Consider the following 55,112-nt stretch of genomic DNA (forward strand, 5'->3'; position numbering starts at 1 on the left):
GTTTGTGTTGGGTAGTGGCTTTTTTGTGTCGGGTTCAGTTTTTCGGGGGGGAGGACGATGATCGAAGAAATTGAAGAGCTGATGCAGCATTGGGCGCGCCAGCACTGCCAGGTTGGCGACGGCGGCGGGCTGGGCAGTCCGATGGCAACAATCATGCAGTGGGGCGGCAGTGCGCCGCGCGGTACGCCTGGATCGCGTGACCTGTTGATGGCGGCGGGTGGCGGCATGGATCATGCCGCGATGGAAGTAGCGGCGGCCCTTGCGCAGCTTGAGCGGCAGTCAGAGAAAGGGGCTCAACTCGCGGTCTTGGCTCGCAATCGGTATTTGCCACAACCTGCGTACTCGGTTCGATCTCAGTTGCAGTTGCTCGGACTTCCTGTCGATGCTGACCGGACGTATCGGAATTGGGTTCATCGTCTGCATCAGCAGGTGCAATTGATCCTCACTGTTCGCAGCGCTACGACCAGGGGACTTGATCGACGCAGTGGTGCGCTCGAAACCAACCTTACTCGGGCATCAAGTAGTAAGCGCGCTCGGGCCTGTTAGCTACCGTTCGTCGGGGTACTTTGTCGTATTGTGGTCGTATTGTGGTCGTTTACATGTCGTTTGTTGACCTACCGAAAATGACCTCTTTTCGGTTTTTCCGGAGAGGGGTAAAAAGTCCCCACGATATGGAATTTGCGCCTTGGCGCTGACCTCGCATGTGCTGTGCAGCTTCACCCGGCCTTCCCTGAGCCGGTCACCTAACCCCGCTTCGGCGGGGTTTTCTTTTGCAGCTCCGGCACCACCACTTAGGACAGAACATGACAAATGAACAGCAGGCGCTGGCGGAAATGCCGATCTGGTTGGTGATCCTCTTGGCTTTGGTTGGCGGTGTTTCGGGTGAGATGTGGCGCGCAGATAAAGACGGCGCGCGAGGCTGGGCATTGTTGCGGCGCCTGGCTCTGCGGTCTGGCGCCTGCATCGTCTGTGGTGTGTCGGCAATGATGCTGATGATCGGTGCCGGTATGTCGATCTGGACGGCCGGCGCGTTCGGTTGTCTCACCGCGATGGGCGGCGCCGACGTGGCGATCGGGTTGTATGAACGGTGGGCTGCGAAACGGCTCGGCGTGAGTGAGGCACCTGTCGATGTCCCGTCTGAACAGTGATCGGCGCGGTAGTAGCGCAGCGCGGGGTTATGGGTACAAGTGGCAGAAGTCACGCGATGGTCACCTGCGGGAATATCCCTATTGCACCATGTGCTCGACGGACCAGCGGCCGGTGGCAGCAACCATCGTTGACCACAAGACGGCGCCGAAGCTGAAGGACGCCAAGGACAGCGGCGATCCGGTGCGCATCAAGGCGGCATGGAAGTTGTTCTGGGATCCGAAGAACTGGGCGAGCCTGTGTAAGTTCTGTCATGACTCGACCAAACAGCGGATGGAGAAGAGCGGCCGGCTACCCGGCTGCCATCTCGACGGCAGGCCAGTCGACCCGGGGCATCACTGGAACCGGTGATGGACCATCCCCACGCACCAAAAAATGGCACAACCCCGAGGGTAGGGGGGGTGAAAAACTTCATTCAGACTTCCTTCTAGACCGCTCGCCCCCCTCTTTACGCAAAGTCGGGAAAAATGAGGGAGGGGGGGTATCAACAGCTAGGGGTTATTTATGGCCGGAAATGGAAACTCGGGGCGCCCCGGAATGCCGGCGGTGCTCAAACTTTTGCAAGGAAACCGAGGTCGGGAAAATCGCGAGGACCTGCTCGCGGAGATAGCGAAGCCCGCTGTACCAGTGGGCGCACCGCCAAGACCCGATGTCTTGTCCGCTGAAGCGGTCACGGAATGGGATGAGTTGGTCCCCGCGTTGATTTCTCTGGGCATCGTTTCGCAGTTGGATTCGATGGCGCTGGCCACTTATTGCCAGGCCGTGGCTGATTGGCGTCGCTACCAGCGGCTGATCACGAAGCGCAACACTGCATCCGATGATGAATTGGGTGGCGATATCCAAACCTTCAAGACCGGCGCGCAACAGATGCACGTCCTTCGCCAGCTCGCGAACGACGCGGAGAAGCGTGCTAATGCCGCCGGCGCCCAGTTCGGCATGTCGCCAATGTCCCGGCGCAACCTGAAAACTGCATCGGCACCGCAAGGTGATCTATTCCCAAATGACCAACGAGACGCCGCAGACAAGTACTTCAGTTGAAGATCGAGTTACTTCCTTTGCCCATGCCGTCCTGGCTGGTGAAATCATCGCGGGCCCCAACGTTCGTAACGCCTGTAAACGCCACCTTCGAGACGTGGAGCACGGCCCGTCACGCGGTTTGATTTGGGATCTGGATGCTGCAAACCGCGCTATTGGATTTTTCGAGGATGTCCTTTGCCTGAATGGTGGAGATTACGAAGGCATGTCGTTCATGCTTGCACCGTGGCAAGCCTTCGTTGTCGGTAGTTTATTTGGCTGGATGACCGTTGATGGTTATCGCCGCTTCCGATTGGGCTACATCGAGACAGGCAAAGGGTCCGGCAAAAGTCCGTTGGTTGCAGGTATCGGCCTTTACGGACTGGTTGCTGATGGTGAGCAGCGCGCTGAAATTTACGCGGCGGCCACCAAACGCGATCAGGCGATGATCCTGTTTCGAGATGCCGTGTCGATGGTCGACATGTCTAAAAAGCTTCGTTCTCGGCTGGTGCAGTCGGGGCGGGATGAAAAAGTCTGGAACCTGTTCTATCCGAGCACCAACTCTTTTTTCCGGCCCATCAGTGCCGACGAAGGCAAGTCCGGGCCACGGCCGCACATTGGTTTGCTAGACGAGCTGCACGAGCACAAGACCGCTTCCACCGTGAACATGATGCGCGCCGGTACAAAGAACCGCCGCAAAGCTATGGTGGTGATGATCACCAACAGCGGTTCCGACAAGAAGACGGTTTGCGGTCAGTACCACGACCTGGGTGTGCGTATCTGCGCGGCCATTGAAGACAACGATAGCTTCTTCGCCTTCATCTGTTCCCTGGATGAAGGCGATGACCCGCTCAAAGATGAAGCCTGCTGGTCCAAGGTCAACCCTTCACTCGATCACATCGCTGAAGGTCAGAGCGATGGCATCCCTGGTCGCATGTATCTGCGTGAGCAGGTCCAGTCAGCCAGAGGGCTGCCAGCCCAAGAGTCAGTGGTACGCCGCCTGAACTTCTGTGAGTGGACATCGGCTGACGCCCCGTGGATCTCTTGGGACGTCTGGAAACAAGCCGAAGAGCGCGTGCCCATGCGGCTGCTGCGGAACCGCCGCTGTGTCGGCGGGCTGGACCTTTCCAGCACCACCGACTTGACGGCATTCGTCCTGATCTTTTGGCCGACCCTGCACGACCCACACTGGCGCCTGCTGCCGTATTTCTGGATACCGGACGACGACCTACAAGGGCGCGAGGATCGCGACAAAGTCCCCTATGCCATGTGGATCAAGGACGGCCACCTCGAAACGACGTCGGGCAGGGCCATCAGCAAGAAGCACGTTCTGCTTCGCCTAGTGAAGATCTGCGCCTACTTCGACGTTGAGCGCATTGGCTATGACCGGTGGCGTGTCGAAGACTTGCTGCAATTGATGAGCGACGAAGACATCACGCTCCCGGAAATGGTGGGCTTTGGTCAGGGCTTCAAGGACATGGCCCCGGCGGTTGACGAGTTTGAACGCCGGTTACTCGGCCGATCACCTGAACAGGATGTCATCGATCTTGATCCAACTGACTGGGAAGTCATCGAAAACGAAACGGTTGAAACACTGCGCCACGACGGCAACCCGGTGATGACCTGGTGCGCCGGCAACGCAGTAATCGTTTCCGACCCTGCCAACAACCGTAAGGCGGACAAGGCCAAGGCCACGGGCCGAATCGACGGCATTGTCGCCGCCATCATCGCCATCGGGACCAGCAGCAAAGCTGGCGGCCCGACCGGCAAATCCATCTACGACGAAGGGGCGGGTATATGAAATTGGTCATCCTTTCTTGGCTGGCCGGGCTGCTGGGCTTCAGCTTGCTGGTGTACGGAGTGGCAATGATCAGCGCGCCGGTAGCCTGCATCGTCGCCGGCTTCGGCTTGATGGCCTGGTCATTCCTTGCCGATCGCGCATCCGCTGCAATGAAAGTCAAATCCAAACCCCAAGGAGGTTGAGCATGTTCTTTTCAAGCGTGCTCGGCGAGGGGCGCGGCAATCTGACAGACACGGGCAGCGGCTTCTGGCGGGGACTGATCGGCAGCGGTCGCAACAGCTCAGGCGTGAAGGTCACACCCGAATCGGCGTTGGGCCTACCCATCCTGCAGAACTGCGTCACGCTATTGGCCGAGACCATGGGGCAACTGCCCTGCGAGATGTACAAGCGCCTGGACAAAGGCCAGCGAGAGGCAGCCATCAACCATCCGGCGTATGACGTCCTTCGGTATCAACCCAATGGCTTTCAAACGCCATATGAATACCGGGAATGCACGCAGGGTGCCGCAGGGTTGCGCGGCAACGGTTACAGCTTCATCGATCGCCGGGAGGACGGCAACATCATCGCACTGTGGCCGCTGTGCAACGACAAGGTCCAGGTGCTGAAGGGCGGCGACATGCTGCCGTACTACCGGATCGGCGGCGGCGAAGCTCTGCCGATGCGCATGATCCACCACGTGCGATGGTTCAGCACCAACCACTATGTTGGGCTGTCGCCGATTGAAGTGCACGCCGAGTCGATAGGTTTGGCCCAAGCCGTGAGGCAGTACACCGGCAAAAGCTTCGCCAATGGTGTGACCGTCTCCGGCGTGATCGAGCGGCCGCGTGAAGCGCCGTCGATCAAGGACCAGGGCAGCATCGACAAGATCGTCGATCAGTGGGGCGCGAAGTTCGGCGGTATGGACAACGCCAAGAAAGTCGCGCTGCTGCAAGAGGGCATGACCTTCAAACCCGTCTCCATGAACAACGTGGACGCCGAGGTGTTGGGCATCCTCAAAACCAGCGGTACCGATATCGCCCGGATCTACAAGATTCCGCTGCCCATGGTCAATGACCTGGAGAAGTCCAACTACAACACCCTTGAGCAATTGATGATCCAGTTCGTGGTTTTCGCCCTGTTGCCCTGGGTCAAGCGTCACGAACAGTCGATGATGCGCGACTTTCTGCTGCCTGCTGACCGGCGCGACTACTTCATTGAGTTCAACCTGTCCGGTCTGCTGCGCGGTGACCAGAAGAGCCGGTACGAAGCGTATGCCATTGGCCGGCAATGGGGCTGGCTCAGCGTCAACGACATCCGGCGGCTGGAGAACATGCCCCCGGTACCGGGCGGCGATATCTACCTGCAACCCATGAATATGGTGGACGCAGGTAAGGGCGCCCCGGACCTGACTAAACCAAACGTGCGAGCCAACCTTGAGCTTCAGCACGCTGAAATCGAGAGGATGTTGGCGCAATGAAAAACTACCTACGAGCCTCCAGCCTACTGTTCAATCAGCCGTTGCTGGTGTCGCCTGATATGTTGGACCTCGGCGTTCGCTGGGCCAACCAGGCAATGAGCTTGAACATCGTCAACATCGGCGCCCGGGACGGTGCAGCACTTTGGGCAGATGACGGAATGGACCGCATCGCTCAACGCGAAGAAGAACGCCGTACAGCAATCGCCCGGACCGGTATCGAGGTGATTCCGGTCAGCGGCGTGTTGGTCAGCCGCGGCAGCCATATCAGCATGTGCGAAACGATGACTAGCTATGAAGCGTTGCGAGTTCAAGTTCGCAACGCTGTTGCAGATCCGATGGTCGAGCGGATCGTGCTGGACATCGACAGCCCTGGCGGTTCTGCCGTTGGCGCGTTCGAACTGGCGGCCGATATCCGCGCCATGGCTCAGCAGAAACCTATCACCGGCATCGTCAATTTTATGGCCTACAGCGGCGGTTACCTACTGGGCTCGGCCTGTAGTGAACTGGTGGTGAGCCAGACCAGTGGCGTCGGCTCGATCGGTGTCATCGCTAGTCACATGGACCGCTCCAAAATGGAAGAGGGCATGGGCGTCAAGGTGACCACCGTGTTTGCGGGGGCCCACAAAAACGACCTTAGTCCTCATGAGCCGCTGAGCGATCAGTCACTCAAATACCTTAACGACGTTGTGCAGGAGAGCTACCAGCTCTTTGTCAACGCAGTAGCCGAGTATCGCGGGTTGTCCGTGCAGCAGGTGATGGCAACTGAAGCCGGGCTGTATCGGGGGCAGGCGGGTATTACGGCTGGCCTTGCCGATCGCATGCAGAGCCCGCAACAGGCTGTCGATGAGCTATCGCACTCGGTCGAGTTGAGCCGCGCCAACCGGCAGCAAGGTCGCCTATCGGTCCGTGCCGCCGCACTGAATTTCCAAACACTGATCTGACCGCGTTCGCGGCAGTCACCGAAGCCCGCCCAGTGCGGGTTTTTAATGCCCAGGAGGCACCATGTCCCTTGTACTTCAAATGCGTAGCGAACGCGCCAAACTCAATGATTCGCTTCAGGCTCTGGCCAAGCTTGAGTCCAGTGGTGAAACCCTGTCGGCGGAGCAGCTGGCTCAATTCACCAGTTTGGAGGCTGAATTCAATGCGCTGACTGACAAGATCAGTCGAGCGGAACAGGCCGAGCGAATGGCAGCCGCCAATGCGGTACCGGTAAGTGAATCGGCGCAAGGCCGGACCAGCCCGCCACCAGGTTACATTTCCGGTTCGGGTCCAGCTGATGCACCAGGGGTGCGTATGGCTCAGATGGTCCGTTTGCTGGCCGCCGCCGGAGGCAATCAGCAGCAGGCCGCTCAAATGGCGCAACAAGGTGGTTTTTCCACTGAGGTTTCCATGGCGCTAAGCACCGTGACGCCGGGTGCCGGTGGTGTGTTAGTTCCTCAAAACTTCGCCACCGAGATTATCGAGGCTCTACGCCCGATGTCGGTTGTGCGCAAGATGGGTACCCGAAGTCTGCCGTTGAACAATGGCAACCTGACTATGCCACGTATCACTGGCAACACCGTCGTCACGTACATCGGTACCGAAACAGATATTCCGGTCACGGGTATGACGTTCGCGGACACGAAACTGTCTGCGAAAAAAGCCGCCGCGATTGTGCCTATCTCGAATGACCTGATCGCCAACGCAGGGATCAGCCCGCGAACCGATGATATCGTTGTCAGCGACCTGGCAGTGTCGATGGGGCTCTCGGAAGACCTGCACTTTATCCGGGCAGATGGCACGGGCTCGTTGCCCAAGGGCATGCGCTATTGGGCACAGGCGTTCAACGTATTACCGGCTCCCGACACCGCCGACATTACCCTGGAAAAAATCGACCTGTTCTGCGGCGGCATGATGCTTCGCATCGAAACGGCCAACGTGATGATGAAGGACTGCGGTTGGCTGATGCATCCGCGCGTGTTCCGCTGGTTGCAATCGCTGCGTGATGGCAACGGCAACAAGGCCTACCCGGAAATTGAACAGGGCGTGTTCAAAGGTTATCCGGTTGGTCTGAGCAATCAGATCCCGGTGAACCTTGGCGCGGGTGGCAACGAGACTGAATTCTACTTCGTCAACTTCGCAGACATGATGATCGGCGAAGACATGGACCTGACGATCTCGTTCAGTAGCGAGGCCGCGTATAAGGACTCTGAAGGCAACATGGTCAGCGCCTTCCAACGTGATCAGACGCTGGTCAAGGTGATCGCCAAGCACGACTTTGGTCCGCGCCACGTGGAGTGCATCGTGGTCGCGGTCGGCGTGAAGTGGGGCGCTGGCATGTAATCCCTTTGCCCCGCTTCGGCGGGGCTTTGCATATCTGAGGTTCAAGCGATGAGCGAAAAAGTTGTGGTGCGTTTTCTGAAAGCCTGGCGCGGTTACTCGGCTGATGAGTTGGCCGGGTTTGACGAGGCGGTTGCTGATGGCCTGAAGTCCAAGGGTTTCGCTGAGGCGTATGAGGGGGGCGGTGATCCGACGCCAAAGGCAAAGGCGCCCAAGAAAAAAGCCGGCAAAGCCGGCGATAAACTTCCCGCCACACCAACCAGCGGTGGCAACGATGGCGGCGACAACGACAACGACAACGAAAACGAAAACGAAAACGAAAACGAAGAGAAACCATAAGCCATGGCCCGTCGAATCGAGTACTTCGGCGAGCCCGTCCTGACGTTGGAGCAAGTGGCCTTCCAGTGCCGGCTTGAACCTGAAGACATGGAACCGGGGTTGATCGAGCAGATCATCATCCCTGGCGTCACCACTCAGTGCGAATCCAGGACAGGTGCCGGAATCCGCGGCGCGATCTACGAAGAACAATGGCCGGCGGGCTTTCCCTCTGGGCACGCGCTGGATGTCGGTCAGGCTACAGAGGTCGTATCGGTTGAGGTCCAGCAGCCTGATGGTTCATGGGTTGCGCATACGGGCTCGATAGAGCTGCGTCAGGAGCAGCGTGAAAGCTTCCTGTCTTTCCGCGCGGGCCGTCCTTCTGGCCCGCTTCGGATTCGCTACAAGGCCGCACTCGAGTTGGAACTGCACCCCGGCGTGCGCAATTGGCTGCTGATGGCGGCGGCAACTATCTACCGACATCCGGAAATGTTCCTGGTCGGTCAGACATTGGCCGAACTGCCGTCTGCGTTTCTTGATCACCTGGTGGCTGATATCACCGTTCCGCCGAGGTTCTGACCATGGCCATGCGCGAACCGAGTGCCGGTGAACTGGACAGACGCATCACGATCCGATTGCGGACAGATATCCCTGCGCCGGACCAAGGACTTGACTCAGTATTCACCGAGCAGAAAAACCGCTGGGCAAAGATCGAACCTGTCGGCACCGCTGTTTACGCGAACGGCGTCCAGACTGATGTGAAGATTACCCATCGGGTGACCTTCTATTACCTGAAGGGAATGAGCGACGCCCACGAAGTGTTGCATGGCTCCATCATCTACCGGGTGCGCAGGGTCGCTGACATGAATGGTACGCGGCGTTACACCCTTCTTGAAGTTGAAGAGCAGGGGCCAGAACGGCCCGGGGGAGGTATCTATGGCTAACTCGGCTTCGGTCGAAAGTTACCTGCACGTTGAAGGCTTCGAGGATTTTGAAAGAGACGCCTTCGATAAAAGGAAGATCCGCGCAGGTATGCGCAAGGCGGGTTTGTTGGTCACCCAGCATGCTCAAATGAACCTTGTGCTTGGCAAGGGCCAGGATGGATACCCGGTCAACCGAACCGGGGCAACGGTCGAGTCCATAAAGTTCAAGGTGTCCCGATCGGGATTCATGGTGAAAATCTCCCCGACGCTCACCCCTGAAATGGGGGAGTTCTACCCGGCCTACCTGCACTACGGTGTGAAGCAAGGTCGGCGTCCCGGAAAGCTTGCGCCCGGTAAAGGCAAGGGAAGAAAGAACCGCCGCGCAGCCGGAGCCCGGGCCAGGCTTGTTGCCGAGCGCGCAGCTGGTGAATGGCGTATCAAGCCTCGGGACAACTACATGGCGGATGCCCTTCAGGACTCATCGGCGCAGGTGCAATCCATCCTATTCTCCGCGTTCGCGGCTGCGTTGGGGTGACTGGCGAAACCGCTTTGGGATAGGCTTGCTGTTTTAAATACAGGGAGTTACCTATGAAAGCGTTGATCTCGCTTGTTCCTATCGCCATGTTGGCGTTGGTGATGAAGGCCCATGCAGCCGAAGCAGCTCGTGAGGCGCCGAGCAGTGCAATCGATCGTATTACGCTCATCTACCTGAACCACAAGATACATCCGAACGGGTCCGTCGAATGTGATTCGAAAGTCGTGGGGAGTCACTCCATGGTTGGCTGCTGGAACCTGACCCTTAATGGCAAGAGCTCGCCCCATATCTGGCTTTATGACGCGGGCAAGTTTAAGTCGGTGAACGGTAACGCCCGCCAGCTGGCCCAGGGAAAGTTCTCCAACGAATCTGATATTGCAGTTATGCCGCTCCCCTTGCCGGCTGACATCGATGTCGGCTCGATACTGGAAAGTTTTACTAAAGGCTGAATGTCCACTTCAAAAAAACCTCGCTGATGCGGGGTTTTTTTATACCTGAGATTTGATCAATGAAGTTGAGTCCGATAGTCGCTCACCTGAGATTGGCTTGCCCTTCGTTTGCCGGTCGTGTGGCGGGCGGGATCGACTGGGACGCTGTTGTTGAAAGCGCAAAGCTCCCTATGCCAGCGGCTTACGTAATCGCCTCAGCTGATGCGGCTACACCGAACAAGGCCCAAAACGCAGTCATTCAGGACATCACGGATCAGTTCACAGTGGTGATCGTTCTCGATGCTGGCGATGAACGCGGTCAGGAGGCAAATGATTTGCTGCATGACCTGCGCGCCGAACTCTGGCGGGCGCTGGTTGGCTGGAAGCCCGGCCCGGAATACGAGCCGCTCGAATACAACAATGGCGTATTAGTTCACATCAGCCGGAGCCGTGTGATCTATCAGTTCGCGTTCGTCTCCCAGTTCCGGCTTGGCCGAAATCGCCAAGGCGATCCCGCTGAAACCTGGCACGAACTCGAACTCGACGGCCTCACCGATTTCACTGGTGTGAAGTTCAACATGGACTGCATCGACCCCGCAGATCCCAACTTGAAACGCCCCGGCCCGGATGGGCGCATTGAAGTCCAATTTACTGGAGACGTAACACCATGACCAAGCGCATCACCGTGGTGCCGGCCGATGGCCGTGCTGTGCCCGATCCGGAGGCTGGCGACCTATTGCCCGCCGAGGGCCGGGAAGTTCCCGACACTGCCTGGTGGCGCCGTCGCCTTGCCGATGGTGACGTCACGATCAAAGGCACGAAAGCACAATCCACCAAAGCCGCAGGCGCGGCGAAGACCGAGGACGCTCAATAATGGCTATCGGATTCAGCAACATCCCCGCCGATATCCGTGTGCCGCTGTTCTATGCGGAAATGGATAACTCGGCGGCCAACAGCGCGTCGTCGGCCATGCGCCGGCTGATCGTCGCCCAGGTCAACGACAACGCCACCAGCGAAAGCATCGGCAAGCTGGTGCTGGTGTCCAGCGTAGCGCTGGCCAAAGACATTGGCGGCCAGGGATCGATGCTGGCGGCTATGTATGAGACCTGGCGAAAGACCGACCCCATTGGCGAAATCTGGTGCCTGCCGCTGATCAAGGACTCGGGCGCAGTTGCCAGCGCAACCATCACCCTGACTGGCACCGCCACCGAGGCGGGTCTGTTGAATGTGTATGTCGGCGGTGTGCGCGTTCAGTCAACGGTGGTAGCCGCGGCGACTGCGGCAGTTGCCGCTGGCGCGTTGGCGGTCAAAATCAATGCCTCCCCAGACTTGCCGGTCACGGCGGCGGCCGTGGATGGGATCGTCACGCTGACCTGTAAATGGGCGGGCGAAAGCGGTAATGACATCAGCATCGCCATGAATCGCTTGGGCAAGTCCAATGGCGAAATGACCCCGACCGGACTGGCAGTGGTTGCCACGGCAATGACCGCTGGTGTCGGTGCCCCGGACCAGTTGGACGCCATCGCGGCGCTGGGCGATGAGCCTTTCGAGTTCATGTGCGTGCCCTGGTCCGACGTCACCACGCTGAACGCCTGGAAAGATGCGATGGACGACAGCACAGGCCGCTGGAGCTGGGCCAAGCAATTGTTCGGTCACGTTTACAGCGCGAAGCGTGGCACGCTCGGTACATTGGTTGCGGCTGGTCAGGCCCGAAACGATCAGCACATGACCATTCAGGCCATGGAGCCCAGCGTGCCACAACCGTTCTGGGTGCAGGCAGCGGCGCTGGCCGCTCGCACCGCTGTGTTCATCTCGGCCGATGCCAGCCGTCCAACCCAAAGCGGCAGTCTTCCAGGGCTCGACCCGGCGCCGGCCAGCGACCGATTCACCCTGACGGAGCGTCAGTCGCTGCTGAACTACGGCATGGCCACCGCGTACTACGAAGGCGGCTACGTACGCATCCAGCGCTCAATCACCACCTACCAGAAGAATGCCTATGGTCAGGCTGATAACTCGTACCTGGATAGCGAAACCATGCACCAATCAGCGTACATCGTCCGGCGCATGCAGAGCGTAATCACCAGCAAATACGGACGCCACAAGCTGGCGAGCGACGGCACGAAGTTCGGCGCCGGTCAGCCGATCGTCACACCGAGCACGATCCGGGGCGAGCTGATCGCGCAGTATGCAAAGCTCGAAAATGAAGGCCACGTAGAAAATGCCGAGCTGTTCGCCGAACACTTGGTGGTCGAGCGCGACAGCAACGACCCGAGCCGGGTGAACGTATTGTTCCCGCCGGATTACATCAACGGCCTGCGTATCTTCGCGATGCTCAACCAGTTCCGCCTTCAGTACGACGCCGCGGCGTAACGCTGACCCCGAACACCCAGCCCGCCCTGCGCGGGCTTTTTCATTCTGGAGAGACAGACCATGGGTCAATTAATCGCGGGCACCGCTTACGTCAAAGTAGATGGAACGCAGTTAACAATTAAGGGTGGCGCAGAAGCACCGCTCATGACGGTAAAGCGGGAAACGGTTTATCCCGGTTTCTACAAGGAAGAAGAACTGGCGCCCTACCTGAAGATGACCACGCTCTTTGAAGCGGGCTTCCCGCTCAAAACCCTGGTCAACGGTCGAGATATGACTGTCACCTGTGAGTTCAAAAATGGTCGGGTGTACGTCCTGTCGGGCGCGTACCTGGTTGATGAGCCTTCTTTGAAAGGCGATGAAGGCGAAGTCGAACTGCAATTTGATGGCGTCAATGGGAGTTGGCAATGAGTGATTCAATGAAGTTGCAGGTCGCCATCGAGGCTCACGGCGAGCCCGTCACCGAGCTGACGATGCGCCGTCCGACGGTGCAGGAAGTCCGCGCCATTAAATCGCTGCCGTACAAGATCGACAAAAACGAAGAAGTCAGTCTGGATATGGATGTCGCGGCGAAGTACATCGCGGTTTGCGCGGGCATCCCGCCGTCGTCGGTCAACCAGCTGGATCTGGCCGACTTCAACGCATTGAGCTGGGCGGTGGCCAGTTTTTTCATGAGTGCGGCGTCGACACCATCAAGCAACTGATCGAGGTCGCTTATGACCTGGCGTGGTTCTGGAAGATCGACCCGGAACTGATGATGGCCCGGCCGCTGGATGTGCTCCTTGAATCACTGGAGCACGCTCAACGTATCAACCAATCCCAGCAGGTGCAGTGATGGCGGACAAGTTCCAGCTCAAGGCGTTGATCACCGGCGTCGACAAGCTGTCGCCGACGCTGAAGGGGGCGGCGAAGAACGTTGCGGGCTTCCGCAAGCAGATGAACAGTTCAGGCTTGGGAAAGATCGGATTTCAGGATGTCCTGCAGGGCGGTGCATTTGCGGCGCCGTTTATTGCTGGTGCCAAGGCGGCGATTGAGTTTGAGTCGTCGATGGCTGATGTGAAGAAGGTCGTCACGTTCGAAACCCCCGAGCAGTTCAAGCAGATGGGACAGGACGTCCTTGATATGTCGGAAAAGATGCCGATGGCAGCCAGTGGTATTGCTGCCATCGTGGCCGCAGGTGGCCAGGCTGGCTTCGCTCGCGGCGAACTCAAACAGTTCGCCGAGGACGCGGTGAAGATGGGCATCGCCTTTGACCAGACTGCCGAGCAATCAGGCGACATGATGGCGAAGTGGCGAACGTCCTTCAAAATGACCCAGCCCGAAGTGGTCGCGCTGGCTGACAAGATCAACTACCTGAGCAACGTCGGTCCATCCTCGGCAGCACAGATTTCTGACATCGTCACTCGCATTGGCCCGCTTGGCTCCATTGCCGGCTTGGCTTCGGGCCAGATTGCCGCCATGGGCGCGACGCTGGCTGGCGTCGGTGTGCCCAGCGAAGTCGCTGCTACCGGTATGAAGAACTTCATGCTGGCTCTTACCAAAGGTAAGGCAGCAACGAAAGAGCAGTCGCAAGCATTCAAGTCGCTACGTCTCGATACGAGCCAGGTCGCCAAGAGCATGCAGAAAGATGCTCAAGGAACGATCGAGGATGTACTTGAGCGCATCGCAAAGGTTGATCCGGCCAAGCAGGCTGGCCTGCTGACCCAACTTTTTGGTAGCGAGTCGGTTTCGGCGATTGCCCCGTTGCTGACGAACCTGGACCTGCTGAAAACCAGCTTCTCGGCGGTTGGCAAAGAGGGCAAGTTTGTTGGCTCGATGGAAGCCGAATACACGGCCCGGTCGAAGACCACGGCCAACGCATTGCAACTGATGAACAACAAAGTAACCCGGCTGGGTATCGATATCGGTAGCGCACTGTTGCCGCCGTTCAACGACGTCCTTACCCAGATTGGCCCGCTTGTTTCTCAGCTTTCCAAACTGGCAGCGGCGCATCCTGGAGTCATCAGGGGGGTACTCGGCGCCGGTATCGCCTTCGGTGTGCTGCGCGTTGCCGTAATGGGCGCAATCGTGGCTACCAAAATCCTGAGCGCCGTCATGGCGATGTCACCGGTTGGCCTGCTTGTCCGCGGGATAGCCCTGGCCGCCGGGATCCTGATTGCCAACTGGTCGGTCGTTGCGCCGTACTTCGAAAAACTGTGGGAGAAAATTCGCGAGCCGGTGCTGGCGACGTGGGGATGGTTCAAGTCTTTTGTGAGTTGGACACCGCTTGGGCGCATCGTTGAGAACTGGGGCCCGCTAACCGAATTCTTCGGCGCTGTGTGGGACCTGCTGATGGCGCTGTCGGTGCCGGTCATGGACTTCCTGAAGACCATGTTCGACTGGTCGCCGCTAGGTTTGATCATCAAGCACTGGGGGCCAATCACTGCATGGTTCCAAGAACTATGGGCGAAGCTGAAACCCATCATCGAGCCAATCATGAAATGGTTCGGCGGCGGGGAGGGCGGCGAAGGGATCATCCAGACGGCAACCAACAAGGTCAACGCGTTCACGGAAGCCCAGCAAAAACGAAATGCCGGCGTCGGTGGGGGAACAGGTGAGCTGTTGCAGGCCGATGCGACGAAGGCGGCACAGGCGCGGCAGGCGGGGAACAACCAAGCCTTTGGCATCAACAACAACCGGTTGTTGAGCGCCCCGGGTCAGTTGCCTCCATCAGGCAGTCTGCTCCAGCAGACCGCCGCAAACAATGCGCAAAAGCTGAATGGCGAAATCAACGTCAACATCAAAGGTGCGCCGGCGGGCACCACCGTGGATCAGCCGCAGTCCAGTCAGGCCGGGCTGAAAATAAAACCCAACGTCGGTACCCGCACCGTTGGCGTCATGAAGGGATAAGCACATGGCTGACAGAACATGGCGTGATGATTTGCTGCCGGCCTCGTTCCGGGGGATCAGCTTTTTGATTCCCCAGGCATCGGTACCGATCGGCATGAAGGGTCAGCTGCACGAATTCCCGCAGCGTGACGAACCGTTCTTCGAGCAATTGGGCAAGCAGTCTCAGGTGCACCGGCTGACGTGCTGGATCATTGGCGACGACTGTTTTGAGCGCCGCGACAAATTCCTTGAGGCCATTCAAACCCCGGGCTCGGGGGAGTTAGTCCACCCGTGGCTCGGACGCATGCAGGTCAAGTCCGGCGAAGCTGATATGACCCACGACTTCCAGCAAGGGGGCATGGTCAGCTTCTCGGTGACCTTCTATCCAGATACCCCGCTGAAGTTTCCGGCCGCCAAGGTTAACAGCCAGCAGCAGGTGGTGAAGGCGGCCGACAGCTTGCTGGAATCGGCACTGGCCAGGTACAAGGCGGCCATGGCGAAAGTTGATCAGGCCCGTCTGGGTTTGGCTCGACTGCGTAATACGCTGTCGAGCGTCTACGCGGTCATTCAGCAGCAGTTCGCGCCGTTCGTGGGCATCTTCACCAACCTCACGGGGTTTGTGCAGTCGCTCATGAATTCGCCCGATGCACTGTCGTCGCTGTTCTCCAGCTACTTCAGTGATTTCTCGGTTGGTGATTACTTGGGTTCTGACTCGAACTCAAGCTCGAGTTCAAGCACAAGCTCGACTTCAAGCTACCGCAACACAGTAGCCGTCGCCACTCAGCAATCGGAGGCGGTGACCAGCATCAACACCGTCGCGCAGATTGGTGGGGTGGATGCGATCGCGGCATCACAGGCCACGGCCGATCTGGTGCAGGACGCGCTGCTGGTTCAGGTGGCGCTGATCATCAGCGAAATGTCTATCGCCTCGCAGCCGGTGTCGACGAACTCGACTCCATCTGTCGAGCAACAGGCGATTCAGCCAGTGGTTCGTCCAGAGGTTCCGGTCGCCGACGATTTGTTGCAGCTGCGTGACAGCCTTGACGAAGCCATCTTCGAGGCATCGCTCAAGGCCGACTCAGCGCACTACGTGGTGCTCAACACCTTGCGCCAGGCAGTGGTGAAACACCTGACGGCGGTGGCGGCATCTGGCGTTCGGTTGGTCGATATCACCCCACCTGAAACTTTGTCGGCCTTGGTCATCGCTTACCGGCGCTTTGGCGATGCGACTCGAGCGGCGGAGGTCGTACAGCGCAACCGCATCCGGCATCCCGGGTTCATACCGGCGGTGCCGATCAAAATCGCCCAGAGGTAACCCATGATCGAAGACGAAAACACTGTCACGCTCACCGCTGACGGCTCGGATTACTCTGGCTGGAAATCGGTGGAAATCACCCCCGGTCTTGAGGATCAGGCGCGATCATTCAACTTGAGTATTACCTGGAAGTGGCCAGGTCAGAATGTTGGGCGACCTATACGTGAGGGTGCCAAATGCCAGATTCGCATTGGGGGGGATCTGGTGTTGACCGGCTGGGTGTATGCCTCGCCAATTGACTACGACGACAAGCAAATCAACATGTCGATCAGTGGTCGATCGGTCGCGTCAGACCTGGTGGACTGCGCTGCTATTAACCAGCCGGGGCAGTGGAACAACCAGAGTGTGCTGTCCATCGTGACGGCGCTGGCCACACCCTACGGGATCAAGGTCCGCAGCGAAATTCCCGAAGGCGCCAAGCTGTCGGATCACACGATTGAACCCGGCGAAACTGTGTTCGAATCCATCGACCGGCTCTTGACGCTTTTTCGCGTGTTCTCCACGGACGATGCCTCCGGCATGGTCGTGCTGGCTCGGCCGGGCAGTGAAGGGTGGGCCTTCGATCCCCTGGAGGTGGGAAAGAACATTCTCACCGGTGGAGCACCGCTGGACTTTTCGGGTGTGTTCTCCGAATACCGCGTACTCGGCCAGAAGAGTGGCAGCGACGAGGCATTCGGCGAAGACGCCGCAGAGGTTTCGGCAACGGTCACTGACGAACGTGTCACGCGCAAGCGGGTGAAGATCATCCAGCAATCGGGGCAGGTGACCCAGGAACTGGCGCAGGCCAGGGCTAACTGGGAAAGCATCACCCGGATGGGCAAAGCACTCACCACCACTTACACCGTACAGGGCTGGCGGCAATCCAATGGCGCGCTTTGGAAGCACAACACCTTGGTGCGGGTCATTGACCCGATTATTGGGTTTGACCGCTGGATGCTCATTTCGCGAGTGACTTACGCCCTCACCGAGGGCGGCATGATCACCAAAATGGAAGTCGCACCCCCTGACAGCTTCGAGCCAGAACCGAACGACCCGCTCAAAAACCGCAAGCTGAAGAAAGGCGGTAAGGGCGACAACTTCGAGTACCTCATCCCCGCAGACTACGAGCCCAAACAATGAGCCTGAAAAGCATGATGGCCCGCGGCACCGTGGTGCTGGCTGCCGCCGGAAAAATGATGCAGACGTTGCAGGTGCGCCTGACTGCCGATGAGCTGAAAGACGATGCTGAACATTTCGAGCCCTACGGTTTCACCAGTAACCCGCTGGCGGGCGCCGAGGTGCTGACGGCGTTCCTCGGCGGTGATCGCTCCCATGCCGTGGTGCTGGTGGCCGCTGATCGCCGGTACCGGATCAAGGCCTTGGCACCTGGTGAGGTGGTCATCTACACCGACGAGGGCGACAAGGTCCACTTCAAGCGCGGCAAGATCATCGACATCGAAACCGGGACGCTGAACATCAAGGCCACCACCGCAGTGAACATCGATACGCCGGTGATCAATCAGACCGGCCGCATCGTTTCGGATGGTGATCAGGTGGCGGGCGGCATCAGCCAGATCGAGCACGTTCACAGCAGCGTGCAATCCGGCACTGGCCAGAGCGGCGCGCCGGTATCGGGGGTCTGATGATTATATCCAGCACAGTCGAAGCTGCATTGACCCGGGCGGTAATCATCAGCCTGTACACATGGCGGCGTGCAGCCACAGACGACCCCGTCGACGATGAAGAACGGTATGGCTGGTGGGGCGATAGCTACCCGGCCATTGCCGACGACCGTATCGGTTCGCGGTTGTGGTTGTTGCGCAGAGTCAAGCTCACTGACGCCACTCAGCGTGACGCTGAGTTCTATGCCAACGAGGCGCTGCGCTGGCTGCTCGATGATGGGCATGTCATCGGTATCGAGATCTCCAGTGAAAGGGCTGACATCAACCGTCTGAATCTCGGTGTGATCCTGACGATAACCGCCGGCGCCCGCCTTGAAATCAAACCCACTTCTTCCTGGCAGGTGATCTATGCCGTTTGAAACACCTTCACTGTCTGTTTTGGTCAGTCGCACCCAAAGCGACCTGGCCAGCGACTCCCTACGCCGTTCGGATGCACAGGTTTTGGCGCGGACGTTGGGCGGCGCCGCCTATGGCCTTTACGGTTACCTCGGCTGGATTGCCGAACAGATACTGCCCGACAGTGCCGATGAAGAAACCCTGGAGCGGATCGCGCTGTTGCGCCTGAATCAGCCGAGAAATTCGGCTCAACCCTCGAAGGGCTCGATCAACTTTACGGCAGCCGAGGGTGCCGTCCTTGACGCTGATGTCGTTTTGCAGGCCAGTGACGGTCGGACCTACAAGGTCGCGACCGGCGTCACGACAGTGGCCGGCGTTAATACCACAACGATCGAGGCGGTAGATGCCGGAACACTCGGGAACGCGGACGCCGGCCTTGCCTTGACGCTGGTCCAGCCCGTGTCCGGTATCACCAACGCGTTCACCGTATTGGCGCCGGGTTTGACCGGTGGTATCGCAAAGGAAAGCATCGAGTCTTTGCGCGCCAGGGTGGTTCGGTCCTATCGCGTCATTCCGCATGGGGGTTCCGCGGATGATTACGAAACCTGGGCGCTTGAGGTTGCTGGGGTGACTCGCGCCTGGTGCGTAGGCAATTACATGGGGTCTGGAACCGTTGGCTTATTCGTTATGCGCGACGACGATGCGGACCCTGTCCCGAACGCGACACAGCTTGCAGAGGTGAAAACCTACATTGAGCCGCTACGCCCGGTGACGGCTGAGCTGTATGTGCTGGCGCCGGTGGAGGTGCCTGTGTCGTACAGCATTCACCTGGTGCCTGATACCAGCGCTGTGCGCGCAGCCATCCAGGCGCAGCTGGTCGACCTTCATGATCGAGAGGCCGGACTGGGCGACACCTTACTGTTGACCCATATCCGAGAGGCGATCAGCGGTGCCGTCGGGGAGACCGATCACGACCTTACATCGCCGAGCGATGATGTCACCGCTGCTACAAATCAGATCCTGACCTTTGGGGGTATCACATGGCTGTAGCGCGAACGGTCGATCAGTACCGGCAGCAGCTGCGAGGGCTTCTGCCGCCGGGACCGGCCTGGGACCCCGAACTGGTGCCTGAAATAGATCTGGTGCTGTCTGGCGTGTCGGTGGAGTTCTCCCGACTCGATGCCCGTGCCGTGGACCTGCTGAACGAGATGGACCCGTCCGGTGTCAGCGAGCTGGTGCCGGATTGGGAGGTAGTCATGGGCCTGCCGGACACCTGTCTTGGTTTAAACCCTGCTTTTGAAGACAGGCGCTTGGCAGTACGCCGACGCCTGGTCGAGGTAGGAGGGCAGAGCCGGGCCTACTTCATTGAGATAGCTGTCAGTCAGGGCTACCCGAACGCCACCATCACCGAACACCGCGCGCCCCGTATGGGGCGTTCTCGTTTTGGGACGGCGCGCTTCGGCACCTGGTACGCGCAGTTCATGTGGACGCTCAACACTGGGAGCCGGTTGCGGCAGGGCCGCCGGTTCGGCGTCAGCTACTGGGGCGAGCGTTTCGGCACGAACCCGGGCGATCCGCTCGAATGCTTAATCCGCCGGCCAGCGCCGGCGCACACCGTCGTGCACATCAATTATGAGTGAGGGGTAGAAACGTGGATTATCCGATTAGCGTACCGAGCATTGGGCTAGTAGGCGGAAAGTTTGTTGATGAAGATCCACTCAGCGGGACGCCCGGTTCGTTAATTCCGTCGGCGTGGGGTAACGCTATCACCGATGAAGTGCTGAACGCGATCACCGGGGCCGGGCTGGTTCCGGACGAATCGAACAACACTCAGCTTTTGATGGCGATCCGGCTCATCAATAAACAAGCGGTATTACTCGCAGATACAGGGGTAGTGAATGCTTACGCGGCTGCAAACTCGCCAGCACTGACCGCGCTGCCCGCAAAAGGCTATGTACAGCGCGTCGTAATCGCCCAGGCGAATACCGGCCCAGCGACTTATGCCCCTGATGGGCTGGCGCCGAAGCCGATTTACGGGCTCGGTCTGCAACCTCTACAAGGTGGAGAGTTGGCGGCCGGTGTCGCTGTGTTGATGTACCTAGTACAGGCTGACGTGAATGGTGGCAATGGCGCGTGGGTGATTATCGAATCGTTGGGCGGGGCGACCCAAGTCGCCCCAGCTACACAGAGCCGGCACGCCATGCAGCTTGGGCAGGCAATAGGGAGAATTATCAGCCTCAAAGTGTTTCCTTCAAATGATAACTACCTACCGTCTCCCGGTATGCGTGAATGCATTGTCATTGCGAGGGGTGGCGGAGCCAGTTCTGGGGGATCTGCCGCTACTACTGCTAATCAATATTCGGTAAGCGGCGGGGGCGGGCAAGGTGCGACAGCCGTAGGCAAATTCACTGCCGCTGAGATAGGCAGTGGAAAGGTGGTAACGATTGGACTCGGTGGCACGACTTTGCCTGGCGGGAATGTAGGGGTATCTGGCGGTACAACTTCTGTTGGTTCTCTTATATCCGCTTCCGGAGGGTTTGGATCAAATGGGAAGATAAATACAACAGCTACGACTTTCAGCAACAACGGTGGTGATGGTGGCTCCACTACAATTGGCGGAAATATCTATTCGAGCAAAGGATCGCCAGGTTCGCCGGGATTGGTGTTGATCGGGTCAGATCTCTCCGGCGGTAACGGCGGCGGTGAGGGCGGTGGTCTTGGTGGCAACGCCAGTACAACAAGTGGAAATCCTGGTATGGCACCCGGAGCTGGCGGGGGGGGTATCAGTTCTACGCCTTCTCAGGCAGCCAAGCAAGGTGGGCCGGGTGCAAACGGAATTGCATTTATCGTGGAGCTAAGCTGATGAAGTATGCGCGAATTGAAAATAGTCAGGTGGCAGAGCTCATTGAGACAAGTGGTGACATCACAGAAATGTTTCCCTCTGAATTGATCTGGGTCGACGTCAGCGATCTGGTGGGTGTCGCCGGAGGGTGGGTGGCGGTGCAGGAAGAGGGGCAATGGCTACTTTCCCCGCCGCCACAGGTCATACCCAGTGAAGCTGAGATCCGGGCGACCAATACAGCTTTCCGTGACCAATTGTTGACTAAAGCCGCATTGCGGATAAATCCTTTACAGGATGCCGTCGATTTGGATAGGGCCACTGACTTTGAAATAGGCTCACTCAAACAATGGAAGGGTTATCGGGTTGATGTGAATCGTGTTGATGTCACACTGCAAGAGCCAGCCTGGCCAGAAGAACCGGCGTAGCTGCGTAGACACCTGTCGCATACGAGCCAAACAAAACGCCGGAATTCTCCGGCGTTTTCGTGAAAATCAAAAAGAGTCGATCATTTTTTTTAATTCGACACCAATTTTATCACTCGTATGCTCACTTATGTGTGAAAGATCCCTAAAAGTTAGAAACCCATCTTGGTGTAGAACACAATTTTGAGTTGGGCAAACAATGTCAACTGGATCCAAGACCTTAATCTGTGGGTATTTTTTCTGCATGTCAGAAATAAGTGACCGTGAATACTGCTGTCTTTCAAGTACCAGTTTTTTGCTGAAGCTGCAAAAGGTGCTTGAGTCCAAATCGCGCAAACATTTTCTCGGGTTTATCATTAGTTCTGGCGTGTCGATTACAATTACTACGTTTTTGTTTGCGTCTACTAGTTTTTTTAGTGTTGTCTCGAAACCGATTCGAAAAAGCTTTTTATTTTCACCCTCTGAACCGTCTCTGCTTAAATGTAATCCGCCCACCCTTATGCGGTGCTCTTCAAGGATGAAGCGGCCATGAATCGGCCCTTCCCAGTTTGCTGCGTATACCACGGTATTTATATCGCTGCTACTTAGGATTCTTTCCATTAGTAATTCGTACGATTTGTAACCTTCAAGCCATGGGTGTGTAGTTGTCCTATCAAACCTAAGTCGAATTCCGTCTAGAGGAGGCCCATTTCCGGCGGATATGATCCCTTTGGTATTTTGGTAAGCGTGGATTAAACCAGGATAAAGCTGGTTTGCATGACTGTCGCCAAACAAGAATATCTCTGGGTTGTCACGATTCGCAACACAGAACAATAAAAAATCCAACTGCTTGCTAGTAAAGTTATTTGTGCACGTTTCGTTTTGTTTGAAGTCCCATTTTCCGAACTGCGGCGCGTATGCTCTGTAGTCAACTTGTCCGGATCGCCATGCATAACCATCCATTTTAAAGGTCGCGTATCCGCCAACCCCTACGAATACCATCGCAGCAATCAACCCAATAGTCCTTGCTGCCCCTCCGCCAAACCTCAATGCCCGCTCACCAAATCGCCAAGTGAGCCACGCTAAAGCAATAGATAGCGCAACGGCCGTTATGCGCATCCACAGCGGAGGTGGGCCAACTTCAACGATTCGGCAAAAAGAAAGTAATACCCAATGCCAAAGGTACAGGGGGTAACTTATAAATCCAAACCACATCAGGGTGGGAGTCGAGAGGATATTGCAGTTGACGCTAGATCGTGACCCTGCGGCAATGACGGCCATGGTTCCTGCGACAGGAAGTAATGTCCACCATCCCGGAAAAATTGTCTGCTCAGTGATAAGTATAAAACCCAGAGCGATCAAAATAATTCCGATGACCCCGAAAGCGTTGTGAGCTCTACCCGTTTTCCTGATAATACAAGCAAGCATTGCTCCTGACATCATTTCCCAAAATCGATACTGCGGTAAATAAAATGCAGCGTCACGATTTTCCTGTGAGATTCCTATCCAAAAAGAACCTAATGCCAATATGGCAATTACAAGAAGGATATTTATATTTCTTTTGAACGCGATCCAAATAATCAACGGGAATAATAAGTAAAACTGTTCTTCAACGCCGAGAGACCAGAGGTGCAGTAGTGGTTTTGTCTGCGCGGCAGTGTCAAAATAGCCGCTTTCTCCAAGGAGTATGATATTTGTGGCGAATCCAGCGGCGCTCGCGATATGTTTTCCTAAGAGAGCGTATTCGTCAGCGAGTAAATAGAACCAGCCAAGAAGGAAAGTTGTGATCAAGACTATAAGTAAAGCTGGAAAGATCCGTCTAATTCGGCGCGAGTAAAATTCAGTGAAGGTAAAAGTACCTGATTCTAAAGCATTGAAGATGATTCCTGATATCAAGAATCCTGAAATCACAAAAAAGATATCGACGCCTACAAATCCTCCAGGCAAGAGGCTGGGGAACGCGTGATAAATAACTACCGATAAGATCGCTAGTGCACGCAATCCATCAATATCAGGGCGATATTTTGGGTGCGCCATAGTAGGTTTAAGCACTGTTACTTCCTTGCGTTGTCAAGTTTATCCCGCAGGTTGTTCACCTAAACGCGATTTGTTATACGCCGACAGGCCGCGAATTCTATCAAACACCCGAAGTGATTCGGGTTTTTTTTATGACTGGAAAAAATGATGACAGTGACCGAAATAGATCGAGAAGTACTGGCGCGCACGCTCTGGGGCGAAGCGCGCGGTGAATCGCTGGCCGGCCAGATTGCGGTAGCCTGGACAATTCGAAATCGCGTGTTCGATGGCAAGACCAAGTCCTGGTGGGGGGAGGGCTATGCCGGTGTTTGCCAGAAAGCCTACCAATTCAGTTGCTGGAACAGAAACGACCCGAACTGTGCCTACCTGAGCGGCGCGAAGCAGATCCCGTTCCGCGAACTGGCCCAGGCGCGGATCGCTGCTGACCAGGTGATCGATGGCAAGGTTCCTGATCCTACTGGTGGCGCCACGCACTACTACGCAATCGCCATGAAGACACCACCGGCCTGGGCGGCCAAGGCGATGCAGACCCTCAAACTGGGCGGGCACGTTTTCTTCAAGGACGTGCCATGAACCCGGCTGCGTTGAAGCTGGCGCTGGTCGGTGTGGTGGCGCTGGTGCTGTTGACTGCCGGTGGCGTGTGGAAAGTGCAGGACTGGCGCTACGGCAAGCAGTTGGCCGAGCAGGACCGCCTGCACAGTGATGACCTCTCAGCCATCAGCAACGCCGCCGCCGCCCAGGTCCGCACCGATCAGGACAAGCGGCTGGCACTCGAGCTGCGCCTGTCGGGGAGCGATCAAACCCATTACAAGGAGCTGAGCAATGCTCAAACCAATCAGGCTCGCCTGCGCGATCGCCTTGCCACTTCTGATCTGCGGCTGTCAGTCCTTCTCGACGCCGCGGATTCAGCCGGTGGCTGTTCAGTGCCAGCCGGTACCGGCGCCGGCGGCGTGGTTCATGGAGGAGCGCGCGCCCGACTTGACCCAGCGCATGCTCAACGAATTGTCGCCATCACCAACGCCGGCGATCAAGGACTGATTGCGCTGAAGGCGTGTCAGGCGTACGCAAAGGAAATATCGGCAACAAAGTAAAGAGAGCGCCCAGCCTGGATGCGTCTACATCCGAGCTGGGCGCCGTTCCCGCAGATTATCCCTGCAAGTCCAGCCAAGGCTCTCGCTTCGTGCACAAAGCGCAGCGAGCCTAGCACCTGTTTATCCATACAGTAAAGGTCTTGCTATTAATGTCCACACCCATCATCCCTTGGATGGGCGGTAAACGCCGCCTGGCCGATCGCCTCATCCCGCTTTTTCCACCACACGAATGTTACGTCGAAGTCTTTGCCGGCGGTGCTGCGCTCTACTTCATGCGGCCCCAGGCGGCACCGGTTGAAGTCCTCAACGACATCAACGGCGACCTGGTCACGCTGTACCGCGTCGTGCAAAACCACCTCGAAGAGTTCGTGCGCCAATTCAAATGGGCGCTCAGTTCACGGCAGGTGTTCGAGTGGCAGAAAATGACCCGTCCCGAAACCCTCACTGACATCCAGCGCGCAGCCCGATTCTTTTACCTGCAGCACCATGCCTTCGCCGGCAAGGTCACGGGGCAAACGTTCGGGACCGCGACCACTGGTCCTGCCATCAACCTGCTGCGGATCGAGGAAAACCTCTCGGCCGCCTGGCAGCGCCTATCCGGTACTTACGTCGAAAACCTCCCCTGGCTTGAATGTGCTGAACGCTATGATCGTGCACACACGTTTCACTACATGGATCCGCCTTACTGGCAGACCGTGGGTTACGGAGTCGACTTTCCGTTCGAGAACTATGAACGGATGGCCGACTTCATGCGGCGCTGCAAGGGCAAGGTGATGGTCAGCATCAACGATCACCCGGACATCCGGCGTGTTTTCGAAGGCTTTCATTTTGAAATGGTGGAAATCCGTTACTGCAATACCAACCAGCGGCAAGGAAAGGCTGATGTGACTGGCGAACTGGTGATCATGAACTGGGAGCCCTCAGCATTGGGAGGGCTGTTCTAATATCAAGTCTGTTACGGAGTAGTGAGTTTCGCCGAAGTGCCAGGTGTCTGCTTCTTTTCGTTCTGCGTCTGAGAAAATCAGAAACAGACACCTTAACAGACACCTAATTGAAGCGGGGTAGGCTGGAGGCCTTGAAAACAGTGGAGCGGGTGAAGGGAATCGAACCCTCGTTATCAGCTTGGGAAGCTGGAGTAATGCCATTATACGACACCCGCTCAGAGCGGCTGACTTTGTACCAGATGTGCGCGAGGAAATGAAGTTTTTCTTTGCGCGCGATGGCTTTAGCACGGGTGAAACGAAAGCAGAGACCGCATTGCGGTCATTCGCGGGCAAGCCTCGCTCCTACAGAATTGCATCAGTGTAGTCGTAGGGCGGAGCTTGCTCGCGATAACTCTGTTTCAGATTGCCAACGCATGGTGGTCCTGGACGTAGTGGTAACGCGGTCGGCTTTCGAGTTGCGTCGGTTTCAGGAAGCCCAGCAGTGCGTTGCGGCTGTCTTGGCAAGCGGTTTTGTGTTCCATGTCGAGAAAGTGGCCGGTGGCCTGAAGGGTGCTGAAGGTGCTGTGTTGCACGTGGCCGGCGAACAGCTTGGCATCGGCGGCGGTGGTGTACTCGTCCCATTCGCCGTTCATGAACAGCACTGGCACGTTGATTTTATTCGCCGCGTTCAGGTAGCACTGGCGGTCGCTGTTGAGCACGTCGTTGATGTGAAAATGCATCTGCCCGTATTCATGTTCGGCCAATGTACTGACGTGACGGTAGTTGAAACGCTTGAACAGCGAGGGCAGGTGTTTGCCGATGGTGCTGTTCACCAAGTCACCGACCCGGTTACCGTCCCGGCTGCCGAGATAATCGACACCGCGCTCAAGGTAATCGAGCATGTGCTCGTTGACCACCGGCGAGAACGAGCTGATCACGGCCTTTTCGATGCGCCGTGGCCGATGGGCGAGGGCGACGAGCGTGGCGGCGCCACCAAAGGAAAACGACAGCACGTGTTCGGCGGCGAAGTGGTCGATCAGCTCCAGGAGGATCTGCCCTTCGATTTCCTTGGTCAGCATTTTCTCATGCAGGTTGTGGGCTTTTGACTTGCCCGCGTAGGGCTGGTCGTAGCACACCACATTGAACTGCGGGTAAAGGTTTTTCACGGTCTGAGCAAACGACGCAGTCGTGGACATCGAGCCGTTGACCAGAATAATGGTCTTCTCTGCGGCGTCTGCGCGATAGAACTCCGTGTAAACCCGATACTGACCCTGTATATCCAGCACAGCGATTTCTGGCCTCATGTCATAAGACTCCTGGCAAGCGGGTATGCGCGCAAATCAGATTGCACGAGCTTTGTGACAGGTAGGCATACGCCTGGAATTTTGAAGGCCCATGTCGATCCATTGCTGGCCGGTCGACGGGTATTGTTATAAGCGGGCAGTTTGCCGGGGGAAGGCGGAACCTGAGGGTTCTCTGCCGGCAAAAAGTTTCTTAGAGTAGTTTTGGTGACTTGCCGGTCACATTTCGCGCCGACGTCCTGATTCAAGCAGGGGTCACGTCATCGCGCAAGTATCTTTCGTAAAATGTTCGACAACTTCTGCTGAGCGGTCGTCTGCTTAGATCAATCGGATCTCTTCGCTGCTCAACGACCGGTATTCGCCGGGCTTCAACGTGGGGTCGAGCAGCAGCGGTCCCATGCGTTCGCGGTGCAGGCGCAACACCTTGTTGTCGAAGTGGCCGAACATCCGTTTTACCTGATGATAGCGGCCCTCGACGATGCTCAGGCGCGCAGATTTTGCCCCGAGCACGACCAGTTCGGCGGGTTGGGTGGTGAGGTCTTCGAAGGCGAAGTACAGGCCTTTGGCGAACGTGCTCGCGTATTCGGCAGTGATGTCCTGTTCCGTCTCGACGTAGTAGACCTTGGGCAGTTTGGTCTGCGGTTGGGTCAGGCGTCGCGACCAGGTGCCATCGTTGGTGATCAGCATCAGGCCGGTGGTGTTGAAATCCAGGCGACCGGCGATGTGCAGGTCATCCTTGTCCGGTTCATGGATCAGGTCGAGCACGGTCGGGTGCTGCGGGTCGCGGGTGGCACTGACGCAACCGGGCGGTTTATGCAGCATGAAGTAGCGGGCCGGTTTGCCGATCTGCAGCACTTCGTCGTCGACTTCCACGCAGCTGAACTCAAGCACCTCGGCGTGAGGGTCGCTGATGATATTTCCGTCGATCCTGACGCGCTTTTCCACCAGCAACAGGCGTACCTGCTTACGGTTGAAACGGGGCAGGTTGCTGAGGAAACGGTCAACGCGCATGGCTAGGGATCGGAGGGAAAAGGGGGCGCATCTTACGTGATCGACCTGGCGACTGCTTGCAACTGCATCTCGACCTGAGCGCAGGCCGGGCACAGGCAGGACTTGTCGCGCAACTCGGCGGGCAACGCCCGGAGCACCGCCGGATCGATGCTGACGCCGTAGCACCAGCAGGCACGATCGACGGTTCGCGGGTCAGCCAGGCTGCAGTCGTTGGACGCGCCGCAGGCCGGGCAGAGGTCAGGTTTATTCATGAGGGGGCGTTCGGTTACGGCCGATTTGTTTGGCCCGAGACCGCGCATGATCGGCCGGCAAGCACTCCTGCGCAAGCCGGCGATCCTGGAAATCAACGCCGATCGTTCAGATACGCCCGCCACCCGCCCAAATGACTGATATCCACCGCGCCCTCCAGCCCATAAGGTTCACAGATAAACCCGCTCTCCCAACGCCCATCCGCCAATTGCACCTTGCCCAACCCTAGCGGTGCCGCAATAGCGGTCAGGAACGAACCCAACTCACTGCTCGGCAACTCCCATACTTCCACCGCAATCGCCACGCCACCCTCTTTAACACGGACCATGCCGGGACGATACGGTGGACCGCCGGCCAAGGCATACAGCTGATAGTCGGGAGAACTGTAAGTCGCTTCGATCAGCCGCGCTCCACGCTGCTTGAGTTGCCCGTTCAGTGCCAGCCCATCCAGGTGCGCGCCGCAGACCACCAGTCGTGCCCGGTCATTACGCGCAACAGCCGTCGGTGCAGGCGTGGTCGAACCTTGGTAGCGTTGCAGGGCATCCGCCACACTCAACAGGTACTGATCGGTAAACGCTCGGCCAAACAGCGTCACACCCCATGGCAAACCATTGCCCATGAATCCGCTGGGCACGGCGACGGCGGCGTAATCGAGCAGGTTCATGAAGTTGGTGTAGTAGCCCAGTTCCGAGTTGCGCAGTACCGGTTCGGCCGCAAGCTGCGCCAGTGTCACCGGGCGGCCGATGGTTGGCGTGACCACGCAATCAAGGCCTTCCAGGGCTTTGTCACACAGCGCCTTCAAGGCTTGCAGGCGGTATTGGGCACGGAAGGTTTGCACGCCGGTTACCGCCGGGGCCTTGGCCAATACGGCGCGAATCACCGGCAGCACGGCTTGAGGGTTTTGCTCCATCAACTCGCCGGCCACGCTGTAACGCTCGGCCACCCATGGCCCTTCGTAGAGCAACCGCGCCGCTTCGAGAAACGGCGACAAATCCAGTTCGACCGCTTCGCCGCCCAGGGCTTTGAGCTGGTCGATGGCGTCGCCGAACAGCAACGGGCCTTCAGGGCAGCCGAAGAACGCCAGGTCCTGCGCACGGGGTACGCCGAAACGAAACGCCCGCGGCGTGCCGAAGGCCGAGCCGTCATTCCACTGCGGATTACTGCGGCTGTATTCGTCCCGTGGATCGAGATGAGCAGTGAGCGCGAGCAACTGGCTGGCTTCCCGGGCCGTGGCCGTAAAAGTGGTGACGCAATCGAGCGTTCGACAGGCCGGCACCACACCGGCAGTGGAGATCAGCCCTTTGGTGGCTTTCAAACCCACCAGATTATTCAGTGCCGCCGGTACGCGACCCGAGCCTGCCGTGTCCGTGCCCAGGGCAAAACTCGCCACTCCAAGCGCCACCGCCAGTGAAGAGCCCGCGCTGGAGCCGCCCGCCGGATACTCCGCCAACACGCTGTTCGGGCAAGCGCCATACGGCGAGCGACTGCCATTGAGGCCGGTGGCGAACTGGTCGAGATTGGTCTTGCCCAACGGAATCGCGCCCAGCGCCAGCAGTTGCTCGACGAGGGTTGCCGAGCGTTCCGGCACATAGGCAAACGCCGGGCACGCTGCCGTGGTGGGAATGCCCGCCAGGTCGATGTTGTCCTTGATCGCGAACGGCACGCCGTACAGCGGCAGGCTGTCTGGGGCACGGTCGTCGAGTGCGGCGAGGTACGGTTCCAGTTCCTCGACACTGAGCAAATGGATGAACAGATGATAATCCGGGTTCAGTGCCGCGGCTTTTTCCCGCAGGTTCAGCAGCAGTTGCCGAGGCGTAGTGCGGCCGTCGCGGTAAGCGTTGCGCAGGGCGTCGAGTTGTAGATTGATGTTCATGGCGTTCATCCTTTTCTTAATGGCTTGAGTCGAGTTCCAGTACCACCACACGCTGCCCGGCGCGCACCGCCGAACCCGGTTGCACGCGAATCTCGCGCACCACCCCGGCCATGGGCGCGAGCAGCGGGATTTCCATCTTCATCGACTCCAGAATCACCAGCACATCGCCCGCGGCAACCCGGCTACCGGCCTCCACCTGAACCTGCCAGAGGTTGCCGGCGATGTGGCTGTCGACGCTCTGTTGGCCGCTGGCCAGCGGCACCTCTTCGCTGGGTTCCGAGGCCAGCTCTTCGCTGTCGAAATGCGCCTGACCGCTGGCAATCCAGCGTTCGCGTTCGGCGTTGAACGCGCCTTTTTGTTGATCCCGAAATGCAGCGATGCGCTCGGCTTCCTTCGCCAAAAAAGCTTGGTAATCCGCCAGATTCAACTGACTGTGTTCGATGTTCAGATCGAAGCGCCCAAGTGGGAAATCCCGACGAATGCGCAGCAGTTCATCGGCGCTCACCGGGTAGAAGCGGATCTGATCGAAAAACCGCAGCAGCCACGGTTTGCCATCGAACGCGGCGACTTCGCGGTAGCGATTCCACATCTGCAGCGTGCGACCGACAAACTGATAACCACCGGGGCCTTCCATGCCGTACACGCACATGTAGGCACCGCCGATGCCTACCGAGTTTTCCGCGGTCCAGGTGCGGGCCGGGTTGTATTTGGTGGTCACCAGGCGATGCCGCGGATCGAGCGGGGTGGCGACCGGTGCGCCGAGGTAGACATCGCCCAGGCCCATCACCAGGTAACTGGCATCGAACACTGTGCGTTGCACTTCGTCGAGGTTCGGCAGGTCGTTGATGCGGCGGATGAACTCCAGATTGCTCGGGCACCAGGGCGCGTCCTTGCGCACGGTGGTCATGTATTTCTCGATCGCCAACTGGCAGGCCGGGTCATCCCAGGACAGCGGCAGATGGACGATGCGCGAGGGGACCTGCAAGTCCTTGGCGGCACACACGGCGTCCCATTCACCGGCGACGATGCCCAGCAGATCGGTGAGCGACAGTTGCTCCGGTTGGTAATGCACTTGCAGCGAGCGGATGCCCGGTGTCAGGTCGATCACGCCGTGCAGATCTTTGCTTTCCAGCGCCTGCATCAACGCGTGGGCGCGAAAACGCAGGACAAGGTCCAGTTCGGGGGCGCCAATTTCCAATAACAAATGAGTGTCGCCCGACAACCTCGCCACCAGTCGCGTATCCCCCTGACCAATATCCAGCACAACAGGCGACACAATCCCCTGTGGGAGCGGGCTTGCTCGCGAAGGGGCCAGATCAGGCACCGCATCAACTTCTTCGCGAGCAAGCCCGCTCCCACATTGATTCCATTTCAAGGCGAGATTTCGGGCGGTTTTCAGATCGACCGGCAAAAACTGCACCTTATCCCCAGCCTTGAGCTGCCCCAACTGCCACAGGTCCGCCTCGATCACCGTCACCGGGCAGACAAAACCACCGAGGCTCGGGCCATCAGGACCGAGGATCACTGGCATGTCGCCGGTGAAATCCACCGCGCCAATCGCGTACGGATTGTCGTGAATATTCGACGGATGCAGCCCAGCCTCGCCACCGTCGGCCCGCACCCATTCAGGCTTCGGCCCGATCAGCCGCACACCGGTTCGGCTGGAATTGAAGTGCACTTCCCACTGCGTGGCGAAGAAGGTGGCGATGTAGTTTTCGGTGAAATATTCCGGGGCACCGTGAGGGCCGTAGATCACCCGGATTGTTCGCACGGAAGGCAGCGCAGTGACCTGTTCCTCAAGCAGCTGTTGACCAGCACCGTGGTCACTCAACGCCGTTACATGCAACACATCTCCAGCTCGCAACGCACGGCCACCGTGGCCGCCAAACTGGCCCAGTGTGAAGGTACTTTTGCTGCCCAGATAATCCGGCACTTGCACGCCGCCGCGCAGGCACAGATAGCTGCGCGCGCCTGCACCGCCAATGGTGCTGAGGCTCAAAGTGGCACCGGCGGGAATCAACAGTGCGGTATTCATCGGCACCGCTTCACCGTTCAGCATCAACGCAATCACTGCACCTGTAACGGCCACCACCGCATCACAGTTGAAGCGCAACAACGGCCCGCTCATGGTGATTTCCAGCGCCGCTGCACCTTCATCGTTACCCAGCAAGCGATTGCCCAAACGCAGCGCCCGGCTGTCCATCGGCCCCGACGGCGGCACGCCCACCGCCCAGTAACCGAGGCGTCCCGGATAGTCCTGAACGCTGGTCTGCGTACCGGCACTGAGCACTTCAAAGGTGTTGGCTTGATAGACCAGGCCTTCCAGGCAACGGGTCCACGGCTGGCCACTGGCGAACGGCGCATCAATAAGAGTCTGCCGCAGGTAATCGCGGTTGGTTTCCACCCCGTACAGCAGGCTGTCGCCCAGAGCCTGATGCAGATTGGCACGGGCTGCTTCGCGAGTCGGCGCCCAGCTGATGACCTTGGCGATCATCGGATCGAAGTACGGCGGGATCTCGCAACCGGCCTCGACCCAACTGTCGATGCGCAGATGTTTGCCATCGGCGTCAGGGAAGTTCACGGCAGTGAGCAGACCAGGACTCGGCTGGAAATCCCGACCCGGATCTTCGGCATAGAGTCGTGCCTGAATCGCATGACCGTCGGCTTTCAATCCCTGACTCAACTCGCGCAGCGGCGGCAAATCACCCGCTGCCAGTTCCACCATCCAGCGCACCAGGTCCACGCCCCACACTTGTTCGGTGATACCGTGCTCCACCTGCAAGCGGGTGTTCACTTCCAGAAAATAGAAACGCTGGGCATCGCTGTCGAAGACGAATTCCACGGTGCCGGCGCTGCGGTAATCCACCGCTTTGGCCAGTTTGATGGCCGCTGTGCAGAGTTCCTCGGCCATGCCCTCGGGCAGATTTGGCGCGGGGGTTTCTTCGAGGACTTTCTGGTTGCGCCGCTGCACCGAGCAGTCGCGTACGCCGAGGGCAATCACCTCACCCCGGCCGTCGCCGAACACCTGCACTTCCAGATGTCGGGCACGCTGGATGTACTTCTCGATGAACACACCGGCGTCGCTGAAATTGTTCTGCCCGAGGCGTTTGACGGCGTCGAAGGATTCGCTCAACTCGGCCGCGCTGCGGCATACGCGCATCCCGATGCCGCCACCGCCAGCGGTGCTTTTGAGCATCACCGGGTAGCCGACCTGTTCGCCTGCGATCAACGCTGCGTCGAGGCTGTCGAGCAGTTCGGTGCCTTCGAGCATTGGCACACCGTGTTGCTTGGCCAAAGCGCGGGCGGTGTGCTTGAGGCCGAACACCCGCAGCTGCTCTGGTGTGGGGCCGATGAAGGCGATGCCAACGGCTTCGCAGGCTTCGGCGAAGGCGGCGTTTTCCGAGAGAAAACCGTAACCGGGGTGGATCGCCGTGGCGCCGGTGGATTTGGCGATGGCGAGGATTTTGTCGACCGCCAGATAAGTGCCAGCGGCAGCGCCTTCGCCGAGGCTGTGGGACTCAAAGGCTTGCAGGATGTGCAAGCTGGCGGCATCGGCTTCGGAGTAAACGGCAACGCCCTTGACCTGCAATTCACCCAAGGTGCGCAAGATGCGACAGGCAATGGCGCCGCGGTTGGCGATGAGGACTTTTTCGAACATGGCATAACCCCTGGAGGCGATAGCGCATCAGCCTCGACCTGGGATGCGGGCCGTCCCGCAGTTTTTCGATAGACGCCGAGGTCGTCCCGGGCGGCAGAATCAGTTCACTTCAAAACACCGTGCCCCTTGTGGGAGCGGGCTTGCTCGCGAAAGCGGAGTGTCAGTCGACATCAATGCTGGATGTGACGGCCCCTTCGCGGGCAAGCCCGCTCCCACAGGGTTTAGTGGTGTTTTTACTTTTTGAGGCACTGCCCGGAGCGGGCCTGACACAAGGCAAACAACCACCGCCGCAAACGTGCGAGTTTCAGTTCCATACCAGTAGCTCCGCAGGAGTGGGGTTGTAGGCGTTGCACGGGTTGTTCAGTTGCGGGCAGTTGGAGATCAGCACGATCACATCCATCTCGGCGCGCAGGTCGACGTATTTACCCGGCGCCGAAATCCCGTCTTCGAACGTCAGCCCGCCGTCGGCCGTCACCGGCACGTTCATGAAGAAGTTGATGTTCGGCCCGATGTCGCTCTTGCCCAGCCGACCGTCGTGGACGCAGGCGCGCAGGTAATTGTCGCGGCAGCTGTGCATGTAGCGTTTCTCCAGCGCATAACGCACGGTGTTGCTCTCTTGGGCGCAGGCGCCGCCGAGGGTGTCATGACGGCCGCAAGTGTCTTCGACGATGGTCAGCATCGGTTTGCCGAGGTTGGAGTAAAGCACGCTGCCGGTGCTCAGGTAGACGCTGTTCTGCCGACGTAACGTGCGTTGTACGTCGTAGCGCTCCTTCGGGCTGGCAACGCTGTAGAACAAGGTATCGACCGCCTGATTGCCTTCCAGGTCGAGGATGCGCAAGGTCTGGCCGGCCTTGACCTCCATCAGCCAGGGTTCGCCGGCGGGGATAGTGGCGCGGTAGACCGCGGTTTCAGGCTGTCTGTGAGCGGTGGCGGTAGCGAGTGACATGGCAGCGATCCTCAGGCGAACAGACGGTCGGTGTTGATGAAGCCGCGCTCGTTTTCCGGGCGCGAGGTGCGGCAGTGTTCGGCAACACTGGCATCGGCGTTCATCCAGCTGAGCTTCAGCGGTTTTGGTGCGTATTCAGGTGATGGGTCCATCGGGTGTTGCAGTGCGGTGAGCACCACCAGGGTGTCCATCGGTGCGTACAACTCGATGTAATCACCGGCTTTGGAGTTGCCTTCGACGAAGTGGAAACGGCCAGCCTCATCGACGTTTACACGGCTGAACAGGTTGAGGGTCATCAGCAGATCGGACAGGCCCAACCCCCACTTGCCCAGTTCCACCAGCAGGTTGTCGGTGCCGTTGCGGAAGAAGCCGTTGCGCAGTTCCTGATAGCGGCCCGTGCCGTATTTTTGCGCGACTTCTTCAGCGCACAGCACGCCGCCGAGGCTGTCGCTCCAGCCGCACGTGTCGGCGGTGATTGCCGCCAATACCCGGCCCATGTCCGAGTACAGGCAATGGCCAGCGGTGAGCTTGGCGGTGTGCTGGCATTTGAGGCTGTCGGGCAGGTTCAGGCGTTCGGTTTTTTCATCGGCGTTGAGCAATGTCAGGCTGACATTGGCACCGCCGCGCAGGTCGGTCAGGCGCAGCAATTGGCCGCGTTTCAATACAAAGGAACGATGGCCGCCACCGGGGAGCATTTCTTCGGCGAAGGGCGCAAACAATTGGGTCGAATCAGTCATGTGTAAATTCCTTTAAGCGATGCGAAGCGTGCCTGCCAGTTGAGCTGGCAAGGCATCGACAGCAGCGCGATGGGCGCGGCGGTCGCTGTTCAAGGGGATGTCGTAGGTGATGCGTGCGCCATAGGCGCCGGGGGCGTGCGGGTCGACGCGGACCTTGTCGAACACCAGCAAACGGGTGCCGAGGCTGAAACCTTCGGACAGGTCATGGGTGACCATGAACACCGTCAGCTGCGTCTCGCGCCACAGCTCCAGCAGCAGGCTGTGCATGTCTTTGCGGATGCCCGGATCGAGGGCGCCAAACGGTTCGTCGAGCAGCAACACTCGCGGTTTCATGATCAGCGCCTGGGCGATGGCCAGCCGTTGTTGCATACCGCCGGAGAGCTGCGCCGGGTACTTGTCCAGCGAATGACCGAGGTCGACTTTGTGCAGCAACGCCGAGGCTTGTTCGCGCGCGTCTTTTTTAGCGCTGCCCAATAACCGCCCCAGCAGTGGCGAGCGCGGTAGTTCGAGGCCCAGGGCGACGTTGTCCAGCACGCTCAGGTGCGGGAACACCGAATAGCGCTGGAACACCACGCCGCGGCTGGCATCCGGTTCGCTGGCCAGGGCCTGGCCGTCCAACAGAATCTCGCCGCGACTGGCCCGTTCCTGGCCGAGCAGTAGCCGCAGGAACGTCGATTTGCCGCAACCTGAGGCACCGACCAGGGTACAGAACTCGCCCTCGTTGACGTTCAGGTTCAGCCCTTCGAGCACCACCTGATCGGCGTATTGCTGCCAGACGTTTTTTACCGTGATGAAGCTCATTTGGCAGCCCCCTCATACCAAGGGAACGCCCGACGGGTCAGGGACTTGAGTCCCCAGTCCATCAGCCAGGCAAGCAGGGTGATCCAGACGACATACGGCAGGATCACGTCCATCGCCAGGTAGCGGCGCACCAGGAAAATCCGATAGCCGAGACCGTCGGTGGAGGCGATGGCTTCGGCAGCGATCAGGAACAACCACGCCGAACCCAGCATCAGTCGCAGCGAGATCAACAGGCGCGGTAACAATTGCGGCAGCACCACGCGCAGCATCAAGGTCCAGGTCGAGGCGCCAAGCGTCTGCGCCTTGATCAGCAACTCGACGGGAATCTCCCGGGCGCGCTGTTCCAGGTCCCGGGCCAGGCACGGGGTGATACCGATCACGATCAGCATCACTTTCGACAACTCCCCCAGCCCGAACACGATGAACAGAATCGGCAGGATCGCCAGCGGCGGCACCATCGACAGAACGGTGAGTACCGGCGACAACGGTGCGCCAAACAGCGGCAGCGTACCGGCGGCGATGCCCAGGCACAGCCCGGCCAATGCACTGATGCCGAGGCCGATGGCCAGCCGGCGCAGGCTGGAGGCGCTGTCTTGCCAGAGCAGGTATTCGCCGGTGCGGGTGTCGGCGGTGAAGGCCAGGCGTTTCACCGCGTCGGTCATCTGCACGGCACTGGGCAGCAGTTTGTCATTGGGGTTGTCCATCAGCCGATCGGCCGAGCCCATGAAGTAGGCGAACAGCAACAGGGCGAACGGTAGGATCACCAACAGCAGGCGACTCGGGCGATCCGGGTGGCGATTAATCAGGCGCATGGCCCAGTCCTCCGTTGTTACAACTTGGAGTCGGCAGCCATCTGCACGTAGCTCGGGTCGAAGCGCAGCTTGAGGTTGGTCTTGTCGCCGCTGATCACACCATTGGCGAAGGCCATGCCGATGGCGCTGGTGTCCTTGGCGCCTTCACCCAGCAAGCCGTGCTGGAAGGAGAACTCGGCCACCTTGCGCATGGTGTCGGGCAGTTGTTTGCTGGTGGCGAACGCCAGGGCTTCTTTGGGCGTGGTGAACAATTTGGTGGTGTCCAGTTGCGCCTGGAAACCGGCCAGGTCAGTGCCCGACGCTTTGGCCATGTGTTCAAGGGCGGCGGTGCTCGCGGCGTTCCTGGCGGTCATCAACGCCACCACTTCGAACCACGCACCGGTCAGCGCTTTGCCAAGGGCCGGGTTGTCCTTGAGGGTCGATGAGTTGACCACCATCATGTCCATGATTTCGCCAGGAACCTGGCTGGAGTTGAAGACTTCGGTCACGCCGGGCTTGGCCTTGATGTCCGAGAGCATCGGGTTCCAGGTGGTGACAGCGTTGACCTGATCGGTGTTGAAGGCGGCCGAGATGTCGGCATCGGAGGTGTTGACCACTTTCAGGTCTTTCTCGGTGAGGTCCACCGAATCGAGTGCCCGGGCCAATAGATAGTGGGACACCGAGAGCTCCACCAGATTGACATCCATGCCCTTGAGGTCGGTGACTTTCTTGCCTTCGCCTTTGAGCACGATGCCGTCGTTGCCGTTGGAGAAGTCGCTGATGATAAGCGCTGTGCTGTCGACGCCACCGGCAGCCGGAATGGTCAGCGCATCCATGTTGGTCATGGTGCAGCCGTCGAACTGGCCGGCGGTGTACTGGTTGATGGATTCGACGTAATCGTTGAGCTGCACCACATCGATTTTGATGCCGTACTTTTTCGCCCATTTGTCGACGATGCCTTGGCTGCCGGCATATTCCCAGGGCATCCAGCCGGCATAAATAGTCCAGCAGACGCTGAAATGGTCTTTCTGTGCGGCTTGGGACGAGACGCTCACGAGGGCTGCAAAAGCAGCGGCGAGCAGGGCGGGTAAACGAAGTCGGGACATGGGATGGTTCTCCAGTTGATCAAGGGCGGACAGGAAGGCAGCGGCACCGCGAACGGTGGCTTGTCTCCCGGGCTTTTGTCCCGCCGTGTAACCTCAACTGGAGGTCGCCAACTCTCGGACCAGCCACTCGCGATTGCGAGCCGGAACCCTAGTCAGCCATTGCAAATTGTGGTGCCGCGAACCTGTTAATGACTCCTGCACGCCTTTGGTTAAGCGAGAGCCGTGCCAAGTCGGCTTGAGCCCTCTGGCTGGGGGCGTGGAAGGGAGGGGGAGATAAACGGGGCGGCATCCCTGCCTTGTCATGGTGCGTGGGCGCATGGCTATGCACCGTAGAAGGACGGGTTGCCCGCTGATCTGAAGGTCAATGCCGTCTGGCACTCGGTACCGGTTTGAAAGTCAAAATAGGTGTCAGCACGGCCTGTGCCGACTGCTGTTGCGGGTCTTCCAGGAGGCCGCCATGCTCTGTCGAAAAAAGCTCCGCCGAATACTGATCTGTGTGTTTTTTGGTTTGGGCTTGTCCGGCTGTTATTACTACGTAGGTGGTGCCGATGTTTACTCGACACCTTATTACTACCCTGGCTATTACTACTCTCCTTACTATTACGGCGGCCCGCGTTTTTATGGGGGCTATCGCTACTATTATTTCAGTGGGCCCCGTCATTACCACGGTGGACACCATCACGGGCACCGTTAATCAGCTCATGAATACGACGGCGCACTCGGCCTCACGAGCGCGCCGTTTTCTTCTGGGTAGATGAAAAACCTTTCATCGGCTACTTGTTTCAACGTATTGCAAGAGCGCACCAGATTCCGAATTCACTGTCTGATATTTCGACAGTCGCCGAATCATTGACTGTCGCCTGCCAGCGTCGCTGGTATGGCTCACCCGCGGTCCAGGAGGCCGCCATGCTCTGTCAAAAAAAGCTCCGCCAAATTCTGCTGATTGTTTTATCGGGATTGTCTCTTGGTGCGTGCGTGCCCTATTCCGATGGAGGATCCAGCTACTACCGTTCTGATGTCTACACGTCCCCAGCGCCGTACTACTCCGGTGGCGGGTCTTATTACTCCGATGGTCGTTACTACTCGGCCCCGCGCAGGTATTACTCACCGCCTGCACGGTACTACCAGCCAACGCCGCGTTATTACCACCAGCCGCGGGTTTATCAATCGGCACCGCGCTATTACCAGCCGGCGCCACGAGCAGACTACCGGGTCTATCAGAATCGTGGATGGGACCGTCATGACCGCGGCGGCTGGGACGGCCGGAACCGCGGTGGCCGGGGCGATGACCATCGAGGCCGCAGTGATCGGGATCACCGTGGCGGAAGGGGCGATCACCAGAGTCGCGGCGATCACAATGGCCGAGACGGCCACCGTTAATCATTCAATAACAAGCGGCGCATGAAGTGCCAATGCCAGTCAGTCAAGCGCAATCCATGTGGGAGCGGGCTTGCTCGCGAAAGCGGTGTGTCATTCAACATTGATGTTGGCTGACCCGACGCCTTCGCGAGCAAGCCCGCTCCCACAGGTTTTGTTCCTTGACTGACAGGCATTGGCGCTTCATGCGCCGCTTTTTTGTGCCTGGATTTCAGTACTCCGACAGATCGGCCAGAGGGTGCCGACCTTCCCAGACCTTGCGAAAATGCGCCTCCACCGCCGCCTCCGGCACATTGTTGATGTCCGGCCAGTGCCAGTGAGGTTTCTGGTCCTTGTCGATCAACCGCGCTCGCACGCCTTCGCTGAACTCCGGATGACGGCAGCAGTTGAGGCTCATGGTGTATTCCATCTGAAAGACTTGAGCCAACGATAGATACCGGGCGCGATCGATCTGTTCCCACACCAGATGAGCGGTCAGGGGCGAGCCTTCAGTCATGGTTTTGGCGGCACGACTGAGTAGCAGATCGGGGTGATCGCGCAGCGCACTGATGGCCTTCCAGGCGCAACGAACGTCGCTGACATCCAGCAGTTCGTCGATCTGCTCGCGTCGAGGCAGCCACTGCGCTTCAGGCATCTGTGCGATCGCTTCCTGCTGCAAGGCCTTGAGCAAGCTGTTGAGCTGCATGGCTGTCTGTTCCTGCCAGTTCAATTGCAGCAAGCCTTCGATCAGCTCATGCTGTTGTTCATCGCGCAGGAAGCGGTCGGCCAGGTCCAGATCGATCGCATCGCGACCGTTCATCTGGGCGCCGGTCAGGCCGAGAAACAATCCGAGCTTGCCGGGCAACCGCGACAGAAACCAACTGGCGCCGACATCCGGGTACAAGCCGATGCCGATCTCCGGCATCGCCAACCGGCTACTCGGTGTGACAATCCGGATGCTCGCCCCTTGCAGCAGCCCCATGCCACCGCCCAGCACGTAACCATGACCCCAGCAGATCAGCGGTTTCGGGTAGGTGTGCAGGTTGAAGTCGAGGCGATATTCTGCCGCAAAGAAGTGAGCAGCCAAGGGCGGTACTTCTCCGGGATGGTCGCGACAGGCTTCCACCAGACTGCGTACTTCTCCGCCGGCGCAAAAAGCCTTGGGGCCATTGCCGCGCAGCAGCACGCAAACGATTTGTGGTTCCTTGGCCCAGGCGTCCAGTTGATCGCGCAAGGCGTTGATCATCGGCAAGGAGAGGGCGTTGAGGGACTTTTCGGCATCCAGGCTGGCGATGCCAATGCGTGCGCCGTCGGTGCCGGTGAGTTCTTCGAAGTGCAGATTCATCGTGACCTCGATCGGGAATTTGAGCGTTTAGTATGATCGCAATGTAGGAAAGTGCCGGATCTGCGTCAGATCAATTGACAAGCGTGATCAGCTTTCCTAGGGTTCGCCCCATTGTTTTTGCTGGATGTAACCATGACCGCTGACGACCGTATCAAACTCGAACCGAGCTGGAAGGAGGCTCTGCGTGCCGAATTCGACCAGCCCTACATGGCAGAGTTGCGCACATTCCTGCAACAGGAGCGTGCGGCGGGCAAGGAGATCTATCCGCCGGGACCGTTGATTTTCAACGCGCTGAACTCCACGCCGCTGGACAAGGTCAAGGTCGTCATTCTCGGTCAGGACCCTTACCACGGCCCGGGTCAGGCCCATGGCTTGTGCTTCTCGGTGCAACCGGGCGTTCCGGCGCCGCCGTCGCTGGTGAACATCTATAAAGAGTTGAAGCGCGACCTGAACATCGACATCCCCAACCATGGCTACCTGCAGAGTTGGGCAGAGCAGGGCGTGTTGATGCTCAACACCACGATGACCGTGGAGCGCGCGAGTGCCAACGCTCATGCGGGCAAGGGCTGGCAGTTCTTTACCGACCGGATTATCGAAGTGGTCAGTGAGCACCAGTCGCACCTGGTGTTCCTGCTGTGGGGCGCCCATGCCCAGAGCAAGCAGAAACTCATCGATGCCACCAAACATCTGGTGCTGACCTCGGTCCACCCGTCACCGTTGTCCGCCTATCGCGGCTTCCTCGGATGCGGGCACTTCAGCCGGGCGAACAAATTTCTGGAGCAGAATGGCGAGACGCCGATCGAGTGGCGATTGCCGTCGGTCTGAAGATTGTGGCGAGGGGGCTTGCCCCCGTTGGGTCGCGTAGCGGCCCCAAAACCTGCCACACTGAAGTCCTCAGATTTTACGACTGCTTCGCAGCCGAACGGGGGCAAGCCCCCTCGCCACAGGACTCATATCAGGGAGAATCCGGCTCCCGGTTCCAATACCGAAACAACGGTTCCGCCAGAAACAATACAAACAACAATCGCATCACCTGCATCGCTGTCACCAGCGGCACCGACAATTGCAGGGTCTCCGCCGTCAGGCTCATTTCGGCAATCCCGCCGGGCATCATGCCCAGCGTCAACGAACGCAGGTCCAGATGGGTCAGTGCACTCAACCCTAGCGCCGCCAGGGTGGCGATCAACATGGTCAACACCGTACCGATCAAGGTCCGGCCCATGAATGAAGGCGCCCGCCGGAAAAACTGCCGGTTGAAGTGACAACCCAGTCCACTGCCGATCAGCCATTGACCGATCTGGCTACCGCCGTTGGGCAAACCGACATGCAGATCCCAACCGATACTGACCGCCGCACTCACCAGCAACGGCCCGAACAACCACGGATTGGGCTGCCGCAGACGCTCCCAGACCCAAGCCAGCAGGGCGCCTGCCGGGAACAGAATGGCCAACCAGCGCCAGTCAACGGCCGTTGGATGCAAAACTGGCGCACCGTCGCCCAACAGATATTTGAACGCCGCCGGCACACACAACACCACCACCAGCACCCGCAAACTCTGCCCCGCCGCGACACGGCTGAGCACCGCGCCGTTGCGCGCTCCGAGGTTGACCATCTCCCCGGAGCCGCCGGGCATGCTGGAAAAAAACGCGGTGGCGCGATCTTCCCCGGTGCGCCGCATCAACCAGACCCCGACTACCGCGGACAGGCTGGTGACCAATGCACCGAAGAAGATCAGGCCGAAGTGGCTCAGCACCTGCTCCATCACCACCGGGGTGAAGTGCAGACCGATACCGATGCCGACGATCCACTGGCCGCACTTGCGCCCGCCAGGGATTTCCGCCAATTGCCAGGGCGTCAGGCAGCGCACCAGGATGATCGCCAGCAACGAGCCAACCATCCACGGTAGTGGCCAGCCGATCTGGCTGGCGAGGTAACCGCCCAGCAGACCGACCAGCGGTGTTCCCCACCAGCTTTTGAAGGGGGGGCGATCAGGCATCGGCGATAGCGCGCCGGGCGACCGAACGTTTGCGCCAGATCCGCAGCAGCGGCATCAGCAACATGATTGCAGTCAGTACCCAGCAGCCGAACGTGATCGGGCTCGACCAGAGGATTTCCAGCGCACCGTTGGAAATCGACAGTGCGCGACGCAGGTTCTGTTCCATCAGACCGCCAAGGATGAACCCCAGCAACACCGGCGACAACGGGAAATCCAGCTTGCGCAGGATGTAGCCGAAGATACCGATGCCGATCATCAGGAACAGGTCGAACGTGGTGGCATGCACCGCGTAGACACCGATCCCGGTGATGATCGCGATCACCGGCACCAGCGCCCAGTTCGGCACGGCGAGGATGCGGGTAAAGATGCGGATCATCGGAATGTTGAGGATCACCAGCATCACGTTGGCGACGAACAACGACGCAATCAGGCCCCAGACGATGTCCGGTTGCTGCTGGAACAACAGCGGGCCTGGAGTGATGTTGTACAGCGACAGCGCGCCGATCATCACCGCCGTGGTGCCCGAACCCGGAACACCGAGGGTCAGCATCGGCACCAGTGCACCGCAGGCAGCGCCACCGATGGCGGTTTCCGGAGCCGCGAGGCCACGCATGTCGCCTTGTCCGAACGTGCCCTTGGCGCCGGCGATACGTTTCTCGGTCATGTAGGCCACTGCGCTGGCCAGCGTCGCGCCGGCACCGGGCAACACGCCCATGATGAAACCCAGCAAACCGCAACGGATGTTCACTACGAACACCGCCGAGGCTTCCTTGAAGTTGAACATCATGCGTCCGGTGGCTTTCACCGCTTCCTGGCCTCGGTGGGTTTTTTCCAGCAACAAGAGGATTTCACTGATAGAGAATAGGCCCAATACCAGCACGACGAACTGAATGCCGTCCGTCAGGTGAATGTTATCCCCGGTGAAACGGTACACGCCGCTATTGGCGTCGATCCCGACGCTCGACAGAAACAGACCGATCAGGGCCGCAATGAAAGTCTTGAGCGGTCGGTCGCCGGCCATGCCGCCGAGACAGACAATCGCAAACACCATCAGCACGAAATATTCCGCCGGGCCGAAGGCAATCGCCCATTTCGCCAGCAGCGGGGCGAACAGCACCATGCCGCAAGTTGCGATGAATGCACCGATGAACGAGCTCCACGCCGACAGCGACAGCGCTACACCGGCCAGGCCTTTGCGGGCCATCGGGTAACCGTCGAGGGTGGTCATTACGGTGGAGGCTTCGCCCGGAATGTTCAGCAGGATCGAGCTGATCCGGCCGCCGTATTCGCAACCCAGGTACACCGCCGCCAGCAGGATCAGCGCCGACTCCGGTGGCAGGCCAAGGGCGAACGCGATCGGAATCAGCAACGCCACGCCGTTGATCGGCCCCAGCCCCGGCAACAGCCCGACGACGGTGCCGATCAGGGTGCCGCACAGCGCGGTCACCAGGTTGTACGGGCTCAGCGCGACGCCGAAGCCCTGACCCAAGTAGCCAAGAGTATCCATATCAGTTCTCCAGAACGTCGAGCACGCCCAGCGGCAGTGGAACGTCCATCAACTTGTCGAACAGCAGATAAAGACCGATAGCCATCAGGCTGATGATCACTGTACTGGGCAGCCAGCGGCCGCCATACAGGCGCGCCATCGGGACACCGATCAGAATGCTGGCGACGATGAAACCAAGGGGTTCAAAGGTCCCGGCGAACACCAGCAACAGCAGCACGCAGATGCCGATTTTGATCAGGGTCTCGCGGTCCAGTTTCGGGTCATCGTCGCTGTGCACGATCGGTGCCGGTCGAAACACCATGTACAGCAACGCCAGGCCCATCAGGCCAAGCATCAGTAGAGGGAAGGCCCGAGGCCCGACCGGTTCGTAGGAAAAAGCCGCTTGATACGGCCACGCCATTAGCGCCAGACCGATACAGGCCAGCAATAGCACCGAAGCGAAAATGCGTTGTATGAGCATGGGGAACTCCTGGGCCACGACCCCGAGAACCGGGGCCGCAGCCGCTAGACAGAGGCGATCACTGGATCAGGCCGAACTCTTTGGCCAGCACTTTGTAGTCCGCGACCTGCTTCTTCACGTAGGTGTCCAGCTCCGGGCCGGTCATGGCGAACGGGAACAGTTCACGCTGATCGCGCAACTTGGCGAAATCCTCGGAGGCCAGCAGTTTGTCGAAGGCGTCTTTCCACCAGGCGTAGTCTTCGTCGCTGACTTTTGGCCCGAGGTAGAAGCCGCGAACCACGGGCCAGACGATGTCGTAGCCTTGCTCTTTAGCTGTCGGAATGTCTTTCATTTCCGGCTCGTCCAGACGCTTCTCGGAGAACACCGCCAGCAGGCGCATGTCGCCGCTCTGAATGTGTGGCATGGAGTCGGAGATGTCGGTGCTGCCGACCTGGATGTGGCCGCCGAGCAGGGCGGTGGCGATTTCACCGCCGCCTTCGAGGGCGACGTAACGCAGGTCACGCGGGTTGATCCCGGCCGCCTTGGCGATCAGCGCGGTCTGCATCCAGTCCTGGCTACCGACGGTGCCGCCAGAACCGATCACCACTTTGCTCGGATCTTTCTTCAGCGCCTGGACCAGATCGTCCAGCGTCTTGTAAGGCGAATCGCTTTTTACCGCGATGGCGCCATAGCTTGTGCCAACGGCGGCCAACCAGCGCACCGCGCTTTCATCGAAACGACCGAACTTGCCTTGCGCCAGGTTCAGCAGCGAACCGCTGGACCATGCCACCAGCGTGCCGGCATCGGCTGGGCGCTGAGCGACCACCGCGTTGTACGCCACCGCGCCGACACCGCCGGGCATGTAGGTCACGCGCATCGGTTTGGTCAGCAGTTTTTCGTTGACCAGCGCGCTTTGCGCCAGTTTGCAGGTAAGGTCGAAACCGCCGCCTGGCGAGGCCGGGGCGATGCATTCAGGACGTTTCGGTTCGGCCATCAATTGGCTGGCAAACAGCACACAGCTGGCGGCGAGAGCAACTTTACGCATTGATAAGTTCATTTGAGTCTCCACGGGCATTCATTATTGTTATTGAACGTGATGTTTACCAAAGGGCAACGCTATAGCTCACCAGCAGACGCACTTCATCGGCATCGCGAGCGGAGTAGTTGGAACGGTAGGTGGCATTGCGCAGGCGTACGGCGACGTCTTTCAGGGCGCCGCTTTGTACGACGTATTTGATCTCGGTGTTGCGTTCCCACTCTTTACCTTCGTCACCGTTCTTGAGCTTGATGTTGTCACCGCTCAGGTAACGGCTCATGAAGCTCAGGCCAGGAATGCCGAGTTTGGAGAAGTCATAGTCGTAACGTGCCTGCCAGGAGCGTTCTTCTGCACCGGCGAAGTCATTGATCTGTACGAAGTTGACCAGGTACGGATCGCTGCCATCGACGTAGGGGAAGGCACTGTCGCCGGACATGTGCTGGTAGCCGGCGCTGAGTTTATGCCCGTTCAAGGCATAGCTCACCAGCCCGTTGAGGGATTGGTTGTCGATCTTGCCGCCCCGGGCCGCGCCCTGGTCGTCACTGATGGCCAGTCGCAGGTCTGTGCCGAACGTGCCGGGACCGAACGGTTGCGAAGCGACAACGCCGAGGAAGTGCTGGTTGTAGACTTCATCGAGTTGGGCGAAGTGGTAGCTGCCGGTGATCTTGTCGGTGAACTTATAGTCCACGCCGCCAAAGTCAAAGTGCTTGCCGGCCGCGGTGCCGGCGAAACGGCTGTTCTTGTTGTTGAGCGCGATGTCCTCGAAGTCGGTGCTGTCGCGATCCTTGGCTTTCTCCAGACGCCCGCCGGTGAAGGTCAGGTTCTTGATCTCTTTGGAGGTCAGCAGGCCACCTTCAAAGGTCTGCGGCAGAATGCGTCCGTCGTTGGGTTTGAGGATCGGCAGTTCCGGAATCAGGCTGCCGATTTTCAGTTCCGTGGCGGAGACTTTCACTTTGCCGGTCAGGCCGAGCTTGGAATACTCATCCGCCGCGCGACCGTCGTCGTGGGTCGGTAATAGGCCGGTGCCGGTGCGGTCTGGACTCGAATCGAGTTTTACCCCCAGCATGCCCAGCGCATCGACACCGAACCCCACGGTGCCGTCGGTGTAACCCGATTGCAGATTGAGCATGAACCCCTGGGCCCATTCGTCCCGCTTGGATTGCTGGGCGCTGGTGCCGTCGCGAAAGTCGCGGTTGAAATACATGTTGCGGGTTTCGAAGGTTGCCGTACTGTCTTCGAAGAAGGCAGCCTGGCTCAACGGCGAAAAGCCGGCGAGGGCGGCGGCACTGGCTAGGGCGGTGTGGCTGAGGCGAGAAAAACGAGCAGGCGGGCAAGCCTGAAGCTGCATGGACGGCATGGTGACGTACTCCGTTTATTGTTCTTATTGGCGAAAACGCTTCGAGGCGTTTTTCGTACAGCGACGGCAGTCGAAACTGTCCGTGGCTGGACTCTAACTGGCCAACCTTTCGCTAACCTTTCAGCTGACTTTCACGGTTTTCGGGCTTCACAGCGACGGATGCGGCTGTAAACTCCGCGCCAAAGAGTGGCGTCGACCATCCCTGAATGAGGTAAAGATCCATGCGTGTTCTGCTCGTCGAAGACCATCTGCAGCTTGCCGAAAGTGTCGCCCAGGCACTCAAGAGCACCGGGCTGACCGTGGATGTGCTGCACGACGGCGTGGCGGCCGACCTGGCCTTGAGCAGCGAGGAATACGCCGTGGCGATCCTCGATGTCGGCTTGCCGCGCATGGATGGCTTCGAAGTGCTGGCGCGTCTGCGAGCCCGGGGCAAGAACCTGCCGGTGCTGATGCTGACCGCCCGCAGCGACGTCAAGGATCGGGTCCATGGCCTGAACCTGGGGGCTGACGATTATCTGGCCAAACCCTTCGAGCTGACCGAGCTCGAAGCCCGGGTCAAAGCCTTGCTGCGCCGCAGTGTGCTCGGCGGTGAACGCCTGCAGCGTTGTGGCGTGCTGGCCTATGATCTGGATACCCGGCGCTTCACCCTCGGCGAAGAATTGCTCACCCTGACCTCCCGCGAGCAGGCGGTGCTCGAAGCCCTGATCGCCCGCCCCGGTCGAGTGATGAGCAAGGAGCAACTGGCTGCCCAGGTGTTCGGTCTTGACGAGGAGGCCAGTCCCGATGCCATCGAAATCTACGTTCACCGCTTGCGCAAGAAACTCGACGGCCAACCGGTGGCCATCGTGACGTTCCGCGGCCTTGGCTATTTGCTGGAAAGCCGCGATGCATAAGCTCAGCAGCCTGCGTTGGCGGTTGCTGTGGAACCTCGCGCTGCTGCTGGTGGTGTTGATGCTGGCCAGTGGTTTGAGCGCGTACTGGAACGGTCGCGAAGCCGCCGACACCGCTTATGACCGGACCTTGCTGGCCTCGGCCCGGACCATCGCCGCCGGCCTGTCTCAGCGCGACGGCAGCCTCAGCGCCAACGTGCCTTACGTCGCCCTCGATACGTTCGCCTACGACAGCGCCGGGCGGATTTTTTACCTGGTCAACGACATCAATCAGAAGCTTATCTCGGGCTACGAAAACCTGCCGGCACCACCGCCAGGAACGCCGCGCACCGACGATTACCCCGCGCTGGCGCGTTTCTATAACGCCAAATATCAAGGGCAGAACGTGCGCGTGGTCAGCCTGCTCAAAGCGGTCAGCGAGCCAAACATGAACGGCATGGCGGAAATCCGCGTGGCGGAAACCGATGAGGCGCGGGTCAGCATGGCTCGCAGCCTGATGGCCGACACGTTGTTGCGTTTGGGCATGCTGGCGATCGGTGCGCTGCTGATGGTCTGGTTTGCGGTCAGTGCGGCGCTGCGTCCGCTGGAACGCTTGCGCACGGCGGTGGAAGAGCGTCAGCCCGATGACTTGCGGTCCTTGCCTCTGGTGGAAGTGCAGCACGAGTTGGGGCCGCTGGTGCGTGCACTCAATCACTTTACCGAGCGCCTGCGCGGACAGTTCGAGCGTCAGGCGCAGTTCATCGCTGATGCCGCCCATGAACTGCGTACGCCATTGGCGGCGCTCAAGGCACGACTCGAACTGGGTTTGCGGTCGAACGAACCCGAAATCTGGCGTAGCACTCTGGAAACCGCTGCCCAGGGCACGGATCGCCTGACCCATCTGGCCAATCAATTGCTCTCGCTGGCACGGGTCGAGAATGGCGCCCGGGCAATCGCCGAGGGCGGTGCGCAGTTGCTCGACCTCAGTCAGTTGGCCCGTGAACTGGGCATGGCCATGGCGCCGCTGGCCCATGCCCGTGGCGTGGCACTGGCGCTGGAAGCTGACGAGCCGGTGTGGCTGCGCGGCGAGCCGACGCTATTGAACGAACTGTTGAGCAATCTGGTGGACAACGCGTTGGCTCACACGCCGCCGGGGGGCAATGTGATCCTGCGGGTCACGGCTCCGGCGGTGCTGGAGGTCGAGGACGATGGCCCGGGGATTCCCCTTGAAGAGCGGGACCGGGTGTTCGAGCGCTTTTACCGGCGCAATCAACAGGTGGCCGGGTCGGGGCTGGGATTGGCCATTGTCGGCGAAATCTGCCGCGCCCACCTGGCGCAGATCAGCCTGCACGATGGCGAGCGTGCGGGGTTGAAGGTGCGGGTGAGTTTTATTGCGGGATAGGTTGCTGCAAATACAATCTGTGGCGAGGGAGTGGCCGCCGCGTCTTCGACGCTGCGCTGTCGCGCAGCAAACAAGTGTCCGACCTAAGATTGGGGAGCGCGCGGGGGCAGAGACCGTAGCCATCACTGGTGTGTGCGCACCCGAGAGGGAGAGTGGTCTGCACGGTATCGGCGTGGAGTCGTTGTAGGCACAGCAAGCTGTGACCACGTATGAGAGAGTGAATCCGTTCGCCACCGTGTTCCCCGCGCGCCTTTCAATCCTGCGAGGAATTGTCATGGCGCGCAAGAACCAGCAGAAACGATTTGAAGTAATTCATCCTCATTGTGCGGGGATCGATATCGGTAGCCGTGAGCACTGGGTCGGCATCAACCCCGGCCAAAGCGATACGCCGGTTCGCTGCTTTTCGACCTTTACTGAGGATTTGGTGAAGCTGGCAGAATGGCTGGAATCGCTGAAAATCAACGTCGTGGCGATGGAGGCCACCGGTGTTTACTGGATACCGCTCTTCGAGCTTCTCGACTCGAGAGGCTTCGAGGTGTATTTGGTCAATTCCCGGGCTACACGCCAGATAACCGGCCGTAAATCTGATGTCCTGGATTGCCAGTGGATTTGGCAGCTCATGACCCACGGCTTACTCAGAGGCGCTTTCCGGCCGGCTGATGATATTTGCTCGATGCGATCTTTGGTTCGCCAGCGTGCCATGAAGGTTCGCGATCAAGCCAAGACCATCAATCGCATGCAAAAAGCTCTGACCCAGATGAACATTCAACTAGCCACTGTCATCAGCAATATCGCCGGCCTGACAGGCATGAAAATTATCAAGGCCATCATCGGCGGCGAGCGCGATCCTCAAGTATTAGCCAATTTTCGAGACGGTCGTATCAAGGCTGATCACCAAACCATTGCCCGTAGTTTGCACGGTAACTGGCGGATCGAGCATCTGCATGCCCTGGCTCAGGAAGTGGCGGCCCATGATTTTCTGGAAGAGCAAATTACCGAGTGCGATCAGGCCATCGTTGAGGCTCTTGATCGACTTCCCGTATTGAACAATGCGCCCATGCAGCCCACCAAGGCACTGCGCAGCCCTCATCGTTCGGCAGATGAACAGGCCAGCCTGCATGAGGCGCTTGGGAAAATCATGGGCGTTGATTTGACCGCTATTCCCACCATTGGAGTTGAAACCGCTTTGGTTCTGGCGAGCGAAATAGGACCTGATTTGTCGCGCTTTCCGACTCCGCAGCAATTTTCTTCCTGGATGGGCCTGGCACCTCCCACCCGAATATCAGGGGGCAAGCCGTTACCCGGTCAGGTTGCGAAAGTGTTTAACCGAGCGGCGCAGGCTCTGAAGCAGGCCGCTTCCAGCGCCCGCAACGACAAAAGCTTCATTGGCGCCAGTCATCGCGCCCGACTGGCCCGCATGGATACCTCATGCGCGATCAAGGCCACGGCACATCAACTGGCTCGGTTGATCTATGCCATGCTGACCAAAGGACAGCCGTACGTGGAAAAAGGCATGGAAGAATATGAGGCTAAAAGTCGTGATCGCCAGGTCAGAGCCTTGCAACGCAAGGCTACTAAGCTGGGCATGAGGTTGGTCGACGTCGCTTAAAAAACATTAAAAACAAAGGGTTGGCTTTTGTTTGATGAGAGCTTGCTCCCGCTGGGCTGCGAAGCGGCCCCAAAACCATCCAGCGCATTCATTCAAATATGCCGGGTTTACGACTGCTGCGCAGCCGAGCGGGAGCAAGCTCCCTCGCCACAGTGATCAGTAAAACATCGACCGCGATTCTTCCAGATCCTTGCACATCGACTCGTTATCCGGATCAATCCCCAACTTTTTGAAGGACGGCACGCTGAATGGGTCGATACGAGCCAGTGGATGATCGGTGTCCTTGTGGCAGTAAAGGCTGGCCACTTGCACCAGATCGACATAATCGACCCGCTCCGATTGCCGCTTGAAGTCCAGATACAGCCCCGGCAATTGCACCAGCATTTCCGGAAACTCCCAGACCCTGAGCAGCTTGTCGCCGAGCAGCGGATGAATGCGGTCAATCACATGGTTGAGGCTGACCGGGTCAGACAGCAATTCATAGTGATCTTCGGCGTAGGTCAGGATCGGCAGCACACCAATCTGATGCACCAAGCCGCCAAGGGCTGCCTGATCAGGCTTGAGTTGTGTGTAGCGGCGGCACAACGCATAACTGACCCCGGCGATTTCCAGGCTTTTGCGCCAGACCTCGCGCATTTTCTGTTCCACCACTTCGGAACGGGCATTGAAGATCTGTTCCATTACCAGACCGATGGCCAGGTTGCTGCTGTAATTGACGCCCAGCCGGGTGATGGCCGTGTGCAGGTCAGTCACTTCCTGGGTCGCGCGCAGCAACGGGCTATTGACCACTTTGATCAGGCGCGCCGACAGCGCGGTATCGCGGCCAATCACTTTGCTCAGTGTGCTGACACTGATTTCCGGGTCTTCAGCGGCCTTGCGAATCTGCAGGGCCACTTCCGGTAACGTTGGCAGAACCAGGTCATCGTTATCGATGGCCTCAACCAAATCCTGTTGGACCTTATCCGCCAGCTCTCTCATTTCTTTTCTCTAGGGTATTGCGACAAGTCTTGCTGTTAACGCTGGATTTCGCGATCACGATCCAGTTGGTAAGGCAGATCGAGTAGATGCAGGCCCGGGCCTTCGAGTGCGCCAAGGTGCAGGTTGCCATCTTCTGCAGCTTCGGCTTGCAGCACGGCCAGGAGTTCGATGTTCTGCTCGGCGCGGGCGGCCAGCACTACTTCACCGATCGAACTGCCGTGGGTCGGGGAAAACAGTGGGGTGCCGGGCTCCGGCAATTCGCTGGCCTCCAGTTGCAGGCGATACAACCGGCGCTTGAGTTTGCCCAGATACTGCATGCGCGCGACGATTTCCTGGCCGGTGTAGCAACCCTTCTTGAAGCTCACGCCACCGACGGCTTGCAGATTGAGCATCTGCGGGATGAACAGCTCGCGGGTGCTCGGCATCACCTGACCGATCCCGGCGCGGATCTGGCCCAGCAGCCACTGATTCAGATCGCCTTCGGCCAACAGGGCCGACAGCTTGCCTTTGACGGCATCGGCTTGATCGGCGCCAACCCAGAGTTCAGCGCGGTCAGGCGAGACGCGAAGGGCGATCAGGCCGTCATTGCGCACGACGCTGTCGGTTTCTGCTGGCAGCTCCAGGCCCAGGCGGGCCAGTGCCGCATCGCCATGCTCAAGGCCAAAACGAACCCAGCTGGCACTTTCATCGGTCAGTTTCGATTTGGAGAACACCGCGTATTTTTTCAGGTCCGCCAGTTGCGGCTCCAGCAGTTCGCTGGCCATTGCCATGAGCACGCCGTCGCCTTCCAGCAGAATGCGGAAACTCGACTGCATCCGGCCTTTCTGCGTGCAGCGCGCGCCAAGGCTGGACTGGGTGTCGCTCAGGTAATTGAGGTTGCAAGTCAATTGGCCTTGCAGGAATTTGCTGGCATCCGCGCCGCGTACCGCGAGAACGCCTTCGTGAGACAGGGTGCAGAAAAAAGCAGAGTCGGCCATGGGTCATCGCAGGGTAAAGAGTCCGAGGGACATCATAAGGGGGCGCCCGTGAAATGGGTAGTTCACAAAGGATCGTCGGTGCCCGACCAAAGCCGACTGTTCGACCGGCCTTGGGGCTGTATACTTGCGGCCTATTTGAGGAGCGCTCCATGGTCGAAGATGTTGAACTGAATCGCCTCTACTGGCACAGCCGCCGCGGCATGCTTGAGCTTGATGTGTTGCTGGTGCCGTTTGTGAAAGAGGTATACCCGCACCTCAACGAGGTTGATCGCGCGTGCTACGTCAGGCTGCTCGAATGCGAGGATCAGGACATGTTCGGCTGGTTCATGGAACGCACCGAATCGGAAGATCCGGAGCTTCAACGCATGGTTCGCATGATCCTGGATCGTGTCCAGCCCAAGTAACGCGTTCGAATGCCGCTGGCATGCCTCGCGGCAGTTGCTGGCGGCCTATGTTCTGGCCCAGCTGTTCGCGCTGGGTTCGCTGTTTCTTCTCTCTATACCGCTCTGGGCCAGCCTGCTCGGCTTTGTACTGTGCGTGGCTCATGGTTTTTGGGCGTTGCCGCGGCACATTTTGCTGACTCACGCGCAGGCCTTTCGCGGCTTGCGCCGCAATGCCGATGGCTGGCAGTTGTGGAATGAGGCGCAGGGCTGGCAGCCCGTGCAACTGCGACCGGACAGCCTGGCGTTGCCATTGATTGTGGTACTGCGTTTTCGTCTGCGCGATGAGCGACGGGTCCGGGCGATCTGTGTGCCGCGGGATTCGCAGGCGGCGGATGTGCACCGACGCCTGCGGGTTCGGCTCAAGTTCAGTCGGCGTAGGTGGGCGGCACCAGAATAGTGTCCAGGGCGACCGGCAGCATGTTCGGGTAGTCGAGGGTGTAATGCAGGCCGCGACTTTCCTTGCGCTCCATGGCTGACTGGATCATCAGTTCGGCTACCTGAGCAAGGTTCCTCAGCTCAATCAGGTCTCTGCTCACTTTATAGTTGCTGTAGAACTCGTCGATTTCGTCCAGCAGCAGGCGCACCCGGTGCTGAGCCCGTTGCAGGCGCTTGTTGGTGCGCACGATGCCAACGTAGTCCCACATGAATCGCCGCAGTTCGTCCCAGTTGTGCGCAATGATCACGTCTTCATCGGAATCGGTGACCTGGCTCGCATCCCACACGGGCAGGGCGCTCGGGATCGACACCTCTGGCAACTGCTCAAGAATATCCGCCGCCGCCGAGCGGGCATAAACGAAACATTCCAGCAGTGAGTTGCTGGCCATGCGGTTGGCGCCATGCAGACCGGTGAAGCTGGTTTCGCCAATCGCATACAGCCCCGGCACATCGGTGCGGCCCCGCTGATCGACCATCACGCCGCCACAGGTGTAGTGCGCCGCGGGTACCACCGGGATCGGTTGCTTGGTGATATCGATGGAGAATTCCAGGCAGCGTTCATAAACCGTCGGGAAGTGCGACTTGATGAAGTCTTCAGGCTTGTGGCTGATGTCCAGGTAGACGCAGTCGATACCCAGGCGCTTCATCTCATGGTCGATAGCACGGGCGACGATGTCCCGGGGTGCCAACTCGGCCCGTGGGTCGAAGCGCTGCATGAAGCGCTCACCATTGGGCAGCTTCAGGTGCCCGCCTTCGCCACGCAGGGCTTCGGTGATCAGGAAACTCTTGGCTTGCGGGTGATAAAGGCAGGTGGGATGGAACTGGTTGAACTCCAGGTTCGCTACCCGGCAGCCCGAACGCCAGGCCATCGCGATGCCATCGCCGCAGGCACCGTCGGGGTTGCTGGTATAGAGGTAGACCTTGGCGGCACCGCCGGAAGCGAGGATCACGAAGCGCGCGCCGTAGGTGTCGACTTCACCGGTGCCGCGGTTGAGCACATAGGCGCCGAGACAACGGTCGCCTTCAAGGCCCAGGCGCTTTTCGGTGATCAGGTCGACCGCGACCCGCTGCTCCAGCAGTTCGATATTGGGTCGCTGTTTGGCCTGGTCGAG

General features: G+C 59.0%; 60 protein-coding genes, 1 tRNA gene and 1 riboswitch (2 of these 62 running past the window's edge). Of the genes, 40 read left to right on the forward strand and 21 right to left on the reverse strand.

Annotated elements, in window-relative coordinates; all coding sequences use genetic code 11:
• The 29 genes from ACA044_RS06715 to ACA044_RS06855 form a co-directional block, all read left to right on the forward strand.
• Positions 1–61, forward strand: the final stretch of a protein-coding gene (locus ACA044_RS06715) for a hypothetical protein (RefSeq protein ID WP_497445668.1). It extends 275 nt beyond the left edge of the window; 61 of the gene's 336 nt are visible here — the last part of the coding sequence; the start codon falls outside the window, past its left edge; the stop codon is at positions 59–61.
• Positions 58–546: a hypothetical protein gene (locus ACA044_RS06720; protein WP_497445669.1), complete on the forward strand. Its 489-nt coding sequence runs from the start codon at positions 58–60 to the stop codon at positions 544–546. The genes ACA044_RS06715 and ACA044_RS06720 overlap by 4 nt, the downstream gene beginning before the upstream one ends.
• 257 nt (positions 547–803) lie before the next feature.
• A complete protein-coding gene (locus ACA044_RS06725) occupies positions 804–1,148 on the forward strand; it encodes a phage holin family protein (protein ID WP_497445670.1) in 345 nt (114 codons plus the stop codon).
• Entirely contained in the window at positions 1,129–1,497 is a 369-nt protein-coding gene (locus tag ACA044_RS06730) for an HNH endonuclease (RefSeq protein WP_497445671.1), read from the forward strand. Before ACA044_RS06725 ends, ACA044_RS06730 begins: the two co-directional genes overlap by 20 nt.
• A gap of 186 nt (positions 1,498–1,683) precedes the next feature.
• Entirely contained in the window at positions 1,684–2,184 is a 501-nt protein-coding gene (locus ACA044_RS06735; RefSeq protein WP_497445672.1) for a phage terminase small subunit P27 family, read from the forward strand.
• Positions 2,147–3,961: a terminase large subunit gene (locus ACA044_RS06740; protein WP_497445673.1), complete on the forward strand. Its 1,815-nt coding sequence runs from the start codon at positions 2,147–2,149 to the stop codon at positions 3,959–3,961. Before ACA044_RS06735 ends, ACA044_RS06740 begins: the two co-directional genes overlap by 38 nt.
• Positions 3,958–4,143, forward strand: coding sequence for a hypothetical protein (locus tag ACA044_RS06745; RefSeq protein WP_497445674.1), 186 nt, complete (start codon positions 3,958–3,960; stop codon positions 4,141–4,143). Before ACA044_RS06740 ends, ACA044_RS06745 begins: the two co-directional genes overlap by 4 nt.
• A 2-nt stretch (positions 4,144–4,145) precedes the next feature.
• Entirely contained in the window at positions 4,146–5,417 is a 1,272-nt protein-coding gene (locus ACA044_RS06750; RefSeq protein WP_497445675.1) for a phage portal protein, read from the forward strand.
• The gene (locus ACA044_RS06755) at positions 5,414–6,358 is read left to right on the forward strand and encodes a S49 family peptidase (protein WP_497445676.1); all 945 of its coding nucleotides are present in this window, start codon (positions 5,414–5,416) and stop codon (positions 6,356–6,358) included. The genes ACA044_RS06750 and ACA044_RS06755 overlap by 4 nt, the downstream gene beginning before the upstream one ends.
• A 61-nt stretch (positions 6,359–6,419) precedes the next feature.
• Positions 6,420–7,739, forward strand: a complete 1,320-nt coding sequence (locus ACA044_RS06760; RefSeq protein WP_497445677.1) for a phage major capsid protein — start codon at positions 6,420–6,422, stop codon at positions 7,737–7,739.
• Positions 7,740–7,787: 48 nt separating this feature from the next.
• Complete coding sequence (locus ACA044_RS06765) at positions 7,788–8,075, forward strand: hypothetical protein (protein WP_497445678.1); 288 nt, start codon at positions 7,788–7,790, stop codon at positions 8,073–8,075.
• Between the two features lie 3 nt (positions 8,076–8,078).
• Positions 8,079–8,630, forward strand: a complete 552-nt coding sequence (locus ACA044_RS06770) for a hypothetical protein (protein ID WP_497445679.1) — start codon at positions 8,079–8,081, stop codon at positions 8,628–8,630.
• A 2-nt stretch (positions 8,631–8,632) separates the two neighbouring features.
• The gene (locus tag ACA044_RS06775; protein WP_497445680.1) at positions 8,633–8,995 is read left to right on the forward strand and encodes a phage head closure protein; all 363 of its coding nucleotides are present in this window, start codon (positions 8,633–8,635) and stop codon (positions 8,993–8,995) included.
• Entirely contained in the window at positions 8,988–9,509 is a 522-nt protein-coding gene (locus tag ACA044_RS06780) for a hypothetical protein (RefSeq protein ID WP_258696444.1), read from the forward strand. The genes ACA044_RS06775 and ACA044_RS06780 overlap by 8 nt, the downstream gene beginning before the upstream one ends.
• Before the next feature lie 53 nt (positions 9,510–9,562).
• Positions 9,563–9,958, forward strand: coding sequence for a hypothetical protein (locus tag ACA044_RS06785; RefSeq protein ID WP_497445681.1), 396 nt, complete (start codon positions 9,563–9,565; stop codon positions 9,956–9,958).
• Between the two features lie 59 nt (positions 9,959–10,017).
• Positions 10,018–10,608, forward strand: a complete 591-nt coding sequence (locus ACA044_RS06790; protein WP_497445682.1) for a phage tail terminator protein — start codon at positions 10,018–10,020, stop codon at positions 10,606–10,608.
• Positions 10,605–10,811, forward strand: coding sequence for a DUF2635 domain-containing protein (locus ACA044_RS06795; protein WP_497445683.1), 207 nt, complete (start codon positions 10,605–10,607; stop codon positions 10,809–10,811). Before ACA044_RS06790 ends, ACA044_RS06795 begins: the two co-directional genes overlap by 4 nt.
• Entirely contained in the window at positions 10,811–12,307 is a 1,497-nt protein-coding gene (locus tag ACA044_RS06800; protein WP_497445684.1) for a phage tail sheath subtilisin-like domain-containing protein, read from the forward strand. Before ACA044_RS06795 ends, ACA044_RS06800 begins: the two co-directional genes overlap by 1 nt.
• A 60-nt stretch (positions 12,308–12,367) precedes the next feature.
• Complete coding sequence (locus ACA044_RS06805; protein ID WP_258696439.1) at positions 12,368–12,715, forward strand: phage tail tube protein; 348 nt, start codon at positions 12,368–12,370, stop codon at positions 12,713–12,715.
• Positions 12,712–13,008, forward strand: coding sequence for a phage tail assembly protein (locus tag ACA044_RS06810; RefSeq protein WP_497445685.1), 297 nt, complete (start codon positions 12,712–12,714; stop codon positions 13,006–13,008). Before ACA044_RS06805 ends, ACA044_RS06810 begins: the two co-directional genes overlap by 4 nt.
• Before the next feature lie 130 nt (positions 13,009–13,138).
• The gene (locus ACA044_RS06815) at positions 13,139–15,193 is read left to right on the forward strand and encodes a phage tail tape measure protein (protein ID WP_339521837.1); all 2,055 of its coding nucleotides are present in this window, start codon (positions 13,139–13,141) and stop codon (positions 15,191–15,193) included.
• A 4-nt stretch (positions 15,194–15,197) separates the two neighbouring features.
• Complete coding sequence (locus ACA044_RS06820; protein ID WP_497445686.1) at positions 15,198–16,487, forward strand: DNA circularization protein; 1,290 nt, start codon at positions 15,198–15,200, stop codon at positions 16,485–16,487.
• Positions 16,488–16,490: 3 nt separating this feature from the next.
• Positions 16,491–17,606 (forward strand): phage baseplate assembly protein, encoded by a 1,116-nt coding sequence (locus tag ACA044_RS06825; RefSeq protein WP_497445687.1) that lies wholly within the window; start codon positions 16,491–16,493, stop codon positions 17,604–17,606.
• On the forward strand, positions 17,603–18,109 hold the full coding sequence (locus ACA044_RS06830; protein WP_497445688.1) for a phage baseplate assembly protein V: 507 nt from the start codon (positions 17,603–17,605) through the stop codon (positions 18,107–18,109). Before ACA044_RS06825 ends, ACA044_RS06830 begins: the two co-directional genes overlap by 4 nt.
• On the forward strand, positions 18,109–18,507 hold the full coding sequence (locus ACA044_RS06835; protein WP_497445689.1) for a phage GP46 family protein: 399 nt from the start codon (positions 18,109–18,111) through the stop codon (positions 18,505–18,507). Before ACA044_RS06830 ends, ACA044_RS06835 begins: the two co-directional genes overlap by 1 nt.
• Positions 18,497–19,534, forward strand: a complete 1,038-nt coding sequence (locus ACA044_RS06840) for a baseplate J/gp47 family protein (protein ID WP_497445690.1) — start codon at positions 18,497–18,499, stop codon at positions 19,532–19,534. Before ACA044_RS06835 ends, ACA044_RS06840 begins: the two co-directional genes overlap by 11 nt.
• On the forward strand, positions 19,525–20,124 hold the full coding sequence (locus ACA044_RS06845; RefSeq protein WP_497445691.1) for a YmfQ family protein: 600 nt from the start codon (positions 19,525–19,527) through the stop codon (positions 20,122–20,124). Before ACA044_RS06840 ends, ACA044_RS06845 begins: the two co-directional genes overlap by 10 nt.
• Before the next feature lie 11 nt (positions 20,125–20,135).
• Entirely contained in the window at positions 20,136–21,347 is a 1,212-nt protein-coding gene (locus tag ACA044_RS06850; protein ID WP_497445692.1) for an RNA-binding protein, read from the forward strand.
• A complete protein-coding gene (locus ACA044_RS06855; RefSeq protein ID WP_497445693.1) occupies positions 21,347–21,751 on the forward strand; it encodes a tail fiber assembly protein in 405 nt (134 codons plus the stop codon). Before ACA044_RS06850 ends, ACA044_RS06855 begins: the two co-directional genes overlap by 1 nt.
• Positions 21,752–21,817: 66 nt before the next feature.
• Here ACA044_RS06855 and ACA044_RS06860 read toward each other — a convergent pair whose 3' ends face one another.
• A complete protein-coding gene (locus tag ACA044_RS06860; RefSeq protein WP_497445694.1) occupies positions 21,818–23,779 on the reverse strand; it encodes an acyltransferase family protein in 1,962 nt (653 codons plus the stop codon).
• Between the two features lie 132 nt (positions 23,780–23,911).
• Here ACA044_RS06860 and ACA044_RS06865 point away from each other — a divergent pair, with 132 nt between their 5' ends.
• The 3 genes from ACA044_RS06865 to ACA044_RS06875 all read left to right on the forward strand — a co-directional run bounded on the left by ACA044_RS06865 (position 23,912) and on the right by ACA044_RS06875 (position 25,799).
• Complete coding sequence (locus ACA044_RS06865) at positions 23,912–24,337, forward strand: cell wall hydrolase (RefSeq protein WP_497447178.1); 426 nt, start codon at positions 23,912–23,914, stop codon at positions 24,335–24,337.
• Positions 24,334–24,855: a lysis system i-spanin subunit Rz gene (locus ACA044_RS06870; RefSeq protein WP_497445695.1), complete on the forward strand. Its 522-nt coding sequence runs from the start codon at positions 24,334–24,336 to the stop codon at positions 24,853–24,855. Before ACA044_RS06865 ends, ACA044_RS06870 begins: the two co-directional genes overlap by 4 nt.
• A 149-nt stretch (positions 24,856–25,004) precedes the next feature.
• Entirely contained in the window at positions 25,005–25,799 is a 795-nt protein-coding gene (locus ACA044_RS06875) for a DNA adenine methylase (RefSeq protein WP_497445696.1), read from the forward strand.
• A gap of 141 nt (positions 25,800–25,940) precedes the next feature.
• On the opposite strand, the gene ACA044_RS06880 is transcribed toward ACA044_RS06875, so the two are convergent.
• The 11 genes from ACA044_RS06880 to ACA044_RS06930 form a co-directional block, all read right to left on the reverse strand.
• A tRNA-Gly gene (locus tag ACA044_RS06880) sits at positions 25,941–26,014 on the reverse strand.
• Between the two features lie 183 nt (positions 26,015–26,197).
• Positions 26,198–27,082, reverse strand: coding sequence for an alpha/beta fold hydrolase (locus ACA044_RS06885; RefSeq protein ID WP_497445697.1), 885 nt, complete (start codon positions 27,080–27,082; stop codon positions 26,198–26,200).
• 315 nt (positions 27,083–27,397) lie between these two features.
• Positions 27,398–28,090, reverse strand: coding sequence for a pseudouridine synthase (locus ACA044_RS06890; protein ID WP_497445698.1), 693 nt, complete (start codon positions 28,088–28,090; stop codon positions 27,398–27,400).
• Positions 28,091–28,122: 32 nt separating this feature from the next.
• Positions 28,123–28,341 carry a cysteine-rich CWC family protein gene (locus ACA044_RS06895; protein WP_497445699.1) on the reverse strand — a complete coding sequence of 73 codons (219 nt, stop codon included), beginning with the start codon at positions 28,339–28,341 and terminating at the stop codon, positions 28,123–28,125.
• Between the two features lie 92 nt (positions 28,342–28,433).
• The gene (atzF, locus tag ACA044_RS06900) at positions 28,434–30,212 is read right to left on the reverse strand and encodes an allophanate hydrolase (protein WP_497445700.1); all 1,779 of its coding nucleotides are present in this window, start codon (positions 30,210–30,212) and stop codon (positions 28,434–28,436) included.
• A gap of 16 nt (positions 30,213–30,228) precedes the next feature.
• Positions 30,229–33,870: an urea carboxylase gene (uca, locus tag ACA044_RS06905; RefSeq protein ID WP_497445701.1), complete on the reverse strand. Its 3,642-nt coding sequence runs from the start codon at positions 33,868–33,870 to the stop codon at positions 30,229–30,231.
• 304 nt (positions 33,871–34,174) lie between these two features.
• Complete coding sequence (locus ACA044_RS06910; RefSeq protein WP_497445702.1) at positions 34,175–34,816, reverse strand: urea amidolyase associated protein UAAP2; 642 nt, start codon at positions 34,814–34,816, stop codon at positions 34,175–34,177.
• Between the two features lie 11 nt (positions 34,817–34,827).
• Positions 34,828–35,553: an urea amidolyase associated protein UAAP1 gene (locus ACA044_RS06915; protein WP_497445703.1), complete on the reverse strand. Its 726-nt coding sequence runs from the start codon at positions 35,551–35,553 to the stop codon at positions 34,828–34,830.
• 12 nt (positions 35,554–35,565) lie between these two features.
• Positions 35,566–36,354: an ABC transporter ATP-binding protein gene (locus ACA044_RS06920; protein WP_497445704.1), complete on the reverse strand. Its 789-nt coding sequence runs from the start codon at positions 36,352–36,354 to the stop codon at positions 35,566–35,568.
• Positions 36,351–37,166: an ABC transporter permease gene (locus ACA044_RS06925; RefSeq protein ID WP_497445705.1), complete on the reverse strand. Its 816-nt coding sequence runs from the start codon at positions 37,164–37,166 to the stop codon at positions 36,351–36,353. The genes ACA044_RS06920 and ACA044_RS06925 overlap by 4 nt, the downstream gene beginning before the upstream one ends.
• Positions 37,167–37,183: 17 nt before the next feature.
• Complete coding sequence (locus ACA044_RS06930) at positions 37,184–38,251, reverse strand: putative urea ABC transporter substrate-binding protein (protein WP_497445706.1); 1,068 nt, start codon at positions 38,249–38,251, stop codon at positions 37,184–37,186.
• Between the two features lie 62 nt (positions 38,252–38,313).
• Positions 38,314–38,414: riboswitch (guanidine-I (ykkC/yxkD leader) on the reverse strand.
• A gap of 294 nt (positions 38,415–38,708) precedes the next feature.
• On the opposite strand from ACA044_RS06930, the gene ACA044_RS06935 reads away from it, so the two are divergent.
• Positions 38,709–38,945 (forward strand): hypothetical protein, encoded by a 237-nt coding sequence (locus tag ACA044_RS06935; protein WP_497445707.1) that lies wholly within the window; start codon positions 38,709–38,711, stop codon positions 38,943–38,945.
• Positions 38,946–39,157: 212 nt separating this feature from the next.
• On the forward strand, positions 39,158–39,631 hold the full coding sequence (locus tag ACA044_RS06940) for a hypothetical protein (protein WP_497445708.1): 474 nt from the start codon (positions 39,158–39,160) through the stop codon (positions 39,629–39,631).
• Positions 39,632–39,839: 208 nt separating this feature from the next.
• Here ACA044_RS06940 and dspII read toward each other — a convergent pair whose 3' ends face one another.
• Positions 39,840–40,952, reverse strand: a complete 1,113-nt coding sequence (gene dspII, locus ACA044_RS06945) for an enoyl-CoA hydratase/isomerase DspII (protein WP_497445709.1) — start codon at positions 40,950–40,952, stop codon at positions 39,840–39,842.
• Between the two features lie 132 nt (positions 40,953–41,084).
• Here dspII and ung point away from each other — a divergent pair, with 132 nt between their 5' ends.
• Positions 41,085–41,777 (forward strand): uracil-DNA glycosylase, encoded by a 693-nt coding sequence (gene ung, locus ACA044_RS06950; RefSeq protein WP_497445710.1) that lies wholly within the window; start codon positions 41,085–41,087, stop codon positions 41,775–41,777.
• A gap of 130 nt (positions 41,778–41,907) precedes the next feature.
• Here ung and ACA044_RS06955 read toward each other — a convergent pair whose 3' ends face one another.
• The 5 genes from ACA044_RS06955 to ACA044_RS06975 are packed head-to-tail and all read right to left on the reverse strand — an operon-like array spanning position 41,908 to position 47,287.
• A complete protein-coding gene (locus ACA044_RS06955) occupies positions 41,908–42,948 on the reverse strand; it encodes an AbrB family transcriptional regulator (RefSeq protein ID WP_497445711.1) in 1,041 nt (346 codons plus the stop codon).
• The gene (locus ACA044_RS06960) at positions 42,941–44,455 is read right to left on the reverse strand and encodes a tripartite tricarboxylate transporter permease (RefSeq protein WP_497445712.1); all 1,515 of its coding nucleotides are present in this window, start codon (positions 44,453–44,455) and stop codon (positions 42,941–42,943) included. Before ACA044_RS06960 ends, ACA044_RS06955 begins: the two co-directional genes overlap by 8 nt.
• A 1-nt stretch (position 44,456) precedes the next feature.
• A complete protein-coding gene (locus tag ACA044_RS06965; RefSeq protein ID WP_497445713.1) occupies positions 44,457–44,915 on the reverse strand; it encodes a tripartite tricarboxylate transporter TctB family protein in 459 nt (152 codons plus the stop codon).
• Positions 44,916–44,973: 58 nt separating this feature from the next.
• Positions 44,974–45,951 (reverse strand): Bug family tripartite tricarboxylate transporter substrate binding protein, encoded by a 978-nt coding sequence (locus ACA044_RS06970; protein ID WP_497445714.1) that lies wholly within the window; start codon positions 45,949–45,951, stop codon positions 44,974–44,976.
• 43 nt (positions 45,952–45,994) lie between these two features.
• Positions 45,995–47,287 (reverse strand): OprD family porin, encoded by a 1,293-nt coding sequence (locus ACA044_RS06975; RefSeq protein WP_497445715.1) that lies wholly within the window; start codon positions 47,285–47,287, stop codon positions 45,995–45,997.
• A 221-nt stretch (positions 47,288–47,508) separates the two neighbouring features.
• Here ACA044_RS06975 and ACA044_RS06980 point away from each other — a divergent pair, with 221 nt between their 5' ends.
• The 3 genes from ACA044_RS06980 (at position 47,509) to ACA044_RS06990 (ending at position 51,167) form a co-directional block, all read left to right on the forward strand.
• The gene (locus ACA044_RS06980) at positions 47,509–48,180 is read left to right on the forward strand and encodes a response regulator (RefSeq protein WP_497445716.1); all 672 of its coding nucleotides are present in this window, start codon (positions 47,509–47,511) and stop codon (positions 48,178–48,180) included.
• A complete protein-coding gene (locus tag ACA044_RS06985; RefSeq protein ID WP_497445717.1) occupies positions 48,173–49,558 on the forward strand; it encodes a sensor histidine kinase in 1,386 nt (461 codons plus the stop codon). Before ACA044_RS06980 ends, ACA044_RS06985 begins: the two co-directional genes overlap by 8 nt.
• A 274-nt stretch (positions 49,559–49,832) precedes the next feature.
• Positions 49,833–51,167 carry an IS110 family RNA-guided transposase gene (locus ACA044_RS06990; RefSeq protein WP_497444406.1) on the forward strand — a complete coding sequence of 445 codons (1,335 nt, stop codon included), beginning with the start codon at positions 49,833–49,835 and terminating at the stop codon, positions 51,165–51,167.
• A 156-nt stretch (positions 51,168–51,323) separates the two neighbouring features.
• On the opposite strand, the gene ACA044_RS06995 is transcribed toward ACA044_RS06990, so the two are convergent.
• Complete coding sequence (locus ACA044_RS06995) at positions 51,324–52,145, reverse strand: HDOD domain-containing protein (protein WP_497445718.1); 822 nt, start codon at positions 52,143–52,145, stop codon at positions 51,324–51,326.
• A gap of 35 nt (positions 52,146–52,180) precedes the next feature.
• Positions 52,181–53,122, reverse strand: coding sequence for a CAF17-like 4Fe-4S cluster assembly/insertion protein YgfZ (gene ygfZ, locus ACA044_RS07000; RefSeq protein ID WP_497445719.1), 942 nt, complete (start codon positions 53,120–53,122; stop codon positions 52,181–52,183).
• 149 nt (positions 53,123–53,271) lie between these two features.
• Here ygfZ and ACA044_RS07005 point away from each other — a divergent pair, with 149 nt between their 5' ends.
• A complete protein-coding gene (locus tag ACA044_RS07005; protein WP_175376188.1) occupies positions 53,272–53,526 on the forward strand; it encodes an FAD assembly factor SdhE in 255 nt (84 codons plus the stop codon).
• Complete coding sequence (locus ACA044_RS07010) at positions 53,510–53,962, forward strand: protein YgfX (RefSeq protein WP_497445720.1); 453 nt, start codon at positions 53,510–53,512, stop codon at positions 53,960–53,962. Before ACA044_RS07005 ends, ACA044_RS07010 begins: the two co-directional genes overlap by 17 nt.
• On the opposite strand, the gene nadB is transcribed toward ACA044_RS07010, so the two are convergent.
• Positions 53,931–55,112: the 3' portion of an L-aspartate oxidase gene (gene nadB / locus ACA044_RS07015; RefSeq protein ID WP_497445721.1), read on the reverse strand. 435 nt of this gene lie beyond the right edge of the window; only the last 1,182 of its 1,617 coding nucleotides appear in the window; its start codon lies off the right edge, out of view; its stop codon occupies positions 53,931–53,933. The two genes, ACA044_RS07010 and nadB, sit on opposite strands and share 32 nt — an antisense overlap.

The sequence above is a fragment of the Pseudomonas sp. LBUM1673 genome (assembly GCF_059695645.1).

Excerpts from the sequence above, each read along its gene's own strand:
- ACA044_RS06720 (WP_497445669.1), top strand. The coding sequence starts at position 58 with ATGATCGAAGAAATTGAAGAGCTGATGCAGCATTGGGCGCGCCAGCAC.
- ACA044_RS06725 (WP_497445670.1), top strand. The coding sequence starts at position 804 with ATGACAAATGAACAGCAGGCGCTGGCGGAAATGCCGATCTGGTTGGTG.
- ACA044_RS06730 (WP_497445671.1), top strand. The coding sequence starts at position 1,129 with ATGTCCCGTCTGAACAGTGATCGGCGCGGTAGTAGCGCAGCGCGGGGT.
- ACA044_RS06735 (WP_497445672.1), top strand. The coding sequence starts at position 1,684 with ATGCCGGCGGTGCTCAAACTTTTGCAAGGAAACCGAGGTCGGGAAAAT.
- ACA044_RS06740 (WP_497445673.1), top strand. The coding sequence starts at position 2,147 with ATGACCAACGAGACGCCGCAGACAAGTACTTCAGTTGAAGATCGAGTT.
- ACA044_RS06745 (WP_497445674.1), top strand. The coding sequence starts at position 3,958 with ATGAAATTGGTCATCCTTTCTTGGCTGGCCGGGCTGCTGGGCTTCAGC.
- ACA044_RS06750 (WP_497445675.1), top strand. The coding sequence starts at position 4,146 with ATGTTCTTTTCAAGCGTGCTCGGCGAGGGGCGCGGCAATCTGACAGAC.
- ACA044_RS06755 (WP_497445676.1), top strand. The coding sequence starts at position 5,414 with ATGAAAAACTACCTACGAGCCTCCAGCCTACTGTTCAATCAGCCGTTG.
- ACA044_RS06760 (WP_497445677.1), top strand. The coding sequence starts at position 6,420 with ATGTCCCTTGTACTTCAAATGCGTAGCGAACGCGCCAAACTCAATGAT.
- ACA044_RS06765 (WP_497445678.1), top strand. The coding sequence starts at position 7,788 with ATGAGCGAAAAAGTTGTGGTGCGTTTTCTGAAAGCCTGGCGCGGTTAC.
- ACA044_RS06770 (WP_497445679.1), top strand. The coding sequence starts at position 8,079 with ATGGCCCGTCGAATCGAGTACTTCGGCGAGCCCGTCCTGACGTTGGAG.
- ACA044_RS06775 (WP_497445680.1), top strand. The coding sequence starts at position 8,633 with ATGGCCATGCGCGAACCGAGTGCCGGTGAACTGGACAGACGCATCACG.
- ACA044_RS06780 (WP_258696444.1), top strand. The coding sequence starts at position 8,988 with ATGGCTAACTCGGCTTCGGTCGAAAGTTACCTGCACGTTGAAGGCTTC.
- ACA044_RS06785 (WP_497445681.1), top strand. The coding sequence starts at position 9,563 with ATGAAAGCGTTGATCTCGCTTGTTCCTATCGCCATGTTGGCGTTGGTG.
- ACA044_RS06790 (WP_497445682.1), top strand. The coding sequence starts at position 10,018 with ATGAAGTTGAGTCCGATAGTCGCTCACCTGAGATTGGCTTGCCCTTCG.
- ACA044_RS06795 (WP_497445683.1), top strand. The coding sequence starts at position 10,605 with ATGACCAAGCGCATCACCGTGGTGCCGGCCGATGGCCGTGCTGTGCCC.
- ACA044_RS06800 (WP_497445684.1), top strand. The coding sequence starts at position 10,811 with ATGGCTATCGGATTCAGCAACATCCCCGCCGATATCCGTGTGCCGCTG.
- ACA044_RS06805 (WP_258696439.1), top strand. The coding sequence starts at position 12,368 with ATGGGTCAATTAATCGCGGGCACCGCTTACGTCAAAGTAGATGGAACG.
- ACA044_RS06810 (WP_497445685.1), top strand. The coding sequence starts at position 12,712 with ATGAGTGATTCAATGAAGTTGCAGGTCGCCATCGAGGCTCACGGCGAG.
- ACA044_RS06815 (WP_339521837.1), top strand. The coding sequence starts at position 13,139 with ATGGCGGACAAGTTCCAGCTCAAGGCGTTGATCACCGGCGTCGACAAG.
- ACA044_RS06820 (WP_497445686.1), top strand. The coding sequence starts at position 15,198 with ATGGCTGACAGAACATGGCGTGATGATTTGCTGCCGGCCTCGTTCCGG.
- ACA044_RS06825 (WP_497445687.1), top strand. The coding sequence starts at position 16,491 with ATGATCGAAGACGAAAACACTGTCACGCTCACCGCTGACGGCTCGGAT.
- ACA044_RS06830 (WP_497445688.1), top strand. The coding sequence starts at position 17,603 with ATGAGCCTGAAAAGCATGATGGCCCGCGGCACCGTGGTGCTGGCTGCC.
- ACA044_RS06835 (WP_497445689.1), top strand. The coding sequence starts at position 18,109 with ATGATTATATCCAGCACAGTCGAAGCTGCATTGACCCGGGCGGTAATC.
- ACA044_RS06840 (WP_497445690.1), top strand. The coding sequence starts at position 18,497 with ATGCCGTTTGAAACACCTTCACTGTCTGTTTTGGTCAGTCGCACCCAA.
- ACA044_RS06845 (WP_497445691.1), top strand. The coding sequence starts at position 19,525 with ATGGCTGTAGCGCGAACGGTCGATCAGTACCGGCAGCAGCTGCGAGGG.
- ACA044_RS06855 (WP_497445693.1), top strand. The coding sequence starts at position 21,347 with ATGAAGTATGCGCGAATTGAAAATAGTCAGGTGGCAGAGCTCATTGAG.
- ACA044_RS06865 (WP_497447178.1), top strand. The coding sequence starts at position 23,912 with ATGACAGTGACCGAAATAGATCGAGAAGTACTGGCGCGCACGCTCTGG.
- ACA044_RS06870 (WP_497445695.1), top strand. The coding sequence starts at position 24,334 with ATGAACCCGGCTGCGTTGAAGCTGGCGCTGGTCGGTGTGGTGGCGCTG.
- ACA044_RS06875 (WP_497445696.1), top strand. The coding sequence starts at position 25,005 with ATGTCCACACCCATCATCCCTTGGATGGGCGGTAAACGCCGCCTGGCC.
- ACA044_RS06885 (WP_497445697.1), bottom strand. The coding sequence starts at position 27,082 with ATGAGGCCAGAAATCGCTGTGCTGGATATACAGGGTCAGTATCGGGTT.
- ACA044_RS06890 (WP_497445698.1), bottom strand. The coding sequence starts at position 28,090 with ATGCGCGTTGACCGTTTCCTCAGCAACCTGCCCCGTTTCAACCGTAAG.
- ACA044_RS06895 (WP_497445699.1), bottom strand. The coding sequence starts at position 28,341 with ATGAATAAACCTGACCTCTGCCCGGCCTGCGGCGCGTCCAACGACTGC.
- atzF (WP_497445700.1), bottom strand. The coding sequence starts at position 30,212 with ATGAACATCAATCTACAACTCGACGCCCTGCGCAACGCTTACCGCGAC.
- uca (WP_497445701.1), bottom strand. The coding sequence starts at position 33,870 with ATGTTCGAAAAAGTCCTCATCGCCAACCGCGGCGCCATTGCCTGTCGC.
- ACA044_RS06910 (WP_497445702.1), bottom strand. The coding sequence starts at position 34,816 with ATGTCACTCGCTACCGCCACCGCTCACAGACAGCCTGAAACCGCGGTC.
- ACA044_RS06915 (WP_497445703.1), bottom strand. The coding sequence starts at position 35,553 with ATGACTGATTCGACCCAATTGTTTGCGCCCTTCGCCGAAGAAATGCTC.
- ACA044_RS06920 (WP_497445704.1), bottom strand. The coding sequence starts at position 36,354 with ATGAGCTTCATCACGGTAAAAAACGTCTGGCAGCAATACGCCGATCAG.
- ACA044_RS06925 (WP_497445705.1), bottom strand. The coding sequence starts at position 37,166 with ATGCGCCTGATTAATCGCCACCCGGATCGCCCGAGTCGCCTGCTGTTG.
- ACA044_RS06930 (WP_497445706.1), bottom strand. The coding sequence starts at position 38,251 with ATGTCCCGACTTCGTTTACCCGCCCTGCTCGCCGCTGCTTTTGCAGCC.
- ACA044_RS06935 (WP_497445707.1), top strand. The coding sequence starts at position 38,709 with ATGCTCTGTCGAAAAAAGCTCCGCCGAATACTGATCTGTGTGTTTTTT.
- ACA044_RS06940 (WP_497445708.1), top strand. The coding sequence starts at position 39,158 with ATGCTCTGTCAAAAAAAGCTCCGCCAAATTCTGCTGATTGTTTTATCG.
- dspII (WP_497445709.1), bottom strand. The coding sequence starts at position 40,952 with ATGAATCTGCACTTCGAAGAACTCACCGGCACCGACGGCGCACGCATT.
- ung (WP_497445710.1), top strand. The coding sequence starts at position 41,085 with ATGACCGCTGACGACCGTATCAAACTCGAACCGAGCTGGAAGGAGGCT.
- ACA044_RS06955 (WP_497445711.1), bottom strand. The coding sequence starts at position 42,948 with ATGCCTGATCGCCCCCCCTTCAAAAGCTGGTGGGGAACACCGCTGGTC.
- ACA044_RS06960 (WP_497445712.1), bottom strand. The coding sequence starts at position 44,455 with ATGGATACTCTTGGCTACTTGGGTCAGGGCTTCGGCGTCGCGCTGAGC.
- ACA044_RS06965 (WP_497445713.1), bottom strand. The coding sequence starts at position 44,915 with ATGCTCATACAACGCATTTTCGCTTCGGTGCTATTGCTGGCCTGTATC.
- ACA044_RS06970 (WP_497445714.1), bottom strand. The coding sequence starts at position 45,951 with ATGAACTTATCAATGCGTAAAGTTGCTCTCGCCGCCAGCTGTGTGCTG.
- ACA044_RS06975 (WP_497445715.1), bottom strand. The coding sequence starts at position 47,287 with ATGCCGTCCATGCAGCTTCAGGCTTGCCCGCCTGCTCGTTTTTCTCGC.
- ACA044_RS06980 (WP_497445716.1), top strand. The coding sequence starts at position 47,509 with ATGCGTGTTCTGCTCGTCGAAGACCATCTGCAGCTTGCCGAAAGTGTC.
- ACA044_RS06985 (WP_497445717.1), top strand. The coding sequence starts at position 48,173 with ATGCATAAGCTCAGCAGCCTGCGTTGGCGGTTGCTGTGGAACCTCGCG.
- ACA044_RS06990 (WP_497444406.1), top strand. The coding sequence starts at position 49,833 with ATGGCGCGCAAGAACCAGCAGAAACGATTTGAAGTAATTCATCCTCAT.
- ACA044_RS06995 (WP_497445718.1), bottom strand. The coding sequence starts at position 52,145 with ATGAGAGAGCTGGCGGATAAGGTCCAACAGGATTTGGTTGAGGCCATC.
- ygfZ (WP_497445719.1), bottom strand. The coding sequence starts at position 53,122 with ATGGCCGACTCTGCTTTTTTCTGCACCCTGTCTCACGAAGGCGTTCTC.
- ACA044_RS07005 (WP_175376188.1), top strand. The coding sequence starts at position 53,272 with ATGGTCGAAGATGTTGAACTGAATCGCCTCTACTGGCACAGCCGCCGC.